General features: G+C 62.8%; 39 protein-coding genes (1 of these 39 running past the window's edge). 28 read left to right on the plus strand and 11 right to left on the minus strand.

Translation table 11 applies throughout. The annotated features are described in order from the left end of the window. Window positions 1-337 precede the first annotated feature (337 nt). From pgmB to BN3659_RS06395, 6 genes are all read left to right on the plus strand, one after another. Window positions 338-994 carry a beta-phosphoglucomutase gene (gene pgmB / locus BN3659_RS06370; protein WP_091535441.1) on the plus strand — a complete coding sequence of 219 codons (657 nt, stop codon included), beginning with the start codon at window positions 338-340 and terminating at the stop codon, window positions 992-994. Window positions 995-1,687: 693 nt separating this feature from the next. Next, on the plus strand, window positions 1,688-3,985 hold the full coding sequence (locus BN3659_RS06375) for a family 65 glycosyl hydrolase domain-containing protein (protein ID WP_224757861.1): 2,298 nt from the start codon (window positions 1,688-1,690) through the stop codon (window positions 3,983-3,985). 234 nt (window positions 3,986-4,219) lie between these two features. After that, on the plus strand, window positions 4,220-5,518 hold the full coding sequence (locus BN3659_RS06380; RefSeq protein ID WP_091535446.1) for an alpha-amylase family glycosyl hydrolase: 1,299 nt from the start codon (window positions 4,220-4,222) through the stop codon (window positions 5,516-5,518). 800 nt (window positions 5,519-6,318) lie between these two features. Then, the gene (locus BN3659_RS06385; RefSeq protein WP_141682518.1) at window positions 6,319-6,738 is read left to right on the plus strand and encodes a DUF6530 family protein; all 420 of its coding nucleotides are present in this window, start codon (window positions 6,319-6,321) and stop codon (window positions 6,736-6,738) included. Window positions 6,739-6,793: 55 nt separating this feature from the next. Further along, on the plus strand, window positions 6,794-7,699 hold the full coding sequence (locus tag BN3659_RS06390; RefSeq protein WP_091535448.1) for a TPM domain-containing protein: 906 nt from the start codon (window positions 6,794-6,796) through the stop codon (window positions 7,697-7,699). Between the two features lie 285 nt (window positions 7,700-7,984). Further along, window positions 7,985-8,578, plus strand: coding sequence for a LemA family protein (locus tag BN3659_RS06395; RefSeq protein ID WP_091535449.1), 594 nt, complete (start codon window positions 7,985-7,987; stop codon window positions 8,576-8,578). A gap of 1,054 nt (window positions 8,579-9,632) precedes the next feature. Here BN3659_RS06395 and BN3659_RS06405 read toward each other — a convergent pair. Next, complete coding sequence (locus tag BN3659_RS06405) at window positions 9,633-10,427, minus strand: hypothetical protein (RefSeq protein WP_091535451.1); 795 nt, start codon at window positions 10,425-10,427, stop codon at window positions 9,633-9,635. A gap of 103 nt (window positions 10,428-10,530) precedes the next feature. Between BN3659_RS06405 and BN3659_RS06410 the strand changes: the two genes are divergently transcribed. After that, window positions 10,531-11,448 (plus strand): DMT family transporter, encoded by a 918-nt coding sequence (locus tag BN3659_RS06410; protein ID WP_091535452.1) that lies wholly within the window; start codon window positions 10,531-10,533, stop codon window positions 11,446-11,448. On the opposite strand, the gene BN3659_RS13475 is transcribed toward BN3659_RS06410, so the two are convergent. Next, complete coding sequence (locus BN3659_RS13475) at window positions 11,449-12,555, minus strand: DUF4396 domain-containing protein (RefSeq protein WP_224757860.1); 1,107 nt, start codon at window positions 12,553-12,555, stop codon at window positions 11,449-11,451. Window positions 12,556-13,379: 824 nt separating this feature from the next. Continuing rightward, window positions 13,380-14,198, minus strand: coding sequence for a S24 family peptidase (locus tag BN3659_RS06420; RefSeq protein ID WP_141682519.1), 819 nt, complete (start codon window positions 14,196-14,198; stop codon window positions 13,380-13,382). A 14-nt stretch (window positions 14,199-14,212) separates the two neighbouring features. Here BN3659_RS06420 and BN3659_RS06425 point away from each other — a divergent pair, with 14 nt between their 5' ends. The 13 genes from BN3659_RS06425 to BN3659_RS06485 all read left to right on the plus strand — a co-directional run bounded on the left by BN3659_RS06425 (window position 14,213) and on the right by BN3659_RS06485 (window position 34,200). Continuing rightward, entirely contained in the window at window positions 14,213-14,476 is a 264-nt protein-coding gene (locus BN3659_RS06425) for a hypothetical protein (RefSeq protein WP_091535454.1), read from the plus strand. Between the two features lie 330 nt (window positions 14,477-14,806). After that, complete coding sequence (locus tag BN3659_RS06430; protein WP_171847724.1) at window positions 14,807-15,880, plus strand: C10 family peptidase; 1,074 nt, start codon at window positions 14,807-14,809, stop codon at window positions 15,878-15,880. Window positions 15,881-16,093: 213 nt separating this feature from the next. Continuing rightward, entirely contained in the window at window positions 16,094-16,831 is a 738-nt protein-coding gene (locus tag BN3659_RS06435; protein ID WP_091535456.1) for a lysophospholipid acyltransferase family protein, read from the plus strand. A 16-nt stretch (window positions 16,832-16,847) separates the two neighbouring features. Then, window positions 16,848-18,713 (plus strand): DNA topoisomerase IV subunit B, encoded by a 1,866-nt coding sequence (locus tag BN3659_RS06440; RefSeq protein ID WP_091535457.1) that lies wholly within the window; start codon window positions 16,848-16,850, stop codon window positions 18,711-18,713. A gap of 3 nt (window positions 18,714-18,716) precedes the next feature. After that, on the plus strand, window positions 18,717-21,752 hold the full coding sequence (locus tag BN3659_RS06445; RefSeq protein ID WP_141682521.1) for a DNA gyrase/topoisomerase IV subunit A: 3,036 nt from the start codon (window positions 18,717-18,719) through the stop codon (window positions 21,750-21,752). A gap of 836 nt (window positions 21,753-22,588) precedes the next feature. Continuing rightward, entirely contained in the window at window positions 22,589-23,119 is a 531-nt protein-coding gene (locus BN3659_RS06450) for a shikimate kinase (protein WP_091535458.1), read from the plus strand. Beyond that, entirely contained in the window at window positions 23,106-23,879 is a 774-nt protein-coding gene (gene murI / locus BN3659_RS06455; RefSeq protein ID WP_091535459.1) for a glutamate racemase, read from the plus strand. Before BN3659_RS06450 ends, murI begins: the two co-directional genes overlap by 14 nt. Before the next feature lie 64 nt (window positions 23,880-23,943). Further along, entirely contained in the window at window positions 23,944-27,099 is a 3,156-nt protein-coding gene (locus tag BN3659_RS06460) for a DNA translocase FtsK (protein ID WP_091535461.1), read from the plus strand. A 354-nt stretch (window positions 27,100-27,453) separates the two neighbouring features. Beyond that, window positions 27,454-28,305 carry a hypothetical protein gene (locus BN3659_RS13480; protein ID WP_253181068.1) on the plus strand — a complete coding sequence of 284 codons (852 nt, stop codon included), beginning with the start codon at window positions 27,454-27,456 and terminating at the stop codon, window positions 28,303-28,305. Between the two features lie 221 nt (window positions 28,306-28,526). Then, window positions 28,527-29,108: a hypothetical protein gene (locus BN3659_RS06470; RefSeq protein ID WP_091535462.1), complete on the plus strand. Its 582-nt coding sequence runs from the start codon at window positions 28,527-28,529 to the stop codon at window positions 29,106-29,108. Window positions 29,109-29,122: 14 nt separating this feature from the next. Beyond that, on the plus strand, window positions 29,123-29,524 hold the full coding sequence (locus BN3659_RS06475; RefSeq protein ID WP_141682522.1) for a hypothetical protein: 402 nt from the start codon (window positions 29,123-29,125) through the stop codon (window positions 29,522-29,524). A gap of 648 nt (window positions 29,525-30,172) precedes the next feature. Next, the gene (gyrA, locus tag BN3659_RS06480; RefSeq protein ID WP_091535464.1) at window positions 30,173-32,809 is read left to right on the plus strand and encodes a DNA gyrase subunit A; all 2,637 of its coding nucleotides are present in this window, start codon (window positions 30,173-30,175) and stop codon (window positions 32,807-32,809) included. Between the two features lie 35 nt (window positions 32,810-32,844). Then, the gene (locus BN3659_RS06485; protein ID WP_091535469.1) at window positions 32,845-34,200 is read left to right on the plus strand and encodes a tetratricopeptide repeat protein; all 1,356 of its coding nucleotides are present in this window, start codon (window positions 32,845-32,847) and stop codon (window positions 34,198-34,200) included. Between the two features lie 478 nt (window positions 34,201-34,678). Here BN3659_RS06485 and BN3659_RS06490 read toward each other — a convergent pair whose 3' ends face one another. Continuing rightward, the gene (locus BN3659_RS06490; RefSeq protein WP_091535470.1) at window positions 34,679-36,001 is read right to left on the minus strand and encodes an MATE family efflux transporter; all 1,323 of its coding nucleotides are present in this window, start codon (window positions 35,999-36,001) and stop codon (window positions 34,679-34,681) included. Between the two features lie 133 nt (window positions 36,002-36,134). Between BN3659_RS06490 and BN3659_RS06495 the strand changes: the two genes are divergently transcribed. Continuing rightward, the gene (locus BN3659_RS06495) at window positions 36,135-37,367 is read left to right on the plus strand and encodes a pseudouridine synthase (protein WP_091535606.1); all 1,233 of its coding nucleotides are present in this window, start codon (window positions 36,135-36,137) and stop codon (window positions 37,365-37,367) included. 848 nt (window positions 37,368-38,215) lie between these two features. Further along, window positions 38,216-39,145: a porin gene (locus BN3659_RS06500; RefSeq protein ID WP_224757858.1), complete on the plus strand. Its 930-nt coding sequence runs from the start codon at window positions 38,216-38,218 to the stop codon at window positions 39,143-39,145. A gap of 245 nt (window positions 39,146-39,390) precedes the next feature. On the opposite strand, the gene BN3659_RS06505 is transcribed toward BN3659_RS06500, so the two are convergent. From BN3659_RS06505 to ligA, 4 genes are all read right to left on the minus strand, one after another. Beyond that, window positions 39,391-40,689, minus strand: coding sequence for a clostripain-related cysteine peptidase (locus tag BN3659_RS06505; RefSeq protein WP_091535472.1), 1,299 nt, complete (start codon window positions 40,687-40,689; stop codon window positions 39,391-39,393). Then, the gene (locus BN3659_RS06510) at window positions 40,686-41,426 is read right to left on the minus strand and encodes a DUF4919 domain-containing protein (RefSeq protein WP_091535473.1); all 741 of its coding nucleotides are present in this window, start codon (window positions 41,424-41,426) and stop codon (window positions 40,686-40,688) included. The genes BN3659_RS06505 and BN3659_RS06510 overlap by 4 nt, the downstream gene beginning before the upstream one ends. Before the next feature lie 632 nt (window positions 41,427-42,058). After that, the gene (gene dapA / locus BN3659_RS06515; RefSeq protein WP_091535474.1) at window positions 42,059-42,949 is read right to left on the minus strand and encodes a 4-hydroxy-tetrahydrodipicolinate synthase; all 891 of its coding nucleotides are present in this window, start codon (window positions 42,947-42,949) and stop codon (window positions 42,059-42,061) included. 211 nt (window positions 42,950-43,160) lie between these two features. Beyond that, a complete protein-coding gene (ligA, locus tag BN3659_RS06520) occupies window positions 43,161-45,572 on the minus strand; it encodes an NAD-dependent DNA ligase LigA (RefSeq protein WP_216092796.1) in 2,412 nt (803 codons plus the stop codon). Window positions 45,573-45,718: 146 nt separating this feature from the next. On the opposite strand from ligA, the gene BN3659_RS06525 reads away from it, so the two are divergent. From BN3659_RS06525 to BN3659_RS06545, 5 genes are all read left to right on the plus strand, one after another. Beyond that, complete coding sequence (locus BN3659_RS06525; protein ID WP_091535475.1) at window positions 45,719-46,051, plus strand: hypothetical protein; 333 nt, start codon at window positions 45,719-45,721, stop codon at window positions 46,049-46,051. Window positions 46,052-47,102: 1,051 nt separating this feature from the next. After that, complete coding sequence (locus BN3659_RS06530; protein ID WP_091535476.1) at window positions 47,103-48,368, plus strand: adenylosuccinate synthase; 1,266 nt, start codon at window positions 47,103-47,105, stop codon at window positions 48,366-48,368. Window positions 48,369-49,166: 798 nt separating this feature from the next. Further along, window positions 49,167-50,045, plus strand: coding sequence for an electron transfer flavoprotein subunit beta/FixA family protein (locus BN3659_RS06535; protein WP_091535477.1), 879 nt, complete (start codon window positions 49,167-49,169; stop codon window positions 50,043-50,045). Between the two features lie 18 nt (window positions 50,046-50,063). Then, complete coding sequence (locus tag BN3659_RS06540; protein WP_091535478.1) at window positions 50,064-51,083, plus strand: electron transfer flavoprotein subunit alpha/FixB family protein; 1,020 nt, start codon at window positions 50,064-50,066, stop codon at window positions 51,081-51,083. Then, a complete protein-coding gene (locus BN3659_RS06545; RefSeq protein WP_091535479.1) occupies window positions 51,083-52,810 on the plus strand; it encodes an acyl-CoA dehydrogenase family protein in 1,728 nt (575 codons plus the stop codon). Before BN3659_RS06540 ends, BN3659_RS06545 begins: the two co-directional genes overlap by 1 nt. 529 nt (window positions 52,811-53,339) lie before the next feature. Here BN3659_RS06545 and BN3659_RS06550 read toward each other — a convergent pair. Beyond that, window positions 53,340-53,879 carry an STM3941 family protein gene (locus BN3659_RS06550; protein ID WP_091535481.1) on the minus strand — a complete coding sequence of 180 codons (540 nt, stop codon included), beginning with the start codon at window positions 53,877-53,879 and terminating at the stop codon, window positions 53,340-53,342. Between the two features lie 183 nt (window positions 53,880-54,062). Here BN3659_RS06550 and BN3659_RS06555 point away from each other — a divergent pair, with 183 nt between their 5' ends. Further along, on the plus strand, window positions 54,063-55,148 hold the full coding sequence (locus tag BN3659_RS06555) for a mechanosensitive ion channel family protein (RefSeq protein ID WP_091535483.1): 1,086 nt from the start codon (window positions 54,063-54,065) through the stop codon (window positions 55,146-55,148). A 603-nt stretch (window positions 55,149-55,751) separates the two neighbouring features. Here BN3659_RS06555 and glsA read toward each other — a convergent pair. Beyond that, a complete protein-coding gene (gene glsA, locus BN3659_RS06560) occupies window positions 55,752-56,735 on the minus strand; it encodes a glutaminase A (protein ID WP_091535485.1) in 984 nt (327 codons plus the stop codon). Window positions 56,736-56,745: 10 nt separating this feature from the next. Further along, on the minus strand, window positions 56,746-57,671 hold the 3' portion of the coding sequence (gene gadC, locus BN3659_RS06565; protein WP_091535487.1) for a putative glutamine/gamma-aminobutyrate antiporter GadC. Its footprint extends 628 nt past the window's final position; only the last 926 of its 1,554 coding nucleotides appear in the window; its start codon lies off the right edge, out of view — the gene reads right to left on this strand; the stop codon is at window positions 56,746-56,748.

Consider the following 57,671-nt stretch of genomic DNA (forward strand, 5'->3'; position numbering starts at 1 on the left):
GAGCTGGGGAGCGAGGGAAAACCCTAAATCGCTTTCGGATTGTTTTTCGGCACCGGAAGGTACGAAGAAAAAGACGTTCTCCGAATCCCTCTTTGGGCGACGGAAGAACGGGATCGCAGCTCGCGGCGCACGCCCCCGGAAGGGCGGGCCGCCGCCTGCGGAAGCTCCGGCTCGCACGGCTCCCAAGAACCCGGCTTCGATTCGAAGAGCGGAAGGCCGGTTTTGCCCGATGATAAAAAGATTCGTTCCGACGAACCGGGAGCGATCCGGATTCGCCCGAAGTTGCCGGGTCGGGAGAACGGGGAGGGGAAAGCAAAGAATTCAATGTTTCGAAGTTATGATTCGTTGTTGTATATTCGATCTGGACGGCGTGGTGGTCGACACGGCGCGGTACCATTTTCTCGCGTGGGCCGAGCTGGCCCGTAGTTTGGGATTCGAGCTGACGCCCGCCGCGGGCGAGGCGACCAAGGGGGTGAGCCGCATGGCGTCGCTCGACATCGTACTGGAGGCGGGCGGATTCGCCGGGCGTTTCGCGCCGGAGGAGCGGGAGTGCATGGCCGCCCGAAAGAATGACCGTTATCTGGAGTTCGTCGGCCGCATGACGCCGGACGACGTGCTTCCGGGCGTGCGGCCGTTTCTCGGCGAATTGCACGCGCGGGGCGTGAAAATCGTGCTCGGCTCCGCATCGAAGAATGCGGGCACGATTCTCGACCGCTGCGGACTGCGGCCGCTCTTCGATGCGGTGGTGGACGGCACGCTCGTCGCGCGTGCCAAGCCCGATCCCGAGGTGTTCGTCCGCGGGGCGGAACTGGCCGGGGAGGTGCCTGCCGCATGCGTCGTCTTCGAGGATGCCGCGGCCGGCATCGAAGCGGCTGCGCGGGCCGGTATGCGTTCGGTGGGCGTGGGCCCGAGCCCGGCGCTGGCGGCGGCCACGCTGCGGATCGCGGGATTCGAGGGCTTCACCTTCGACCGTCTGGCCGCCGCGGTCGACTGAGCGGAGGGCGGATTTTTCGTGCGCCGACGCCGTTCGGCCGCAGTTCGCGTGCGGCCTTCGGTCTGCATGCAGTGCGGAGCGCATTCTCGCACGGCCGCAGCGCGGGCTGCGGTTTCCCGGCAGCGTGTCGGGACGGGAGAGCGGGGAGGACGGAACCGCGAATCGCTGCATGCGGGCGGATTGCCCCGTCTCGAAGGGCTTCACCTCGAAGGCGGTTCGGGGTGGGAGTTCGTTTTGGGAAAGCCTCGTCCTGAGCGTTCGTCTTGGGAAAACCTCGTTTTTCGGGGGCGGCCGTCCTGTGGAGCTCGTTTCGGGAAGAATTCGTTTTTCGGGGACCTCGTTTCGAGCAATGTCCCGTTTCGGGGAGCTCGTCTCGGAGAGGTCCCGTGCGTGCGGCCCCGTCTTTTTCGGGGGGCTGTTCTCGGGGAGCCCGTATCGGGGGCTTCGTCGCGGTAAGGCGCGCGTGGCGAGCCGATTCGGTGTCGCGGGACGGTCCGGGACGATCGCTTTCGGACCGCATCGGACGGCGGATTTCCGCACTGCCCCCCCCCCGGCTCCGGCAATGCGCGGAGATCCGCGATCCGCCGCCGTTCCGTGCGGCGTGCGGCGGTTGCCGGTCCGACGGGGAGGGGGGGGGAACGGCGGAATTCGGATTAGGAGGCTGCACGGACCTTGAAATATGAATCATTTTTTATGGAAGAAACTATGTATACCGAGCGATTTATTCAAACCGATGACTGGAAGATCATCGAGGACCGTTTCGATCCGGCGCGGGTCAAATCCTCCGAGTCGCTTTTCGCACTGGGCAACGGCGTCATGGGAGGCCGTGCCAACTTCGAGGAGGGCTATTCGGGTCCCATGCTGCAGGGCAACTACATCGGGGGCGTCTACTATCCGGACAAGACGCGCGTGGGGTGGTGGAAAAACGGCTATCCCGACTATTTCGCCAAGGTGCCGAACAGTGCTTTCTGGACGGGCGTGGGCGTAGAGATCGGCGGCGAGCGGCTCGATCTGGCTACCGTAGGCAGCGTGTGCGACTACCGCCGCGAACTGGACATGCGCCGCGGCGTGCTCACGCGGCGCATGAGGGTCGTGATGGGCAATGGCATCGAAGCGGAGGTGGAGGTCGTGCGGTTCCTGCCGCTCGAACGCCGCGAAACGGGTGTCGTCCGCTTCGCCGTGAGGCCCCTCGACCGCGATGCGGAGGTGCGGTTCTCCCCTTTCATCGACGCCGACGTGCGCAATGCGGATGCCAATTACGACGAAAAGTTCTGGGAACATGTCGCAACGGAGTCCGATGCCGTGCGGATGCGCACGCGCAAAAGCGGCTTCGAGGCTGCGTGGGCGCAGGTCTGCACGCTCGCAGGGGCCTCCTTCAGGAATGAGACGGCGGGCGAGCGCGTCGCACAGACCGCTACGGTGAAGCTCCGCAAGGGCGAGGCGGCGACCTTGTATAAATATGCCGGCATCTGCTCCTCGCTCAACCATGCCCCGGACGGACTGATCGCCGCGGCCCGCCGTGCCGCCGAAGAGGCCCGCGCCGCAGGCTTCGAGGCGCTGCTCGCCGAGCAGACGGCGGCGTGGGAGCGCCGGTGGCACGGATGCGACATCGAGATCGGGGGCGACTCCGAGGCGCAGCAGGGCATCCGCTTCTGCATCTTCATGCTCCTGCAAACCTACACGGGCGTGGATGTGCGGCTCAACATCGGTCCGAAAGGGTTCACGGGCGAGAAATACGGCGGCGTAACCTACTGGGACACCGAAGCCTACTGTCTGCCGTTCTATCTTTCGACGGCGGGCCGCGAGGTGGCCCGCGCGTTGCTCGTCTACCGCTACGACCAGCTGGACAAGGCCATCGAAAATGCTGCGAAACTCGGTTTCGGCGGCGGTGCGGCCCTCTATCCGATGGTAACGGCCGACGGCGAAGAGTGCCACAACGAGTGGGAAATCACCTTCGAGGAGATTCACCGCAACGGAGCCGTCGCCTACGCCATCCGGAACTACATCCGCTATACGGGCGACGAGGCCTATATGGCCGAATACGGATTGGAGGTGCTGCTCTCGATCGCCCGCTTCTGGGTGCAGCGGATCACGTGGTCGGAGGCGCGCGGGAAATACGTGATGCTGGGCGTAACCGGTCCCAACGAGTACGAAAACAACGTCGACAACAACTGGTATACCTCTTATATCGCCGCGTGGTGCCTGCGCTATGCGGCCGAAGCGGCCGCGTGGGTGCGCACCCACCGCCCCGGCGACTACCGCCGCATCTGCGCCGCACGCGGGTTCGACGAGGCGGCCGAGACGGCCCGGTGGCTCGCCGTGGCCGACGGGTTGTATCTGGGCGAAGACCGGGAGCTGGGCATTTTCCTCCAGCAGGACGGCTACATGGACAAGGAGCAGCGCCTCGCCGCGGAGCTCGATCCGGCCGAGCGGCCGATCAACCGCCATTGGTCGTGGGACCGCATTCTGCGTTCGTGTTTCATCAAGCAGGCCGATGTCTTGCAGGGGCTCTACTTCTTTTTCGACGATTTCGATCCGGAGACCGTGCGCCGCAACTTCCGGTTCTACGAGCCGCGCACGGTGCACGAGTCGTCGCTCTCGGCCTGCGTGCACGCCATTCTCGCGGCACGGATCGGCGACATGGACAAAGCCTACGAGATGTATCTGCGCACGGCGCGGCTCGATCTGGACGACTACAACCGCGAAGTGGAGGAGGGCTGCCACGTTACGTCGATGGCCGGCTCGTGGCTCTCGGTGGTCGAGGGCTTCGGCGGCATGCGCATGCAGGACGGCGTGCTGACCTTCGCGCCGACACTGCCCGCGGGGTGGCGTTCGCTCGCTTTCAGGGTCCGTTACAGAGACCGCGTGCTCTCGGTGCGGGCCACGCCCGACGAGGTCGAGATCGCCTGCGAGGGCGAGCCGGTCGAAATCGGGCTCTACGGCGAGCGCCGGACGGTGGCGGGCAGCCTGCGCTGCGCGACACCCCGTTAGGGTGCGGTTGCGGAAGGCGGCGTCGCACCGCGGGAATCCGGCGCGTGTTTTGCGCGGTGCGATAGGGTTGGAATCCTTTCTGCCGTTTTCCGCCCCGGCAGATGCCGGACCCGTATTCGTCTCTGCGCTCGGGCCGACGGAATGCCGCCCGTTCCGTCAGACCGGATCCGGGGGCGGATGCGCATTCGGATTATGCCGGGGCGGAAAACGGACGGAGCAATACGAAGAACAGATATGCAAACGAATCATCCCGAATGGAGCTGCGGTGCGGTGCTCTACGAAATGAATGTCCGCCAACTGACCCCCGAAGGTACGCTGCGGGCAGCCGCGCAGCGGCTGCCGTTTCTTAGCCGCATGGGGTTCGACGCCGTGTGGCTCATGCCCGTCTATCCCATCGGCGAGGCGAACCGCAAGGGGACGCTCGGCTCCTACTACTCGATCCGCGACTACTGCGCCGTGAATCCCGAGTTCGGCACGATGGCCGATTTCGACGACTTCGTGGCCGAGGCGCACCGGTTGGGGATGCGGGTGCTCGTCGATTGGGTGGCCAATCACACTTCGCGCGATGCCCGCTGGCTCGCGGAGCGGCCCGCCGACTGGTACGAGCGCGACGAGGCGGGCGAACCGCTCGTGCCGTGCGGCTGGACCGATACGGCCAAACTCGACTACGGGAACCGCGCCGTGTGGCAGGGTCAGATCGACGCGATGCGCTTCTGGGTCGAACGCCACGCCGTCGACGGCTTCCGCTGCGACATGGCGATGCTCGTGCCGCCGGCCTTCTGGCGCGAGGCGGCGCGGCAGCTGCGCGGGGCGAAGTCCGACCTGTTTCTGCTGGCCGAGGCCGAGGAGAGGTGGCTCTTCGACGAGGGAGCGTTCGATGCCTGCTACGGCTGGGAACTGTTCCACCTCCTGAACGACGTCGCGCAGCAGAAGGTCCGCATCACGGCGGTCCGCGACTGGCTCCGTGCCGACCGCGGACGCTATCCGCGCGAGGCGATCCGGCTGCTCTTCACCTCCAATCACGACGAGAATTCGTGGAGCGGCACGGAGTTCGCCCGCATGGGTGCCGCGGCGGAGATCATGGCCGCATTCACCTTCGTCGCCGAGGGTTTCATGCCGCTGGTCTACACGGGGCAGGAGGTGGGCTACGACCACGTGTTCGGCTTCTTCGACCGCGATCCGATTCCCGGGGAGGCCTACCGCGAGAACGCTGCGACGGAACGCTACCGCCGCCTCATCCGGATGCGGCACGCCAATCCGGCCCTCGATGCCGGCGGCCGGGGCGGGACGACGATCGAGATCCGCAACAACGCCGAGGATTGTCTGATGACCTTCGTGCGCGAGCGGGACGGCAACCGCGTGGTGGCCGCGATGAACCTTTCGCCCTATGCGATTCATGCCGATTTCCGGACGGGAATCTATGCCGGAGCCTATGTCGACGCTCTGAGCGGCGAGGCTGCCGAACTGCCCGAACACGTCGAATGCGACATGGCTCCGTGGAGCTACCGGCTGCTGAGCCGCGGGGAACGCTGATTTTCCGTTGTTTGCAGACGGGCTCCGCTGCGCGGTGCCGGGGCCATCCGGTGCCGGCGGCGCCGTCGCGGGCCGCGGTGCGCGGACGGCCGTGCGGTTTCTCGGCGGCAACGGGTCGATGCCCCGTGTCGAAAGGCCGTGTGCGGGGGCCGCTGCTCCGTACATGTGAGGGGGACCGGCGCTTCGCCCGCGGATTCCCGGGCGAGCGGTCGGATGGTCCGCAAGTCGGATCCGGTTCCGCACGGCAGGCGGCGCCGGTTTTTGTGTCCGATCGTAAGAAGCGGAATTTCAGTCCGGTGCGGGGTATGGGTGCGCCGTCTGCGAGGTCCGGGTGTTCGGCTTCACCGGTTGCGATAGTGCCCGCGGTTGTTTCGGGGGCGGCGGCACGGACACAGCCTCGTCTCCGGCACAGCCTCGCCTCCGGCACAGCCTCGCCTCCGGCACCGGCTCGGAGGAGACGCCGGCTCCCTCCCTCCTGCTCTTCGCGGATTCGTTCCGGCCGGAGCGGGGCGGAGCGCTCGGCGACGTGTCGAGGGTGCGGCTGCCGGATGGGGCGGAGCGGCGGCCGGTGCCGCTGCCGGACCGGCGCGACGGGAGCTTCCGGTCCGATGCGAACGGAGCCCGGCCGGCGAAGAAGCGTCTGGCGCGGAATTCGGCCGCCGGTTCGGGAGAGGGCGGCCGTGTGCGCCGGTTATCCCCGTGTCGGCGACGGAGGTGCGCCGTTTGCATGAAAAACTTTCGGCCTTTTCTTTCGGGTTTACCGCGATTTTCGTATGTTTGCTGAAAATTAAGCTGCAAAGATGGCAACACCGATCCATTTGGCCCATCGGCCGATCATGTCCGTCGACGACTACGCGCCGCACGACGGCATTTATAAGAATCGTACGGATGCGGAGAGCCTTTCGGTGGGCAATGCGCAATACGACGGCGGCGAGATCGCCGCGAAGGTGTTCCGGCGCGTGAACGGCCGTTGGAGCCGCCAGAGCGAGGAGTTGCCGCTGCACCGCGTGTTCGATCTGGGAACCGTCGTGCTGAAGTCCATCTTGCAGAGTGCCGGCGTGCCCGCACCGTCCACGGCGCTGGACGTTACGCTCCGCGCTCCGGCGCGGCGGGCCGAGATCCGCGACTACTATGTGAAAAACCGGGCCGAGCTGCAACCCAAACTGAGGGAGCTGAAGTGCGTGCTCGACTATTTTATGAACGAGGAACCGAAATTGTAGGAGTTCCCTGCGGCGTGCGGCGGCTCCGGGCGCTGCCGCCCCTTATTTCGAAGCTATGAAACGACTGATACCGCTTCTGCTGACGCTTTGCGTCGCCGCGGGCGCCGCAGCCAAAACCTACGGCGTGCGCGACATACCCGATGTCCAGCGTGCCGACCGCACGCGCTATGTCTCCGATCCCGACGGCATCCTGTCGGCGGCGGCCGTGGCGCGCATCGACTCCGTGTGCGCTTCGCTGCGCGAGCGCAACATCGCTCAGGTGGCCGTGGTCGCTGTGGGCGACATCGAGGGCGGCGACGTGTTCGGCTTCGCCATCGAACTTTTCGGGTCGTGGGGCGTCGGGCGCGGCGACCGCGACAACGGCGTGGGCATCCTGCTGGTGCGCGACCGACGCGAGATCCGGATCGTTACGGGCGACGGCGCGGAGGGCGTGCTGCCCGACGCCGTCGTGAAACGCATCCAGATGAAATACATGCTTCCCTACTTCCGCGAAGGGGATTACAGCGCCGGCATGACGGCAGGCGTCGAGGCTCTGGCCCGGCGGCTCGAAGGCTCCGAACTCGATCTGGGCGGCACGGATGCGGCCTCGGGCGGAGCGATGCCCGCATGGGCGATCCTCGTGATCGTGCTGGGATGCGTCGCCGTGCCGCTGGGAGCCTCCGTGTGGGGCTATTATCGCCGGAAGCGTTGTCCGCGCTGCCATCGGTATACGCTCGGATTGCGGTCGCAGGAGGCGGTGCGGAGCACACCCGCCTGCAAGGTGATCGAATATACGTTCGTCTGCACGAATTGCGGCGAGGTGGTCAGGCGGCAGGTCCGCAGCGAGCGGGACAACCATCTGGGCGGTCCGGGCGGCGGCGTCTTCATGGGCGGCGGTTTCGGCGGCTTCGGCGGCGGCGGTACGGGCGGCGGCTTCGGGGGCGGTCATTTCGGCGGCGGAGGTGCGGGTTCGAGGTGGTAGCACCGGGGAGTTTCGCGCCGGAAGCGCCCGGTCCGGTGATGGCTCGGGAGCCGGACGACACCGAGGCTTGCGCCGGAGCGGGTGTCGGAGCGGGGCTGGAGCGGGGGCCGGAACGGGCTTCGGACGCCGCCGGATCGGGAGACGGGCGGTTCGGACCCCGGGCGGATGCCGGAAGCGGGCCGGCTTCGGACTTTCGGACGGCGGACATGCGAGCTTTGCCGAAACGGCGCTCCGCACCGGAACGGAGAAATTTGAATCGGAATAAACCAATCAATGACAATCGAAATGAAAAACAGCAAAAACCGGATCTGGATCGTGATCGCCGCCGTGGTGGCGGTCATCGGCATCTTCTTCTATTCGACCTACAACGGTTTCGTCTCGAAGGACGAGGCCGTGAAGACCGCATGGTCCAACGTCGAAACGCAGTATCAGCGTCGTGCGGACCTGATTCCCAATCTCGTCAGTACGGTGAAAGGATATGCCGAGCACGAAAAATCGACGCTCGACGAAGTGGTCGAAGCACGTGCGAAGGCGATGTCGTTCCAGCTCTCGGCGGACGATCTCACGCCGGAGAAGATGGCCGAATTTCAGCGTGCTCAGTCGCAGGTGGGCTCGGCGCTCGGGCGTCTCATAGCCGTGGCCGAAAGTTATCCCGACCTGAAAGCCAATCAGAATTTCCTCGAATTGCAGGCCCAGCTCGAAGGGACCGAAAACCGCATCGCCGTCTCGCGCAAGGAGTTCAACGAGGTGGTGAACAGCTACAATGTGGCGATCCGCCGCTTCCCCGCCAACCTCGTGGCCGGTATGTTCGGGTTCGAACGGAAAGCGCGTTTCACGGCTGCGGAGGGGGCGCAGACCGCGCCGACGGTGGCGTTCTGAATTTGCCGGCCGGAGCGGACGGGGCTCTTCGCGTATGCGGCGGGAGCCCCGTTTCGTTTTGCCGTGCGTCGGGGGGGCGGTCGGGAACGGACGATCGGATTCCTGCGACGGGCGATTCGGCGGGTCGCGGGGATTTTTCGTACGGGGCGGTCGGCGGAGCGGCGGCTGATTTCCCGCATCGGATTGCCGCAGTTTTGCGTCTTGCGATAAAGAGGACTTTTCGTGAAGCTTCGCAGGTGCGCGTGCGGATGTTCGGCGGCGCCGCTGCTGCGGTCGCGGTCGGCTCCGTTCCGTGCGGAGCTGCGGGCGGTGCGAACGTTCGCTGCGGGGGGCGCCTGCTTCGGACCGTTCGGCGCACTCCGTCCCGGCCGGCAGCCGGACCGGCTCGGTAGGTGGAGCGCTGAACCGAATAGCGTTCGGACTGCGGCGAAGCGGCAAAATACCCTTCGGAATGCTGCCATCCGACCGGGTGCAGGCTGGGAACCCGTTCGGAGATCGGCGATGCGGGAAAATTCCCCCCCCCTCTTTCCCGAAAAAGAACCGTTTCGATAAACCGGGCGCAGAGCCGAACGGGAGTTCGGGCTCTGCCGAGGCGGGAAAGGCGACCGTGGGAAAACGAGCGATCGCTACTCGTTGCTTCGCACCGAAGACCGCGTTTGCGGATGCGAGTCGCTCCGAAGGGGATTTGTCGGACGGTTCCGCCGCGCAGTCGGAAGGGTGCGGGGCGGCCGAGGCGGAGGGGGCTTGATTGGGACCTTCGCTCCTGTTCCGGAACGGAAAACGGGCCGGGCTGCGAATGCGGGGAGAAGGGAGGAAATCTTTAGCCGCAAAACGGACGTTCCGCTGTTTCGGGGGCCGTGCCCCGACCCGATCCGTTTCGAAGTCGCTGCAAGGAGTGCAGGGATGCCGGCAGCTGCGGCGGACGGAACGAGGTTTCATTCCTGCCGGAGAGCTGGGGCGGGCGGCCCGGAACCGGAAGTTCATAGGGGTGTTTCCGCTCTTCGACCGGGTGGAGCGAAGTTTATTTCCGCCGGAGAGCCGGGCGGCCCGGGGATCAAAGTTCGAACCGGACGCCGCCCACGAAGTTGAATTGTTCCCGATAGGGGTTGCAGATGATGCGGGCCAGCAGTCCGAGCCGCAGGTTGCGGCGCAGGGTCCACGTCTTGGCGGCATGAAGATAGACGTTCGTAACGGCGAATCCCCGCGTGTTGAAGCAGTTCTCGGTGGACCACGGCATGAATCCCACGCCCGTCTTGAAGTCGACGGCCTGCCGGAGGGCGAACGGATAGGAGATCTCCGCATAGGAGGAGTAGTTGCGCCTGCCGTCGTCGGCGACATCCGCACCGGCGAACATCGTGCCCCACCAGATGCCGATCGGCACCCGCTCGCTCACGCTCCACGACAGGCTGGCTTCGAACGTGTGGGCGCTGCGGTGTCCGAAGTCGAAGAAGCGCCCCTCGGCTTCGGGGTGGGGTGCGATGTAGTAGTCGATGAGCGCGGCTTCGAACCGTCCCTTCCGGTAGCCGAGCGAGAGGTTCACCTCGCGCATCTGCGTCCCCGAGAAATCGGTCGACGCCCATGCGCCGATGAACAGGCCGCCCCACGAAACCCGCAGGAAGGGCTGGAAGCTCGCACCGGCCTGATAGCTGCCGCGGCTGACGTAGCTGCTCAGCAGTTCGATGCCCATCTCGAATCCGAGCCGCGGGGAGGCCGCCTCCGCGAGCGTGTCGGCGCACTCTTCGGGAATATGCTTTTCGGGGATGCTCTCTTTGGGGGTGCGGGCCGAGGCGCTGCGGGCCGTGAAAAGCAGAAGTACGGCGACGATCGGGAGGATGCTGCTGCGGGTCATGGCGGTAGTCGGGGTTTTCGAAAGCGCAAAAGTAACTTTTTTCTGAAGAAAAAAGGAGAGTTCGGGATAAGATTTGTTACATTTGCGCCGTTATTCCGGAATTATGGACCACACGAAAGTCAAAGGTTACGTTTTGGGAGCGGTCGCAGCCGCCAGCTACGGACTCAATCCGCTCTTCGCGCTGCCGATGTACGAGGCGGGCATGGATGTCGATTCGGTGCTCTTCTACCGCTATGCGGCGGCCGTCGTGCTGCTCGGCGGACTGATGCTCGCGAGGCGGCAGTCGTTCGCGCTGCGCCGGGCCGAGCTTGCGCCGCTCGCGGCGATGGGCCTGCTCTTCTCCTTTTCGTCGCTCTTCCTGTTCCGGAGCTACAACCTCATGGATGCGGGCATCGCCTCGACGATCCTGTTCGTCTATCCCGTGCTGGTGGCCGTCATCATGGCCCTGTTCTTCCACGAGCGGGTTTCGCTCCTCACGACCCTCTCGATCGGACTGGCTTTCTGCGGCATCTCGCTGCTCTACAGGGGCGAGGGCGGCACGACGCTGAGCCTGCTGGGAGTGGCGCTCGTCTTTCTTTCGTCGCTATGCTATGCGGTCTACATCGTCGGCGTCAACCGTTCGGCGCTGCGCCGCATGCCCACCGAGAAACTGACCTTCTATGCGCTTCTGTTCGGGCTCTCGGTCTTCGCGGTGCGCCTGCGTTTCGGCGCCGGTCTGCAACCGGTCCCGACGGCGGGACTGTGGGTCAATGCCGTTTCGCTGGGCCTGTTCCCGACGCTCGTGTCGCTCGTAACGATGGCGCAGGCCATCCGCTGCATCGGATCGACGCCGACGGCGATTCTCGGCGCACTGGAGCCCGTAACGGCGCTTTTCTTCGGCGTGGTCGTCTTCGGCGAGCAGCTCACCTTCCGCATCGTAACGGGTGTGGTGCTGATTCTCGTCGCCGTTACGGTCATCATCGTGGGCAAACCGCTCGCGGAGCGTCTTTCGCCCTTGTTCCGGCTCCACCGCCTGCGGTAATCACATCCCTTTTTTGATCCCCTTGCGGATCAGCAGCACGTTCACGGGCAGCGACACGAGAAAGCCGCAGCACATGGCGATCTGCATCATGAACCAAAACCGAAAGGTCGTGCGGGAGAACGCCGCACCGTCGCCGAGGACGAAAATTGCGACGGCCATCCAGCCGTACATGCCCGCCTGCCATGCCGTGAGGGAGAGAAAATCGGCCTTGGCCGCACGGACGACCGCCTCGCCGCGCGGAATGCGCTCCATGCCCCGAATGGCGGCATACTGGAAGCCGATGCCGAAAACGAGCGCCAGCAGATAGTCCGTTATCCATGTCCCTGCGAGCAGGCTGCCCCCGACGGCTACCGGCACGAAATACAGGAACCACTCGCCGGTCAGGTCGGCCAGCGTGCAGCCCGCTCCGCAATGGAGCGTCGAGAGCACCGCCGACTGCCAGCGCGGACGCGGAGCGCCCATGTTCATCGTCTCCATATTCATCGTCTCCATATTCATCGTCCCCATGTTCATCGTTCCCGTGTTCATTGCCTCCGTCTCCGTCGTGTCCGTTTTCATCGTGCTCGTCTTCGTCGCGTGCGGGGGCATCCCGTGCATCTCCGTTTTTCCCGGTCCGCCCGCTCCCGGTCCGTCCGGTTCCATGCCCGACGTTGCGTGCGTCATGGACATGCGGTGCATCTCTTTTTCCGGTTCGCTTCTTTTGTCGCAGGGCATATCCGCGATCATGCGGCCGCTTTGGTCCTTCGCTTCGGTCATACGCATGTGCGGAGAATCCGCACAGCTCTTGTCCCGGAGAGGGACAGGCGTTCCGTTCGTTCTCCGCGTGCCGGAGTGAAGATTTTCCGGGGCCGTCCCGTCCGGTTCCGCCGCGGGACGGCCGTTGCGGCATGCCTCTCCGGTCGTCGGTGCGGGATGCGGTTTCGCAGCCCTTCCGAAAGAGAAATAGGCCGCCAGCCCGACCGCGCCCGACCAAAGCGGGGTCAGAATCCATACGGCGTTCATGATGCGCATGGGCTGCGGACGGCGCCGCAGGTCGAACGCGACGACGGCAGCCGAGAGGAGGCCGCTCAGCACGGCGAGGCAGGCGGCGATGGAGAAGTGCTGCATGGCGGAATTTCGTTTTTCGATCCACCGAACAATTCGGATGCCAGCGGCGGACGGCGCCGGGATGTGCGTTGCGTGTATGTCGGACGGGCGGGCGGGTGTCATGGCCGTGCGTCCTTATGCGGCGTTGGGAGAGAGGGGTATGTGCGGAACATGTCTGCGACGGTCCGGCCGGCCGTTGTGCGCTCTGAGGGTTTCGCCGGAGGTTCCTTTTCGTCGGGGGGCAGTTGCGACGCGCCTCGGTCGGAGGATTCGATCCGGCTTTGGACGGTTACGGGGCGCTGCGGAGAGGGCGTGTATCGTGGCGGCACGATGCGGTGCCTGCGCAGGGCGGGAGCGGGAGGTGCGAAATGTTCCGTGCCGAGACGCCCGGAGCGTTCGGCGGCAGGCGAAAACATCCGTCCCAAGCGGAACTGCGATGCGATTGCGCTCCGCGCGATCCCTTTCTGTGCCGCCGTGTGGGGAATGGACGGGTGTCCCGTCGGCGGGTACGGTCCGCTGATGGCGGGAACGTCCGTCCGGAGTACGACGGTACCGTTGCCCGAAGCGCTGCCATCCGGAGGCCGCTGCGTCGTGCCGCATCGGCGGTCATTCGGACGAAGCCTTGGCGCATTCGACGGCGAAGGTTTTTTCGTGCGGGCCGGATTCGTTACCGTCCGCTGTACCGCGGCGTCTTCCCGGCCGAAAACGTTGCCCGCCGGAGGACGGTGCACCTCGGCGGACTGTCCGTATTCGTACTCTCCGGCCGGAACATATATAAAATAGCATCCCCGCAGGATTCCGAACGGGAAACTGCGGGGATGGATGGCCGTTGCAGCGGCAGCGGTTTATTCCTCCGGCGGAATCAGCCGGTTCACGCGGTGTTTCAGCGAACTCACCTCTTCTTCCAGAGCGAGCATTTTCTTGTTGCACAGGTCTGCGGTCGGCACGAGCGACGGCGTCATGTACCATTCCGCTTTCCAGATGCGGCGCAAATCCTCTTTCCCGAAGCGGAGAACCGGATAGCTGCGCGTGTCGTAGTTGTCGGCGAGTGCGGCGAAACCGCCTTCGTTTTCCGGCAGGGGCCTCAGCCGGCGGATGAGGCATTCGTTCCGCTGCGTAACCAGCACGCAGACGCTCCGTTCGTCGAGCTGCGCCCACTCGTCCTCGCCGAGCAGCCGGCAGACGATGTATCCGCCCTCTTGCAGCGTGGGACGCATCGCTTCGTCTTCGGTCCGGAAACAGAGGTAAAAACCTCTTTCGGGCATGAAGCCCGGGACGCGGATCGTCTCGGCGCCGGAGTACACCGTCTGAGCCTCCGCGGCGGCGCTCAGGTCGGCGACGGGAATCCCCGCGGCCGGACAGGTGCCTGCTCCGTTGTAGGAGGCCCGCACATCGCGCAGCTGATCCGGATCCGTTTCGTCGGCCGTTTTGTAGGTCGGATGGAGCCATGTGCGCAGCATGGGACCCTCGCCGCGCAGCAGCCAGTCGCCGTTCACGTCCTCGTAGTTGCGGAGAAATCTCTGCAGGGTATCTTCCGAAATGCCGTTCGGCTGGCTCAGAATGCCGTTTGCGACCCCTGTAACCTTATAAAAGGTGTATTTTGTAATACCTTTGGATTCAAGGTATTGCAAAATTCTTCCCTTTATAACTGAAATTTCTCTCATATTTTCTTGTTTGTATGAAAAATCTCTACTATATTTGCAGTGATTATAAACTTTATGTAGCAAAAGTATACAAAATTTTCAAAATGGACTCGGTCAGCAAGGAAAAACGTTTAAAAAACATCCGGCGGAATCTTGTCCGCGGGGATAAAAAACTTATAGCGGAACGTGCCGGCGTCCACTGGGTCTGGGTTTCGGAGGTGATTCGCGGGCGGGGTACGAGCGAGCGGGTGCTCGCCATCGCCGAGCAGATCATCGCCGAACGGACCAAGCGCAAGTAACCGGCAGACGGCGGTTCGCAGAGTCCGGACAGGCCGCATGTTCCGTGCGTGCCGGTGCGCTGTCGTCGGCTGCATGTCTGATAAACGCCTCGAACGATCGGCTTTGCAAATTCTTGGCCGAAAGATAATCAATATTATGCGATAATATAGAATATACAAAATAATAAATATAAAATATGTTTTTGAGGAGGTGGAGATTGTTCGTATATCCGAATTATAATTCGAGGGGGCGTAACTATTGGCCGTCCTAAATATTAAGTCCGGGAAAAATTATTATTGATTGCTTCGCCGGCAGATATGGGCCTGTCGGTTTCGTGCAGCCATGACGAAATGGCTGATGCACCGAAAGGGGACGAGCTGCCTGCGGTGTCTTACGCCGTATCCGCGGAGGAAGCGCTCGCCGATTTGCAGAACATGCTGGACGACATGCGGACGCGCGGCAAGGTCCGCACGGTGGCGGATGTGCAGACGTTGTACGGCAGTGAAATGACCGCAACCCGGACGGCCGGGGAGGATGCTCCGCTGGGCTATGTCGTCAATTTCGAAGAGGGCGGTTACGCCGTTCTGGGGGCAGACCTCCGGCAAGACCCCGTGGTAGCCGTCGTGAACGAAAATTCGATGACGCCCCGGACGCTCGCCGCGGCGAAACGGGCCGTGGACGCAGGCGAAGAGGTCGATGCGCCGACCTTTGTGAATGCCATGGTGGCCGACTATCTCGTGCGGTCGCTCGACAATAACGAACCGCGTCCGAGGATCGGCTCATGGGAGATCAAGGAGAACAAGGGGTCGATGATGCTGACCAAGTGGGGGCCGGACGGGGTGTACGGCGACGACCTGAATCCGGCGACCGTCGCTATCTGTCAGATTATGGTATACAACAAAAAGTTCAACCGCATCGATTTCAACCAACTCGGAGGATATATTCCCAATTGGACTTTGTTGAATACTGCGGCGACGATGAAAACGCCGACGGGCAACTGTGCGGAAGAGGTGGCCAAACTGTGCTCGGCCATGGACGGGACGATTCGGGTCGCTCAGGGAAGCCGCACGACGATCGAAACAATCGTTCGAATTATGAGGAGTTCCATGCGCGAATATCAATTGGTGCAGTCGTTCTCTGTCGATGAACTGGGGGATATGTATTTGGTTTCCGGTAGAATCAGGAGTATGCTCTTCGAGAACAATATGCCTGTGTACGTCGAAGCGACTACGTCCGCGGGAAGCCGTCATGCATGGGTATTCGACGGGTGGCGGATGAGAGAATGTCCGGGCGGTTCCGGCCGTCAATACTATGTGCGCTGCAATTTCGGCTGGCAGGGCGTGAACGACGGAGTGTATTCGTTCGGCAATTTCCTCGGATACGACGAAAATCCGGAATTTATTTCCTATAACTTCGGCGACTGATCGGAGCCGCATCGGTCGCATGACTTTCGACGATCCGACGGATTGCACAGAAATCCGTCGGATCGTTTCGTTCGCGCACTCTGCGGAACCGCTCCCGCAGAGGCGTCGTTCGTGCAAATTTTGTTGAAAATTCGCCGTTGCGGAGGGCGGAAATCCGTGGGAAAAGCGTAAATTTGCAGATTGAATTATTATGGGGGAATGGCCCCTTGCGTTATGTTGAGTATCCTTTACTATCTGTTTCTCGGCGTCGTCTGCACGCTTTTTCTCGTGCTTTCGGCCGTGGCGCTCGTGTTGACGTGGCCCTTCCAGCGGTCGCGCCGCACGGTGCATGAGCTCTCGCGCGTGCTGGTGCGGATTTTCTTTTTCGTTCCGCCCCTGTGGCGCCACAAGGTGATCGGCATGGAGCACGTCGACCGCAGGAAAGCCTATGTGATCGTCATCAACCATCGGGCGATGACCGACATTCCGGCGCTCTACTTCCTGCCGCTCAACTTCCGTTGGGTATCGAAGCGCGAGGTCTTCAGGCTGCCCTTTTTCGGACAGTTCTTGCGTCTGCACGGCGACATCTGCATCGACCGCGGCCATGCGGCCGAGGCCATGGAACAACTGCTGCGCGAGGGACGGCGCTGGCTCGGACGGGGCGTGTCGGTGGCGGTCTTCCCCGAGGGCACCCGTTCGAAGGACGGCGAGATCCACCGCTTCAAGGCTGGCGCTTTCATGCTGGCCCGCGAGGCGGGTGCCGAAATCCTGCCCGTGGTGATGGACGGTACGACGACGCTCATCCGTCCGAACCGGCTGTTCCGCTGGCGCAACACCATCACGCTCCGCGTATTGCCGCCCGTTTCCGCCGAACGCATCGCAGCGGCCGACGTGAAGGAGACGATGGGGGAGGTGCGCGAGGCCATGTGCGCAGCCCTCGCAGCGATGCGCGGCGCGGAGCAGCGCGGCTAAACCGAATGACACGATTATGTCCGACTTACTGAAAAATACCAACAACGACTACGGCGACGACGCGATCGTAACCCTCTCGCCGCGCGAGCACATCCGCCTGCGCCCGGGCATGTACATCGGCAAGCTGGGCGACGGCTCGCAGGCCGACGACGGCATCTACGTCCTCATCAAGGAGGTGGTGGACAACTCGGTCGACGAGTTCATCATGGGGGCGGGGCGGCAGATCGACATCACGATCGAGAACAGCGTGGTCTCGGTGCGCGACTACGGCCGCGGCATCCCCCTCAAATCGCTCTCCGCTGCTGTGAGCGAGATGAACACCGGCGGCAAGTACGGCGGCACGGCCTTCAAGAAGACCGTGGGTCTGAACGGCGTGGGCGTGAAGGCCGTGAACATGCTTTCGAGCGAATTCACGGCCCGCTCGGTCCGCGACGGCGAGGCCCGCACCGTAACGTTCGCCAAGGGGCTGGAGCAGAGCGACCGCTGGGAGAGCGGTGTGGAGGAGAAGAACGGCACGTTCATCTCGTTCCGCGTGGACGAGGAGGTCTTCGGCGCCTATACCTATAATATGGAGTATGTCGAGCAGATGGTGAAGAACTACACCTATCTGAATCTCGGTCTCACGTTCCGGCTCAACGGCCGGAACTACGTCTCGAAGAACGGTCTGCTGGACCTGCTCAACGAGAACCTCGCCGAAGAGCCGCTCTATCCGCCGATCCACCTCTCGGGCGACGACATCGAGGTGGCCATCGCCCACGGCACGGGTTACGGCGAGAGTTACTTCTCGTTCGTCAACGGACAGTACACCTCGCAGGGCGGGACCCATCAGGCGGCGTTCCGCGAGGCCATCGCCAAGACCATCAAGGAGTTCTATCATAAGGACTACGATCCGTCGGACATCCGCACGTCGATCATCGCCGCCATCTCGGTGAAGGTTACGGATCCGGTGTTCGAGTCGCAGACCAAGATCAAGCTCGGCTCGAAGGAGATCGAGCCGGGGGTGTCGATGCGCAACTTCGTGGTCGAATTTCTGGGCAAACACCTCGACGACTATCTGCACAAGCACGCCGAGACGGCGCAGATTCTCCAGCGGAAGATCGTGGAGAACGAGAAGGAGCGCAAGGCCATCTCGGGCATCCAGAAGAAGGCGCGCGAGACGGCCAAGAAAGTGTCGCTCAACAACAAGAAACTGCGCGACTGCAAGATACACCGCGTGGACAAACACGAGCTGGCCGAGTGTTCGATGATCTTCATCACGGAGGGCAATTCGGCCTCGGGTTCGATCACCAAGAGCCGCGACCCGCGCACGCAGGCCGTCTTCTCGCTGCGCGGCAAGCCGCTCAACTGCTTCGGGCTGACGAAGAAGGTCGTCTACGAGAACGAAGAGTTCAACCTGCTGCAGGCGGCGCTCAACATCGAGGAGGATATGGACAACCTCCGCTACGAGAAGGTCATCATCGCCACCGACGCCGATGTCGACGGCATGCACATCCGTCTGCTGCTCACGACCTTTTTCCTTCAGTTTTTCCCCGACATCATCCGCAGCGGCCACCTCTACATCCTCCAGACGCCGCTGTTCCGCGTGCGCAACAAGCGGGAGACGCACTACTGCTATTCGGAGGAGGAGCGGCAGCGGGCCGTCGCCCGGTGCGGCGCCAATGCCGAGATCACCCGTTTCAAGGGCCTCGGCGAGATCTCGCCCGACGAGTTCCGCGAGTTCATCGGCGAGCACATGCGGCTCGACAAGGTGCGCATCACCAAGGACGACCCCATCCACGACCTGCTGGAGTTCTACATGGGCAAGAATACCTACGAAAGGCAGGGGTTCATCATCGACAACCTCCGTATCGAGGAGGACATCGTACAGGAAGATTTCAATTAAAGTATGGCTGAAGAACGAGATACGAATCGGGAGCGCGAGGCGCGGGACGAAGCCTCCGGCGACGGAGCGGCGGCACCGGAGGCGGGAGCCGCAGAGGGCGGCGGGCAGACCGTCCGGCCGCAGACGGAAGGCGCGCCGGCGGGCCGCTACGATCGTCTGACGCAGGACGAGGGAAGCGTGCGCAAGCTCACGGGCATGTACAAGAACTGGTTTCTGGATTACGCTTCGTACGTGATCCTCGAACGCGCCGTGCCCCACATCGCGGACGGCCTGAAACCCGTGCAGCGCCGCATCCTCCACGCCATGAAGAGCGTGGACGACGGACGCTACAACAAGGTGGCCAACATCGTGGGGCAGACCATGCAGTACCATCCCCACGGCGACGCTTCGATCAAGGACGCGCTCGTGCAGCTGGGGCAGAAGGAGCTGCTGATCGACTGTCAGGGCAACTGGGGCAACGTACTGACGGGCGACGAAGCCGCCGCGGGCCGTTACATCGAGGCGCGTCTGTCGAAGTTCGCGCTCGACGTGGTGTTCAACAAGAAGACGACCGAGTGGATGCGCTCCTACGACGGCCGCAACGAGGAGCCCGTAACGCTCCCCATCAAATTCCCGCTGCTGCTGGCGCAGGGCTCGGACGGCATCGCCGTGGGGCTGGCGTCGAAGATTCTGCCCCACAACTTCAACGAGCTGATCCATGCTGCGATCGCCCATTTGCAGGGGCGAGAGTTCCGGCTCTTCCCCGACTTCCCGACGGGCGGTCTGGCGGACGTGAGCCGCTACAACGACGGTCTGCGGGGCGGGGCGGTGAAGGTCCGCGCCCGCATCTCGAAGATCGACAAGCGCACGCTGGCCATCACGGAGATCCCCTATACGACCACCACCGAGTCGATCAAGGAGTCGATCATCAAGGCCAACGACAAGGGCAAGATCAGGATCCGGCGCGTGGACGACAATACGGCCGAGAAGGTCGAGATCATCATCCACGTCGCAAACGACGAGTCGAGCGACAAGACCATCGACGCGCTGTACGCCTTCACTGACTGCGAGGTTTCGATCTCGCCGAATGCGTGCGTGATCTACGACGAAAAACCGCACTTCCTCGGCGTGAGCGAAATGTTGCGCCGCTCGGCCGAGCACACGCGCTGTCTGCTGGGCCGCGAGCTCGAAATCCGTCTCGACGAGCTGAACGAAGCGTGGCATGCGGCGTCGCTCGAACGCATCTTCATCGAGAACAAGCTCTACGCCCTGATCGAGGGATGCACGACGCGCGAGGAGGCTTACAAAGCGGTCGATGCAGGGTTGGAGCCCTTCAAAGGGCGGCTCCGCCGTGCGGTTACGCTCGAAGACGTGCAGCGGCTGACGGAGCTGAAGTTCATCCGTATCTCGCGCTACGACAGCGACAAGGCCGACAACGAGATCCGTCAGATCGAGGCCGACATCGAGCAGACGCAATACCATTTGGCGCACCTGACCGAGTATGCCGTGGCCTACTTCGAACGCATCCGCGACAAATACGGCAAGGGCAAGGAGCGCCGCACGGAGCTGCGCGAGTTCGACTGCATCGAGGCTACGAAGGTGGCCGTAACGAATGCCAAGCTCTACGTGGACCGTGCCGAAGGATTTTTCGGCATCGGCAAGTCGATGAAGGATGCGGAGTTCGTCTGCGACTGCTCGGACATCGACGATGTGATCGTCTTCACGCGCGACGGCCGCTACGTCATCACGAAGGTGAGCGACAAGGCGTTCTTCGATAAGAACATCTACTACATCGGCGTTTTCAAGCGCAACGACGAACGCACGATCTACAACCTGCTCTACCGCGACGGCAAGAACGGACCGATCATGATGAAGCGCTGCGCCATCAAGGGCATCACGCGCGACAAGGAGTACGACATCACGAAGGGGACGCCTAAGAGTGAAATACTCTATATGTCTGTCAATCCGAACGGAGAGGCCGAAGTGCTCAAGGTTTACTTCAAGCCGCGGCCGCGATTGAAGAAGGTGATCGTCGATCTCGATTTCTCGACACTCGCCATCAAGGGACGCCAGAGTCAGGGCAACCTTTTCTCGCGTTACGGCATCCACAAGATCGTGCTCAAGGAGCGCGGCGCCTCTACGCTCGGCGGACAGGACATCTGGTACGACGAGGAGGTGCGGCGGCTGAATGCCGACGGACGCGGCGTGCTGCTCGGGGAGTTCGAGGGCGACGACAGGTTGATCGTGTGGACCTCTAAGAATCAGTATTATATCACGGGTTACGAACTCTCGCAGCACTTCCCCGACGAGACGGTGCGTGTCGAGAAATACGAACCCGATCGGATCTATGCGCTCTGCTATTACGATGCGGAGCAGAAGTATTACTACTTGAAACGCTTCACGGCCGAGGCGAGCGAACGGATGCAGTTCTTCCTCGACGAGGAGGGCGCGGCCGAGTTCGTAGCCATGACGGGTGCGGCGGGGACGAAACTCCGCATCGCCTACAAGGGTGCGCATGCATCGCGTCCGGCGGACGAGATCGACGTGGACGAGTTCATCGGCGTGAAGAGCCACCGGGCCAAAGGCAAAAGACTGACGACGTACGAAGTAGATTCGCTCGCCTTCATCGAACCCGAGCCGCCGACCGAGGCCGAACCGGACGAAGCTCCGGGGGGCGGCGAATCCGGCCCGGAGGGGCCGATCGGTTTCGAGGCGTTCTCCGCCAATGCGGAGCGGGCGGAAGATCGGGATGTTGCGAATGGTTCGGGCGCTTCGGATGTTGCGCGGACGGAGGACACCCGCACACCGGACCGGGACGCCGGTTCCGGCGGGGCCGCACACCTGCGTCCGCAAACGGGTGGAGGCGGCGAGGGGGCGCAGCCGGTGGCGGGCAGCAAGACTGCCGGACATTCGAAATCGGCAGGCGGCGGCCGGGGAACTGCCTTAGGACCTGTGTTTCCGAACCGTCCGAAGGAGGAGGGGGGCGTCGAGTTCGAGATCGAACGCGCCGTGGGCGATGCCGATCAGATGATCGATTCCGAACAGTTGAATCTGTTCTGATCCGGCATCCGCTCGCAGCCGGGCCGGACCGGGACGTTCCTGTGCAGAGCCCGCGGCAGCCGGAATGCGGGACTGCGAGAAAATGGCCTGTATGGAGCGGAATCGACGGTGTGCTTCCCGGCGGAGGAGCTCCCGGCAGTGGGTTCTCGTGCCGTTTACGCCGGATTGGACGCATGCCGGATCGGGTATCGGACGGATTTCCGGGTTTTGGGACGACGGGGCGCGGCGGAAGTTCGGAGCCTCGGCTGGCGGTATCGGAGAGCGGATCGGTTTCCGGGGAATATGCGCGACACGGAGCCGGAATCGGGACCGGCGTGCGGGCTGCCTGCTCGGAGGCGGATGCGGCGCCGCGAAGTCGGTGGCTGTCCGAACGGCATCGGCGGTGGAGGCCGTGGGGGCGTGAACAGCCCGGGGGGCGAAGAAGCGGATTGTCTGTCGGTCGTCGATTCCCGGCCGGCAGAAGGTGTGGCGAGGTAAGATAGGATAAGATAAGATAAGGTAAGATAAGGCGAGGCGAGACTTTCTGCTATGGTGCGGAAAGCACTCCGTGTGCGGAACCGGCAGTTTGGTCGGGAGTGTGCGTGCCGGTCCGGCGATGTTCGGGATGCGAATTCGAAGTTCGGCCGGGCGGTGCGATTCGGAAATCGGAGTTTGCGGTTCGCTGTTCGAAGCCCGGCGGCAGGAGCTTGGAGCGCTGGATTCGCAGTGCGGGGCGCACTGCGGAGCAGGACGAAGCCGCGAGTAAGAGAACAGGCTTGTCATGTAGGTCTATGCGGATTTGAGGTAATGATGTGCAGTTGTTGGCGGATCAAATAGATAATCGACTTTTGCGAAATATGGGGCCGATCTTTCTGGTGGGGTATATGGGGTGCGGCAAGAGCACTTTGGGGCGGAAACTCGCCCGCCGGCTCGGTGTGCCGTTCTTCGACACGGACAGCGTGGTCGAAGAGCGCGAAGGGGCGTCGGTCTGCGACATTTTCCGTTACGAGGGCGAAACCCGTTTCCGCGAATTGGAGCGTGCGGCGATCGAGACGATCATCGCCGAGGGGGGTGTGTGCGTGGTCTCCACGGGCGGCGGCCTGCCTCTGTGGGGCGACAACATGGAACGCATGAACGGTGCGGGGCATACGGTCTACCTGCGGCGTACGGCCGAGCAAATCGCCGGGAGACTGACGCCGTATGGCCGTCGCAAACGTCCTAAATTGAGTGGTCTTAATGATGTCGAACTCGTGGAATACATGAGATCGGACATGCCCCGTCGCGAGCTGTTCTACGCCAAGGCCCACTCGACCGTGGAGTGCGGCGCGATGAGCGACGAGGAGTTGGTCGCACGGTTATCGAACGAATTCGGAGATGGACGACGATAGACCCATAGGAGTTTACGATTCGGGCATGGGCGGCCTGACGGTGTGGCGTGCGCTGCGCGCTGCGCTGCCCGGGGAGTCGCTCCTCTACCTCGGCGACGGCAAAAACTGCCCCTACGGATCGAAACCGCGCGAGGAGGTCCGGCGGCTGGCCGACGAGGCGGTCGCCGCACTCGTGGCCGAAGGGTGCAAGATGGTGGTCGTGGCGTGCAACACGGCCACGGCCGCGGCGATCGATTTCCTGCGCAGCAAGTACGCTCCGATGCCTATCGTCGGCATGGAGCCTGCGGTGAAACCCGCCTGTCTCCGCACCCGGAGCGGAGTGGTCGGGGTGCTCGCTACGGAGCGCAGCCTCGACGGCGAATTGTTCCGCCGTACGGCCGCCCGCTATGCGGCGGATGCCGAGGTGGTCGCCGCGGCCGGCGAGGGGTTCGTCGAACTGGTCGAAGGCGATCTGGAGACGACCCCCGAGGCCGAAGCATGCGTGCGGCGCGTGCTCGAACCCATCCTCCGGCAGGGGGCCGACCAGATCGTGCTGGGGTGTACGCACTATCCCTTTCTGCTGCCCGCGATCGAACGGGTCGCCGCCGGATGGGGAGCCGCGATCGTCGATCCGTCGCCCGCCGTCGCCCGCCGCGTCGCGCAGTTGCTCGACCGGTACGCACTGCATGCCCCTGCGGACCGCGCACCCCGCTTCGGGTTCCGCACCTTCGCCGACGAGGCTTACCGCCGGCGTCTCGAACGGAAAGCGCTGGGGCGATAATTTCGTATTCTGAAAAAAAATCCGTACCTTCGCTTGATTTATCAAGCGTATTTTCTCCGACACGATGGCATCCGAACATACGACACCCCCGAGCAGGAAGCGGAACGTGCAGCGCACCAACGGCGACAGCGCCCGTTGGATCGCAGGGCTCGTGCTCTTTTTCGCAGGGCTTTACATCACGTCTTCCGTCCTCTTCTACTTCCTCTGCTGGCGCAGCGACCTGAGCGTGCTGCAGGGCGTCGGTGCCGAGGACCCGCGCTTCGACGGTTCGGTCGAGAACCTGTGCGGCCGCTCCGGAGCGTGGCTCGGCGAGTTGATCGCCGGACGCGGATTCGGTTTGTTCGGCATCCTGCTGCCGGTGATGCTGATGCTCGTCGGGGTGCGGATCATCCGTCGCAAGCCGCTGATGCTTAACCATTCGATTCTCAGTCTTTTCCTCATCATGATCCTCGGGTCGCTGACGCTGGGATTCGTATTCGGCGACAAGTTCAACCTCATCGCCAGCAGCGGTTGGGGCGGCGCCCTCGGCATCGAGGCGGCGCGGATGCTGGACGAAGGGATCGGCGCCGTGGGTACGGCGCTCGTGCTGCTCGGCGGGTGGATTCTGACGGGCGTGTTCATCAACCGCAATTTCATCAATACGGTCAATTCGGCCGGCAACGCCGTGGTCGACAAGGGCGGCCGGATCGTGGAGATCGTCAAACACCGGGTCGTGCCGACCCACTCTCGCGGCGACGGAGCGGAGGGGGCGGATGCTACGGACGGGCAGACCTGTGCAAGCGCCGTCCGGCAAAGGTCCGGGGCGGTCGGGGAGACGGTCCGTCCGGCGGCGGCATCGCCCGGCGACGACGACGCCGACCGCCGGCGCTTCGGGCAGGCCGGGACCGAAGGTGCGGCGCTCGGTCGTCCGGCTGCGGCTCGGTCTGCGGAGGAGGCTGCGACGGCGGATGCCGTTTCGCCTGCTTCGTCTGCGACGGCGGCTCGTTTCGGGGCGGCGGGGCGGACGGGAGTGCCCGTCGAGATCGAGAAACCTGCGATGGAGACGGCGGAGCCGAGGGGGGGGCGCCCCCTGAGGCCGGCGGCGACCGGAGAGGACGATCCCTTCGTGGTGTTGACGACGGATGGAGGAGCAACCTCCCGAAATGCGGAGATGCCGGCCGCGCCGGCTCGGGGCCGGGTCGTGATGGGCAGCGACGGACTGATCGAACTCGATCTTTCGGACGAAGGGGCGGCGGCGCCTGCGGCCTCGCAATCCGGTGTGGACCCTGTGGTCGCCGAACGGCTGCTTTCGGGGCTGAAGGATGCCGGGCCGGAGGAGGGGCTGACGGAAATACTCCTCGACGAAGGCGGGGGCGAGACGGCCCTCGCGTCCGCCGGAGCGGCGCGCGAACGGGCTGCTGTGCATGCGGCGGCCGAAGGGCTGACGGAGTTGACGCTCGGCGGGGCGGATGCCGGCGGACAATGCGGTTCCGGCGGGGATGCCGGGCGCGGAGGGACTGCTGTGCATGCGGCGGCCGAAGGACTGACGGAGTTGACGCTCGGCGAGGCGGGGGCGGCCGGAACGGCGCAGGCACTCCCCGTAGCCGGAGCTGCGGCGGCCGGGCGACCTTCGGACGCTGCGGCTGCTGCGGACGGCTCGGGCATTGTGATTACGGTCGAGGAGCGCCGGGCCGCACTGGTCGACGAGCGCAAGATCACGACCGAAGCCTACGATCCGCTCAAAGACCTCGTGAACTACCGCCGTCCGCCCGTGAGCCTGCTGGAGGACTATCAATCCGATTCGGAGGTGAGCGACGAGGAGATCTACGAGAACAAGTCCCGCATCGAAGAGACGCTCAAATATTTCAATATACCCATACAGCGGATCAAGGCTACGGTCGGGCCTACCGTTACGCTCTACGAGATCGTGCAGGCGCAGGGGGTCAAGATTTCGAAGATACAGGGGCTCGAAAACGACATCGCCCAAAGCCTGAAGGCGCTCGGCATCCGCATCATCGCGCCGATCCCGGGCAAGGGAACCATCGGCATCGAGGTCCCCAACCGCGACAAGCAGGTGGTGTCGATGTATTCCGCCGTGCGGTCGATGCGCTTTCAGGAGTCGAGGGCCGAACTGCCCGTGGTGATCGGCCGCACGATCCAGAACGAGAACTACGTCTTCGATCTGGCGAAGATGCCCCACCTGCTCGTGGCGGGTGCCACGGGGCAGGGCAAGTCCGTGGGGCTGAATGCGATCATCACGTCGCTGCTCTACAAGAAACACCCGGCGCAGCTCAAATTCGTGATGATCGACCCCAAGATGGTCGAGTTCTCGCTCTATGCCAAGATCGAGCGTCATTTCCTCGCCAAGATGGAGTCCGAAGAGGAGGCGATCATCACCGATCCGAAGAAAGCGGTCTATACGCTCAATTCGCTTTGCACCGAGATGGACAACCGTCTGGAACTCTGCAAGAAGGCCGGAGCACGCAACATCGCCGAATACAACGAGAAGTTCGTCTCGCGCCGGCTGAATCCCCAGAACGGGCACCGCTATCTGCCCTATATCGTGGTGGTGGTCGACGAGTTCGCCGACCTCATCATGACGGCCCGCGAGGTCGAGGGGCCCGTGATGCGTCTGGCGCAGAAGGCGCGCGCCATCGGCATCCACCTCATCATCGCCACGCAGCGCCCCGACGTGAAGGTCATCACGGGCGGCATCAAAGCCAACTTCCCGGCGCGTATCGCTTTCCGCGTGATGCAGATGATCGACTCGCGCACGATCATCGACCAGCCCGGGGCCAATCAGCTCATCGGCCGCGGCGACATGCTCTTTTCGAAGGACGGGGAGCTGACCCGCATCCAGTGTGCGCTGGTCGAAACGCGCGAAGTGGAACGGATCGTGGACTACATTTCCAAGCAGCAGGGCTACACCGAGCCTTATCCGTTGCCGGACTACACGCCCGAGACGGGCAGCGAAGCGCCCGCGGGCGGCGAGAGCGGAGCGCCCGTGAAATACGATTCGCTCTTCGCCGAGATCGCCCGCTCGGCCGTGTCGGGCGGTTCGATCTCCACGTCGATGATCCAGCGCAACTACGAGGTGGGCTTCAACCGTGCGGGCCGCATCATGATGCAGCTCGAACGTGCCGGCATCGTGGGGCGGCAGGAGGGGGCCAAGCCGCGCGACATTCTCTACCACGACTTGCCGTCGCTCGAAGCCCGCTTGCAGGAGCTCGACGTGTTCTGACCGGGGGGGCCGGACGTTGGCTGTTCGGGTCGGCGGTCGGGGCCTGTACGAAGCCCCCGGGCGGATGCGCGCCTCCGCAAAAGACGGGGCTGCCTGCCGCCCGCACCTCGCGCAGGACCGGAGCTCCGACGCTGCGGACTGCGGACCGTGCGGCGCGGGAGAAGCCGGAATTCGTCCGGCCTGTGCCGCGCCGAAAAAACATCTTCGATTCTCGGAGGCGGTTTCGTTGCGCCGGGTGCGATCCGGGCTTCGCCCGAAGATTGCCGAGGCGGGGGAACGGCTTACGAAAGAGAACGTTCCGCGGCGAAAATAGGGTTCGAAATATCTATCGTATCGTTAATTATATAGTTGTCTATGTCGATCGTCCGAAATTCACACTCCTTTCGCCGCCTCCTGAGTGGGGCGGTGCTCTCGATGACGGCGCTCTCGGCCGTGGCTTCGACTTCCGCCTCCGCTTTGCCTGCTGCGGAGAGGGACCGCCTTCCCGTTTCGGCCGGAATCCTGTCCGTTGCGGCCGACCGTATTCCCGCGCCGGATGAAATCCTGTCCGATGCGGAGCCCGGTCGTTTGCGGTATTCCGAACGAGTGCGGCCCGCTGCGGCACCGGCAGGCCGGCGGCAGAACGGGGTTTCCGCGGCTGATCCGGTTGCCGGAGCCGATGCGGCGCACTCCCGTGCCGCGGAGTTGCTGCGCATGCTGTCCGACCGCATCCGGTCGCTGGGCCGCTATGCGGCGGCCTTCGCGGTCGAAGCCGACGGACAGTCGGCGGCGGGACGGTATACGGTCGGCGGCGACAGTTACTACCTCCGGCTGGGCGATGCCGAGGTCTACGGCGACGGCCGGGTGCGGTATGAGGTGGACAACCGCCGCCGGGAGGTGGCGGTCGATCGGGTGGATGCGGCGAGCCGGAATCTGCTGGACAACCCGACGCGGGCGTTCGATTTCGTGGACGACGAATTCGAGGCCGAACTGCTGTGGGAGCGCGACGGCCGTGCCGCCGTGAAGCTCACGCCGAAAGCGGGGGCGGTGCCGTGCGTCGTTACCGTTGCGCTCGATACGCGGACGATGCGTCCCCTGTCGCTCGAATACGACTTCGACGGCGAGCGCATCCGGATCGTCGTCCGCAGCCTCGAAGCGGTGGACAAGGCGCCGAAGGAATACGATCCGGCCGAGTACCGCACCTATGAAACGATCGACTTCCGGTAGGTATTCGGATGATCGGTGCTCTCTAAAGATTTATCGATCTGATAAAACGTCTTTTGGGTATTTTTTTCTTGATAAAATTTTTATTATATAAAATTTTATATTATTTTTAACAAAAAGAAAGGAGGGGTGTATTTTCATTTGATGATTTTATGTACTGTAAATATTGAAATTTAGTGGTAAAATTGAATTCGTTTATTGTTTTTTTTATTAATCGGACTGCCATGAAAAAGATTATGACATTGTTTGCTTTGGCATTGTGTGCATGTCAGGGTGAAGAGCAACAAGTGGAGCAAAATGTAAACAATTCAGATTTGCAAACGATAACAGAAGACATTGTATTATTGGAGAATTTTAATGGATACGGTGTCGATCTGCAAATTGAAAATATGTATGGTACACGGGTAGATAATAATGCGTTGTATTTATTGAGCGTTACTAAACCGAATCGTACTTTGGAAATCAATTTTATAATGAAAGTTGATGTTTTATCGGATGGGGGATATAAAGTTGCATTGTATACGGATGATGCGGATGATGATTCCGAATTCTTAGGTGCTTTTATATATGATGCAACAGATCGGCTTTCTGATGTAATTGTTTCGTATGAGACTCGTGCGAGAAAAGAGGGGGAGTGTTATGTGGATTGTGTGAAACGGGAATATAAGGAGCGGAAGGACGCTATGGCGGAACGGCCTTTGGACGATGTGGCGTGCAGTTGGATGGGCGGAATTTGCAATACGCTGATTCTTGCTGGAGCCGCATACGACTGCTGCGATACGGAGGATAATATGACGACCGAATGATAATACAATGGATTATGAATACTTCTATGCTATTTTTCTTCGTGCTTTTTCAAGGCCTGATCTACCTGACGGGAATCGTGTATGCCATCTGCGCCTATGCGCATAAACGGATCGGAGTCGGTTCCCTGCTCATCTCGTTCGTGTTGTTTCCCTTTCCTCCGGCCATCCCGCTTGTCTGCTTCTACGGCGAACGACGGCGTGCGAAACATACGGAACAACCCTTTGACGGCCGTCGGATCGAGGCGGGTTGGCTCCTCGTGCTGTTCGCAGTTCTTACGAGCGGTGGCATGAACGCTCTGTGCCGGACGACCGGTGCGGACACCGATTTGGGTCTCTCGTGCAGTCTGCTGGCTACGTTGCTTGCCTCATGGCTCGTCTTGTGGCTGGTGCGTCCGGCGCATCGGTGCAAGGGCTGAGGGAGGCAGAGCGTTGTCGGCCCGATCGGGGTATTTCCAAGGGAAGCGCGGCTCGGCGGCGCTTCCATTTTTTCTCGTCCTCCCGCTCCGTCTTCGTTCGCCCTGTCGGTTCGTCCGACGTTGTCATGCCTCGTCCGGCGTCGGTTGTCGTATGTGCCGGCGCCGGACGTGTGCCTTGCGGCCGTCTCCCCGCCCCCGTGATTCCCGAGCGACTGCGCTTGTCTCGTCGGAAATCTCGTCGTGTTCGGCGGCTGTGCTGCCCGTCGTCCGGTTTCGTGGCTGTCCCGGTGCGGGCCGGAGCTGCGGGACGTATCCGTCCGGCGGACTGTGCCCGCCGCAGCCTGCCGAATCAGGGCCGCCGGCAGTGCGCCGCAGATGCTTCGGAGCGCCTCCCCGCCCGGGGCCGGCGGGCGTTTTGCGGCTTCGGTCGTTGTCCGGAATGTTTTTCCGCCATCGTCTCCGGGCCTCGGCCCCGACCACCGGTCGGGCGACCGGAAAAAAGCCTTCAGATCGGCGGAAAAGGGGCAATAACGGGGGCCCGACCGGGAAATCCGCCCGGCGGATGCGATTTTTCCAGCGCGGGAGTTGCTCAAAACGGAAAAAAATCGTATTTTTGTTCGTTAAAACAGATGTAATCCCAAGACGGAAATGCTAACTGAAGAAGAAAAAAATGCCGGTCTGGTGGGGCGTATCATTCCCATCAATATCGAAGAACAGATGAAAACGGCGTACATCGACTATTCGATGTCGGTCATCGTCTCCCGCGCGCTGCCCGACGTGCGCGACGGTCTGAAGCCCGTGCACCGCCGTATTCTCTACGATATGAGCGCCGAGCTCAATCTCTACTCGGACAAGCCGACCCGTAAGTCGGCCCGTATCGTCGGCGACGTGCTCGGTAAGTTCCACCCCCACGGCGACGCCTCGGTCTACGACGCCATGGTGCGTCTGGCGCAGGAGTGGTCGATGCGTTATCCGCTGGTCGACGGACAGGGCAACTTCGGTTCGATGGACGGCGACTCGCCTGCGGCGATGCGTTACACCGAGGCCCGCATGAAGAAGATCACCGACGAGGTGATGGCCGACATCGACAAGGAGACGGTCGACTGGACGCTCAACTTCGACGATACGATCCCCGAACCCACGGTGCTGCCGACGAAAATTCCGCTTCTGCTGGTCAACGGCGCGAGCGGCATCGCCGTCGGTATGGCGACCAACATGGCGCCGCACAACCTCGGCGAGGTGGTCGACGCCTGCTGCGCCTATGTGGACAACCCCGAGATCGAGTGCGAGGAGCTGCTGCGCTATGTGAAGGGGCCCGACTTCCCCACGGGCGGCATCATCTACGGCTACGAAGGCGTCCGCGAAGCGCTGCTCACGGGCCGCGGCCGCGTGGTGATGCGCGCGAAGACCGAAATCGAGCACACGGCCAGCGGCCGCGAGTGCATCGTCGTAACGGAGATTCCCTACATGATCAACAAGGCGGAGATGATCAAGAAGATCGCCGACATGATCAACGAGAAGAAGATCGAGGGTATCTCCTACATCAACGACGAGTCCGACCGCAACGGCCTGCGGATCATCATCATCCTCAAGCAGGACGCCGTGGCGAGCGTGGTGCTCAACACGCTGTTCAAGAATACGCCGCTCCAGACCTCGTTCGCGGTGAACAACATCGCGCTCGTCAACGGCCGGCCCATGCTGCTCAACCTGCGCGATCTGGTGCGGCATTTCGTGGATCACCGCCACGACGTCGTGGTGCGCCGCACGCGCTTCGATCTGCGCAAGGCCGAGGAGCGGCTGCACATCGTGCTGGGTCTGTTGATCGCGCAGGACAACATCGAGGAGATCATCCGCATCATCCGCTCGTCGCAGACGCCCGATCTGGCCAAGCAGACGATGACCGAGCGCTTCGGCCTGAGCGACTTGCAGGCTTCGGCCATCATCGAGATGCGCCTGCGCGCCCTCACGGGGCTCGAACACGGCAAGCTCACGGCCGAACGCGACGAACTGGAGAAGCAGATCGCCTATTTCAGGGAGGTGCTCGAAACGCCCGCCGAGCAGATGCGGATCATCAAGGAGGAGCTGCTCGATATGAAGGAGAAATACGGCGACGAACGCCGTTCGGAGATCGTCTATGCCTCCGAGGAGTTCAACCCCGAGGATTTCTACGCCGACGACGACATGGTCATCACCATCTCGCACATGGGATACATCAAACGTACTCCGTTGGCCGAATACCGCACGCAGAACCGCGGCGGCGTGGGCGTGAAGGGAAGCGCCACGCGCGACGAAGACTTCATCGAACACATCTACGTGGCCACGATGCACAACACGATGCTCTTCTTCACGGAGAAGGGCCGCTGCTATTGGCTCAAGGTCTACGAGATTCCCGAGGGGGCGCGTTCGTCGAAGGGCCGCGCCATCCAGAACGTCATCCAGATCGAGTCCGACGACAAGGTGCGCGCCTACATCAACGTGAAGCGCCTCGACGATGCCGACTACGTGAACGACAACTACATCATCATGTGCACGAAGGACGGTACGATCAAGAAAACCCGGCTCGAAGCCTACTCGCGTCCGCGCCAGAGCGGCGTGAACGCCATCGTGATCCGCGAGGGCGACCAGCTGATCGAGGCCAAGCTCACCAGCGGCCGCGCCGAGGTGATGCTCGCGGCCCGCGAAGGCAAGGCGATCCGTTTCAACGAGAGTACGGTGCGTCCGATCGGGCGTGTCGGCGCCGGCGTGCGCGGCATTTCGATCGACGAAGGCGACGAGGTGGTCGGCATGATCTGTGTGGAACCCGATTCGAAGCAGGAGGTGCTGGTGCTGAGCGAGAACGGCTACGGCAAGCGGACCGATCTGGAGGAATACCGCATCACCAACCGCGGCGGCAAGGGCGTGAAGACGATCAACGTTACGGAGAAGACGGGCAAACTCATCTCCATTCAGGCCGTAACGGACGACAACGATCTGATGATTATCAACCGCTCGGGTCTGACGATCCGCACGGCCGTGTCGCAGATCCGCGTCGCGGGCCGTGCGACGCAGGGCGTGCGCATCATCAACCTGCGCGAGGGCGATGCCATCGCCTCGGTGATGGCCGTGCCCCGCTCGGAAGAGGAGGAGACGGCTGCGGCGGCGGACGAAACCGGTGCCGCGCAGTCGGACGGGGCGACGACGACTCCGGCCGACGACACCGCCGCCGCACCGGCGGACGGAGCGCCTGCTGCGACGGAGGAGCCCGAAGCCGGAAAGCCGGAGCGGCCGGCCGGAAGCGACGAATGAACGAAACAGCTAAATAAAACCTTTAATTTTTTACTATGAAACGATTGATTTTGATGGTTGCTGCGGCTCTGGTGCTGGCCGCACCCGCCGCCGAAGCGCAGAAGGTCAATAAGGAGGCGCTGCTGGCGAAAATCGCCAAGAGCGATGCCGATGTCGCCAATGCGAAGAAGGGGGCCAAAGCCTCTACGTGGATCAACCGCGGCAAGGCCTACTACGAGGCTGCGGCCGAACCGACGAAAAGTCTCTTCGCTAATATGGAGGCGCAGATGATGCGGCTCACCGTCGGCGAACCCGTGTCGAAGGAGCAGGAGACGCTCGGCGAAGAGGGAAATACGAAGACCTACGAAGTATGGGTCTATCCCTATTTCCGCGCCTATGTGCTGGACGGCAAGATCGCTGCATGGAAGCTGACGCAGCGCGTGGCCGACGGTTTGGTGGAGACCGCGATCGAGTCCTATGCGAAGGCTTACGAGCTCGATCCCAAATCGGCCGACAGGGTGAAAGCGGGTCTGAAGCAGATCAGCGATTTCTGCTCGCAGGAGGGCAACGTGAACCTCGAACTGGGCGACTTCAAGGCTGCGGCCGATGCGTTCGGTCTGGCTTATGCGGCGCAGGCGGTACCCGCCTACGGAGGTGCCGATCCCGAGCTGCTCTACTATGCGGGCTATCTCGAAACGGTCAACGGATCGAAGGATCCCGCCTCGTTCGCCAAGGGCGCCGAGTACCTCGAAAAGGCCATCGAGGAGGGCTACGAAGGCGAAGAGGGGCTCAGCTACTACTATCTTTTCTATTGCTACTACGGCCAGAAAGACGCCGATCCGGCCAATCTGCAAAAGGCCAAGCAGACGTTGCTGACCGGTCTGGACAAATATCCCAAGAGCCAGCGCATCCTTGACGGTCTGATGTCGCTCTATACCTCGGAAGAGGGGCTGGGCGATCCCGCCGACCTGATTTCGCGCTTCGACGCCGCCATCGCGGAAGACCCCGACAATGTGGATATGTGGTTCGGCCTCGGACGGATCTATGCGGCTCTGAAGAATAACGACGAGTGCATCGTGGCGTTCAAAAAGGTCGCCGAGCTGGCCCCCGACGTGTTCGACGGCTATTTCTGGACGGGTTATTTCTATGTCGAGAAGGGCAACGCCATGAACGAGGAGCTGAACAATAAGCCGTGGACGGGCAAGGCTGCCTACGACGAGGAGCAGAAAGTCATCAACGCGGTCTACGCCGAGGCGATTCCGTGGTTCGAGAAGGCGCTGGAGATCAAGCCGAACGATCTCAATACGGTCGATTATCTGAAATCCATCAGCTTCCGCCTGCGCGACGAGGAGGGGATGATGGAGAAGTACAACAAATACAACGAACTGCTCCAGCAGATTCAGGCTCAGTAGACCGGTCGTACCCGGTGCGGGAAGAGGGTGTCCGGCAAGTTGCGGACACCCTCTTTTTGTGCGTGCTCCTGTCCGGGAGCGATTCCGAATATGCGGTTCTCGGATGGCGGAAATACATGCCGGAGCTTCCGTTTTTATTTCGCTTTCGGGGGATTGCGCTCTGCGCCCTGCCGTGAGGTCCTCCGTGAGTTAGCCGGGAGCCGGTCGGGAAGCTCCTTCGGAGAACGGGACGGAGAGCTCTAATCCGATGTGCGGAATATCGGCTGTCTGTGTGCCGGGAAACGATCCTGCGGTCGGTTGCGAATGTTTGCGGTGGCTGTGCGCCGGTTCCGGTACCGACGATGCGCGGCATGCGCGGGGCCGGGCCAGAGGTGCTTCGCACCGGCTCGGAGGGGCGGCGGCTCGCGGACAGGGCGGCATGGCGAAATGGCATTTCGCGGGGCGCCCGTGATAAAACGGGGAGCGTCCGGCTCCCGCGTCAGCGGGCCTTGGCGTAGATCGCGCGCAGGCGGTCGGTCATGAAGAATTGCAGGATGCCGCGCAGGAACATGTAGAGCGTGAAAGCGAGCCAGAGGGCATTGTTGCCGATCCAGCCGTAAAGCCCGTAGTAAATGGCGAAATAGGCCGCCGTGGAGCAGAACATCGAATTGCGCATGATGCGCGAGTGGGTGGCGCCGACCATGATGCCGTCCATGATGAAGGGCATGGCGCTGGCGAGCGGGATGGCGATGATCCAGCCGATGTAGCGACCTGCGAGGGTGACGATGGCCGCGGCGTTGGGGGCATCGGGCTCTACGAAGATGCCGACCAGCTCGCGCCACCAGCCGACGTACAGCCCGACGAATACGACCGACACGACCATGCCCCACAGGATGCACTTGCGCAGACAGTCGCGCAGCGACCTTTCGTCGCGCGCTCCGATGAAGCGGCCCGTGAGCGCTTCGGCCGCGTAGGCGAAACCGTCGTTCATGTAGGAGAAGAGCGTGAAAAGCTCCAGCAGCAGCGTGTTGACGGCCAGCATCGCCGGATCGTCCATGCGGGCCGAGGCGCCCGTGAAGAACGTGTAGACGGCCACGATGCAGAGCGTCCGCAGGATGATGTCGCGGTTGACGGCGAAGAACGCGCGCAGAGGCTTGAGGTCCACCACCTCGCGCCAGTCGATGCGGGTGATTTTTTTGCGGTAGAAGATCCTCAGCAGTACGACCGACAACGCCACGCCCGTCCATTGGGCGATGACCGAACCGTAGGCGATCCCGACGATTCCCATGTCCATGCGGAACGCGAACCAAAGGCTGCACGACATGTGGACGATGTTGACCGTAACGGCCGTACACATCGGGATCACGGCGTTCTGCATGCCGTTGTACCAGCCGTTGAGCCCGAAGAGCAGGATGCCTGCCGGTACGGCCCAGATGCGGGTATAGTAGTAGTCGCGCGTCATCTGGCTGCCGTTCATGGCCCACAGGGCCGCCTCGCCCAACGGGTATTGCAGCATGAGGATCAGCAGGCCCAGCAGGAGCGCCACGGCGATCGCGCGGGCCAGCATGTTGGTGCATTCGCGGAAGTTGCCCGCGCCGAAGGCCTGAGCCGTGAGGCCGCTGGTGCCCATGCGCACGAACGAGCAGTTCCAGTAGATGAAGTTGAAGATCGAGACGCCGATGGCGAGCGATCCGATCGTCGCGGCCGAGTCCGTGCCCCAGTGTCCCGCAATGGCCGTACTCACGATGCCCATCAGCGGCACCGTGATGTTCGATACGATGTTCGGGACTGCGATTCGCAGGATTTCGCGGTTCATGGTCATGTACGGCGGCAAAGATACGGCTAATTCGGCAAAAATGTGCCGTCCGCGGACTTTTCTCCCGAAATCGGGTGCGGGAATGGACCCGCATCCGAAAAAATGCATTACCTTTGCCGCAACTTACGATTATTTTATTATGAAAGATTTCAAGAACGACTCGACGGATGCCCTTTCGCGTTTCGGACGCGACAGACGGGTGCGCACGGCTGCGGCTGCGACGGAGCGCGTCGAGCGTGGCCCGCGTCCGCAGCGTGATGCCGCCGACTCGGGGCGATCGTCCTACCGCGGCCGTGCGTCGTACAATCCCAATTTCACGGCGGACAATCGTCCGGTGCAGTCCGGGCGTCCGGCACGCGGCTCCGAGGGTCGTCCCGCTTACGGGGAGCGCGGACGCAGCTATGCAGACAAACCCGCTTACGGTGCGAAGAGCGGTTCCGGCGACCGGAAATCGGGCCCGAAGCGCTACGGCGATCGTCCGGCTCCGGGCGACCGCGGCCGCGGTTATGGCGACCGACCCGCCTACGGGGAGAAGCGCGGATGCGGCGCACCCGAGAAATTCGGCGGCAAGCCTTCGTGCGGCAAACCTCGGAAGGGATTCAGACGCAGCGACAAGCCTGCGGGCGACTATCCGCGCTACAACCCCGGCAAACAGATCGGCGAGATGCGCCTGAACCGCTACATCGCCCAGTCGGGCATCTGCTCGCGCCGCGAAGCCGACGACTTCATTCAGGCCGGACTCGTCTCGGTCAACGGTAGGATCGTTACCGAGCTGGGAACGAAAGTGATGCCGAACGACGAGGTGAGGTTCAACGACAGCCGCGTGCAGGGCGAGAAGAAGGTGTACCTCGTGCTCAACAAGCCGAAAGGGTATGTAACGACGCTCGACGATCCGCATGCGGACAAGACCGTGATGGAACTGGTGAAGGGGGCCTGTACGGAGCGCATCTATCCCGTGGGCCGTCTCGACAAGAACAGCGTCGGGCTGCTGCTCTTCACCAACGACGGCGATCTCACGCGCCAGCTGACGCACCCTTCCTACCGGAAGAAGAAAATCTATCAGGTAACGCTCGACAAGGCGCTCGAACGGGCCGATATGGAGGCCATCGCCGAGGGCATCACGCTCGAAGACGGCGAAATACATGCCGACGAGATCGCCTATGTCAAGGACGACCGCAAGGAGATCGGCATCGAGATCCACTCGGGCCGCAACCGCATCGTGCGCCGTATCTTCGAACATCTGGGCTATACGGTCCAGAAGCTCGACCGCGTCTATTACGCCGGTCTCACGAAGAAGAACCTCAAACGCGGCGCATGGCGCTTCCTCACGCGCGAGGAGGTCGAACGGCTCAAGTCGGGGCAGTACGAATAGGGAGCGCCGCTACTGTCCGGATTGCCGTCCGGATTGCCGTCCGGTCCGTTTTTTCCGGTCCGTTTCGTCCGGACTGCTGTCCGGCCCGTTTCGGCCCGGGCGGCTGGAACGATAAAAGGACTTTTCGCAAAGGCCGGTTTTCAGGATTGCGTCCGGTCGGGAAGATTCCCGACCGGACGATGATTTTTTGCGGTACGGGGAGACCGGAGCGCCGTCTGTATTTGCATTCGGGGCTGCCGCGCCTTTGTTGTGCCCCCGTTGTACCTCTGCTGTGTCTCTGCTGCGCTTCTGCTGTGTCCTTGCCGTGCCTTTGTTGCGTCTCTGCTGTGCCTCCGCCGTGCCGGATTTCATCGAAATGTAATGTATGTGTCATCGGGCTGTAAAACGAAAGCCGTTCTTTTGCAGCGTTCACCGCATGATGTTATCGAATGACGACACGCTGCATGCTCCTCGTTTCGCTCCTCGGGAGCTCTTTTATTGCCGCTGCGCGACCTGCGCCTGAGGCCGGTCCGTATTTTTCCGCCGTATCCGCCGCGGCGTTCCGTCCCGACGATCCTGCCGTCGCAGAGCTCGTGTCGCACGGAACCGCCGGTGAGGGCCGTGCCGTTTCCGCTGCGTGCGGAGCGGGTGCGGAATCGAGTTGCGCGCCGTGTCCGTCTTCCGATGCGAGCGGAGCGGAGGACGTTGCGGAGGCTGTGGAATACTCGGTTTCTGCCGGGGGCAGGGCGGGGGGCGATTCGCTTCCGGCGGGAGGACGTCTGCCTTCTGAGGTCTTCGGAAAGAGTGCGGGGCAGGGCGGGGTGAAGCGGCCGGACGCTCTTTCCGCCGGACCGGAATCGGCATTTTCCGTGCGGATCAACGGTACGGTCCGCGCGAAGTTCGAATACCAGCCCGACATCGACAAGGGGCGTTTCGAGGTGCGCAACGCCCGTTTCGGCCTTTCGGGCAGCGTTACGCCCGTCGTGGATTACAAGGCCGAGATCGACCTTTCGGACGAAGGGTCGATCCGGATGCTCGACGCCTATGTGCGGCTCGACATGCTGCGGAGCAGGTTGCGCTTCACCATCGGCCAGATGCGTGTGCCGTTCACGATCGACGCCCACCGTTCGCCCCACGAGCAGTACTTCGCCAACCGTTCGTTCATCGCCAAGCAGGCCGGCAACGTCCGCGATGTGGGGGCCACGCTCGGCTGGTCGTTCGGCGGGGAGATTCCCGTCGTGATCGAAGGGGGCCTGTTCAACGGTTCGGGACTTACGGAGCAGAAGGATTTCTGGACCGGGCGGTTCAACTATTCGATCAAGGGGCAGGCGTGGTTCGCCGAACGGGTCAACCTCACGCTCGGTTTTCAGAAGGTGCGGCCCGAGGCGGTGGATGTCTGCATGTACGACGCGGGCGTTTTTTACGACGACGGCCGCTGGCACGTCGAGGCGGAATATCTGCGGAAGAACTATGCCGGCGGAGCCTTCCCCGGGGTCAATGCGGTCGATGCGTTCGTCTGCCGCGATTTCCCCGTGAAACGGATCCTGAACCGCATTTCGGTGCTCCTGCGGTACGATTACCTTTCGGACCACAGCGACGGCACGTTCGGCAGCGACGGAGTGCTCCATGCGGACGATCCGGCCCGCCACCGCATCACGGGCGGCCTGACCTTCGGATTGGGGCTGCCGTTTCGGGCCGATATCCGGCTCAACTACGAAGCCTATTTCTACCGGGCGTCCGCAGTTCCGGCCGTTTCCGAACAGGATAAATTGGTCGTGGAGTTCATGGTGCGGTTCTGACGCCTCGGCACGCAGGTGCGAAGCGTTTCCGGTAAGGCGGGCGCAATCCGAGTTTCGGTCGGGAATGTCCGGGAACGGGCGGACATTCCCGACCGAAGCGGCCGTTTCCGAAAAGCCGGGTGCGGAACCGGGTGCCGTTCGGCCTGTGCCGAGATGCGAAAACGGGGTTGCAAACAGGAAACGCCCGGCAGCTATGGCAGCGCCGGGCGTTTCCTGTTCCGGATTGCGGGTTCCCGCTGTGCCGGTCAGTGCGTCGCCCGGTACCAGCTCGTCCGCTTGTTCTCTTCGGTATATACTTCGGACGGTTCGCTGATGGAGACGCCCGTGTAATAGACGATGGGATTCAACCGTTGGTTGTAGGCCGAGTAGAACGATTCGGTATGCAGCCGGCACTCCGCGGGAAAGGCGAGCGCCATCTGCGCTTCGAAATCCGCGAGCAGGGCCGGATCGTCGCACACGGAGTTTACGTAGTGTCCGAAATCGAACAGCAGGGGCGACGACAGCGCTTCGTAGATCTGAAGCTGCCGAGGGTCGTAGTCGCGTCGGGGCGCGGCGTTGATGCGGCGCATGACCCCGGCCAGCGCGTCGAGCTGCGCGGTAACGGTCATCGAGATGCAGCCCGAGCGGTAGTAGCCCGACTGCGCGTCGTAGTAGTCGTAGAAGTTTTCGCACGTCTGCCGCATCTTCGAGGCGGCGTCCGCATCCGAAAGCAGGGCGGGAACGAACTGGTCGTAGGGGAAGCCGATGCCCATCACTTCGCAGGGCGAAGCGACGATGTAGTCGGCGCTGCGGCGCAGGTCGTAGAGGGTCTCGATGTTGGCCATGAAGCAGGCGTCGAAGATCAGGTATTCGGGCCGCGTCGCGAGTCCTTCGAGGACCGCGGCCAGTTCGGCGATGTCGAGTTCGTGCTGCGCGTCGCCGAACGATCGCGTGGGCAGCGCCCCGTCGGCCGGCGTCCAGTAGTCGCCGCAGAGGTTTTTGCCGTGGATGCGGAGCGTGCCGCTGGAGGCCGGCACCCACGCTTTGCCGTGGCAGCCGATGATGATGCCGTAGGTGTCGGCCGGCGCCGCGGCCTGCATGCAGGCGAACATCTGCGCCACGTCTTCCGGATCGGAGGCTTCGAAGGGACTGATCGTCTTCAGCGTTTCGAGCACGCCCTTTCCCCGGTCGGCATCGTAGCGGACCTCCTGCATGAGAGCCGAACTCCGGTCCGTCGGCTGGTAGCAGACGACGATCCGGTTTTCGGCGAGCATCGCCGCGTCCACCGCATTGCACATGCCCTCGATGTTTTGCGTGTAGAACCGCAGGAGCGAGGTGCCCGTGAGATAGACCATGATCGTATGGTTGCGGCCGACGGGTGCGGGCGGTTCGACGGAGGGTCTGTCGTCCGAGGTGCAGGAGGCGCCTGCGAGCAGCAGGAGCGCGAGCAGCACGAATCCCGCGGCTCTGCCGGGAAGGCGGCGCCGGCCGCGGATTCGGGCGGATCGCGGTGCGCACACCGCCCGGAGGGTTTGCGTTTTCGTCTTCGGGATGCGTTTCATCATTTGTATTCGCGCGGTTTGAGGTTGTTGAACTGCCACGTCCGCTCGCGCTTGAAGGTGTAGCCTTCGGGCTTGTTGCGGTAAATGCGGCTGTAATCGAAATAGAGCCCCTTGACCTTGCGGCCGTCGATCTGCTTCGCTTCGAGCAGCGGCACGTACTCCGTCGTGCGGCTCACGATGCGGCTTTTGCCCGGGATCAGACCGTCGGCCGTCATCACGTCGAGCGCATGGTCGAACATCAGGATGTGCTGCGGCGTGCGCTGCGTCAGTGCGTCGCCCGTCGATTTGATCGCGGCGACGACCTTCTGCATGCGGTCGTAGTAGGCCGTCTCCTGCTCCTTGTTGCCCAGAGCGCCGTAGGCGTAGGCCATCAGGTTGAGCAGCTTCGGGCTGAAGGGATCCCGTTCGAGGGCCGCCGTGCCCGACATGATGAGGGCTTCGAGGTCCTCGACGCGGGGTTTGTCCGGATCGAGACGCGCGGCCACCAGCAGCGTGCGGTCGAGGTCGTCGTTGGTCGACAGGGGCTTGTACTCGTCGCGGAAGGCGTAGCCGTAGTAGAGGTAGCGGTAGTCGTCGACGGTGAGCGTCGTGTCGCCCGCATTGTAGCGGATCAACAGGTTGGGGTAGTAGTAGGGCGAAGAGGCCTGCGTGGTCCGGTCGAAGATCGCCTCTTCGTCCGGCGCCTGTGCCGCGGCCAGTGCGGGCAGCAGCAGCGCTGCGATGCGGAATAGTCGTTTCATCGGTCGTTTTTTCTGCAATGATACATTGACGGTCGTATATTTTGTCGCACCGGCGGTCGGAGCGCTTCGGCCTTGCGAGGCGGAGGAAGGTGCCTCCCGCGCCGGATAGCGTGGACGGATCCGGTTCGTTCGCTTGCTTTCCTCCCCCCCCCGGCAAAACCCGTACTTGCGTTCGGTTTTGCGCACGGCACGACGAGACGGACCCGTTCCCCCGGAGTGTCGGACGTGCGGTCCGGCAATCCGCTCGCGTGCGGGCGCGTTCGTCCGCCGTAGGCGGTCGGGGGGCGGAGCGGACTTGCGGATGCGGCCCGCGGGCCCGACGACCGGCGTCCGATGCGAGCTCCGGCATCCGGAATTTCCGGCATGTACAGTACGAATATCCGTACATGCCGCGTATTTCCGGCGTCGTTCTCCGTCGTCTTCCGCACGTTCTCCGCCGCCTGTTTTGCGGCTCTTCGCCGCCTGTGTCCCGGATGCCACTTCCGCGTCTGCTCCGGGACCGTATGCACCGGTCGCGGGGCGGCTCTGCGAATTGATGCTCCCCGTGCCGCACGGGGGAGCATGCCGGGCGGCAGCTCCCGGGGAGTTGGCGCGCCGAACGGCGCGCCGCTTTCGGTAGCAATAACGCGAAATCAGCGCAAATCGTATTCCGCGATCAGTTTTCGGAGCCGTTCTTCCAGCGCTTTCGAACCCGGTACGAGCGGCAGCCGCAGCGTGTTGCCGATCCGGCCCATCGCTGCCAGCGCGCATTTCACGCCCGTGGGATTGCCCTCGGCGAAGAGCGCCTGCACGGCTTCGGCCAGCGCTTCGTACTCTTTGTCCGCGGCGGCGAAATCGCCGGCCTTCGCCCGGTTCATGCACTGCATGAACCGCTCGGGAAAGGCGTTCACCGCCACTGAGATCACACCGTCGCCGCCGCGCCGCATCAGTTCGATGGCCATCGCATCGTCGCCCGAGAGGACGAGAAATCCCTCGGGCCGGCGGTCGATGATCTGCTGGATCTGCTCGATGTCGCCCGACGCCTCCTTGATGCCGACGATGTTCGGGAAGTCCGCCGCCAGCCGGAGCGTGGTCCGGGCCGTCATGTTGACCCCCGTGCGGCCCGGGATGTTGTAGAGGATCACGGGCACGGGCGAGTGCTCCGAGACGGTGCGGAAATGCTGGTACAACCCCTCCTGCGAGGGTTTGTTGTAGTAGGGCGTAACGCTCAGGATGGCGTCGGCGCCGCGCAGGTCGAATTCGCGGAGCTGATCGAGCACCTCGGAGGTCGAATTGCCGCCGCAACCCATCACCAACGGTACGCGGCCCGCGATCTGGTTCGAGATGAACATGGCGATCACGGCCCGTTCGGGCATGTAGAGCGTCGGGGTCTCGGCCGTGGTGCCCAGCGCGACGATATAGTCCGCGCCGCCCTCGATCACGTAGTCGATCATGCGGGCGAGCGCTTCGTAGTCCACCCGTCCGTCGGATGTGAAGGGGGTGATCATGGCGGCTCCTACGCCGGAAAGTTTGTGTTTCAACATATCAAGCGAGTTGTGTTGTTTGATTCGTACTATAATCGTCCGGCTCGGCGGCCGTGTGTGTCGGCCGCATGTTTTGGCGTGCCGGAGCAGTCGTCCGGCGGGTGCCGTTCCGCGGCGGGGCGCCTGCCTGCTGCGGCCGTGCTCCCGCCTCGGCGCTTCCCTCTCCGGTTCGGGATCGGCCCGGCGGGAGCTGGAAAACGCACGGCGGCGCTCAGAACAGCGAACCTTGCGTCGGAGTCTCGCCGGTCGGTGCGGACGCCTCACGTGTCGCCGGGGACGGCGCGGGCGTTTTCTCCGCCGCGGCTTCCGGCCCGGCCTGCGCGACCGGCTGCCGCGGCTTCCGCTCCTGCGCGGGCTCCGATCCGGCTGCTGCGGGCGTCTCCCGATCCGCCGCTTCCGGCTCGGCGGCCTTCGGCTCCGGCGAGTTCGCCGCTCCGGCAGCTACGGCCGGGCCCGTCTGTTGCGCCGGCGCCAGCAGGTCGAAAAACTCCGATTCCGAGATGATCCGGACGCCGTATTTTTCCGCTTTTTTCAACTTCTCGGGACCCGTCTTTTCGCCGGCTACCAGATAGTCCGTGCCGGATGAAACGGCCGAGAGGTTCTTGCCGCCGTGGCGTTCGACGAGCGCTTTCATTTCGTCGCGGCTGCGCGAAAACCGGCCCGAAATCACGAGGCGTTTCCCCGCGAGCGCCGCCGAAGCCGGTTCCCGTTTTTCCGACCGGAATTGCAGCCCGGCCTTTTTCAGCCGCTCGATGATCGCCAGATTCCGCCCGTCGGCGAAAAAGTCGAGAATGCCGTCCGCGATCTTCTCTCCGACCTCGTCCGCTTCGACCAGCTCCTCGCGCGATGCGGCCATCAGTGCGTCGAGCGATCCGAAGTGGGCCGCCAGATATTTGGCGGTCGTCTCGCCCACGAAGCGAATGCCGAGGGCGAAGAGCACGTGGTCGAACGGAACCTCGCGGGAGCGCTCCAGATTCCGGATGATCCGGTCGGCCGTTTTCGCGCCGATCTCCTTTTCCAGATCTACCTCCATGATCGTTTCGAGGGGCAGCTGCGGAATCTCCGCGGCGTCCGCGACGACGCCCCGCTCCACGAGCGCATCGACGATCCGGTTTTTCGAACGGCCGCCCTTTTCGATGACCTCGATGAGTTTGCGCGCCTGTTTTTCGGTGCCTTTCGTAACGATGCGGGTCCGGGCGATCTGATCGGAGCTGAGGTCGTAGAGGTCGGCGGCGTTGCGGATGAGCCCCTCGTCGAAGAGCCGGGTAACGATCTCCTCGCCCAATCCGTCGATGTCCATCGCCTTGCGGCGGATGAAGTGGACGATGCGGCCCAGAATCTGAGGCCGGCAGCCGCTCGCGTTGGGACAATAGTGCTTGGCCTCGCCTTCGTAGCGCACCAGCGGAGTGCCGCAGACGGGACAGCGGTCGATGTACTCGAAGGGCCGGCTGCCGGCCGGGCGCAGCGAGAGTTCCACGCCCGTGATTTTCGGGATGATCTCGCCGCCTTTCTCGACGTAAACCATGTCGTTCGGCCGCACGTCCAGCAGCGCGATCTGCTCGGCATTGTGGAGCGTGGCCCGCCGGACGGTCGTGCCGGCCAGCTGCACGGGTTCGAGGTTCGCTACGGGCGTAACGGCTCCCGTGCGGCCCACTTGGAAGTCGATGCCGACGAGCCGCGTGAGAGCCTGCTCGGCCTTGAATTTATAGGCGACGGCCCACTTCGGGGCTTTGGCCGTGGAGCCCAGCGCCCGGCGGTCGGCATAGCGGTTGACTTTGACCACCACGCCGTCCGTCGGGAAGGGCAGCGTGCGGCGCGCCGCGTCCCAATGTCCGATGTAGGCGTCGATCTCGGCCGCATCGCGGCAGATGCGCATGGCGTCCGAGACCTTGAAGCCCCACCGGCGGGCCTTTTGCAGATTCTCCCAGTGCGAGTCGTAGGGCAGCTCGTCGCCCGCGAGCTGGTAGAGCGTGCAGTCCAGTCCGCGCCGCGCCACCACGGCGGACGACTGCTGCTTGAGGGTGCCGGCCGCCGCATTGCGCGGATTGGCGAAGAGCGTCTCGCCGGCGGCTTCGCGCTCGGCGTTGAGGCGGTCGAACGAGGCGTAGGGCATGAGTATCTCGCCGCGGATTTCGAAGTAGTCGGGCCAGTCGTCGCCCGCCAGCCGCAGCGGCACGGTGCGGATCGTGCGGACGTTGGCCGTAACGTCGTCGCCCGCGGTGCCGTCGCCCCGCGTAACGGCGCGCAGCAGGCGTCCGTGTTCGTAGGTGAGCGAAATGGCCGTGCCGTCGAACTTCAGCTCGCAGACGAACTCCGTCCGCCCGACCTCCTTCTCGATGCGGCCGATGAACTCGTGCAGTTCGTCGAGCGAGTAGGTGTTGCCCAGCGAGAGCATCGGGAAGCGGTGTGCGACGCTTGCGAACTCGGCCGTCAGATCGCTGCCTATGCGTGCCGTGGGGGAGTTGGGGTCGGCGTACTCGGGGTGTGCGCGCTCCAACTCCTGCAGTTCGCGCATCAGGGCGTCGAATTCGAAATCGGAGATTTCGGGTGCGTTGTCGACGTAATATTTACGGTTATGATATTCGAGCTGCCGTCGCAGCTCCTCGATTCTGTCGCGGATCATATCGCATATATATTCATGGGTAAAGATACATATTTTGTCCCGAACGAGGCCGAAAAATGAAAAAATTGCAAAATTTTTTTGCGGATTTGGCGCAGTAGGCAAATTTTACGTATACTTGCAGAAAATTTCAGCACATTTCCACGAACATGGCTACACCAAACAAGGCGAAGAAGCATATAGTTACCAGTTTCCACAATCTGTCCGCCGAACTTCAGGAGGCGGTCAAACAACAATATCCGCTGGGATTCACCGAGGCGATGATGCGGGTGGACAAGCCCAACGGCGGCTTTTTCTATGCCGTTCCGTTCGATACGGAAGAGGTCGCCTACCTTGTCAAGATTGATGTCAAGATCGACGAGCACAGACCCGACGACGAGGAGAAGGACTACTACGACGACGAAATCAAAGGTGCCGACGAGATTCAGGACGACGGCAATTCCGAGATGTCCGAGCGGACGGACGACGACGTGGACATCTGACCGGCCGGACCTTCCCGATACGGAACGATCGAATTGCGTACCGGTCCGGCTTCCGCATGCCTTGCCCGGTGCGCCGGGCAAGGCGTTTCCGTGCGGTGCGCGGCCGGAGGATGGGTTTTCGCTGCCCGGATGATGGGAGAATGCAGGCAAGCCTCCGGGATTCGGGAACCGCCCCTGTCGGATTTCGTACCGGCGGGGGCGCGGCCGTTGAAGAGGAAGTGTGGACGAGGTCCGTCCGCTGCGGGTGGTGCGGCCTCCGTTTCGGCGCGGAGGAGCTCTCCGACTGGCGTTCTCCGTGGTCGCGGCCGTTCGCACCGCCGCCGGTGTGCCGCGCGGGGCGTACTGCGGGGCGTAGAGCCCCGGGGCGGTCTCGCTGCGCGTGGCGGCGGATGCGGGCGTGGGCGGCGACAGTGTGCCGAGACGTCCGTCCGGCAGGCGGGAGCCCGGAACCGTCGGAGAAATAATATTAAGGTAAAGGCGTTACGCGAGAGTTAAGATTTCGAGGTTCGCGACGGGGACTGTAAAAGAACTTTTTCTCTTCCGGCCGTAACACGAGATCGGAAAAACGAGCTTCCGGATGTTGCGGACGCAAAAGCGAACAGGTCTTCGCGCGGCACATACCGGCCCTTTGGCGGGATGAAGGGCCGCCTGCGTTTCGGAGCCGCTCTTCCCGCATGCGCCGCGGAGTGTCTCGACGGCCGGGCTATCCGGCTGCCGGCGCGGGCTTTACGCAGGACGGCGGATTCGTCGGTGGGGGCGGAGCCGGCATGTACGGGGCGTATCTTGCGATCCGATGGCCGGTCCGGATATTCCGGATGGCTGCGAATCGGCAGAGGTCCCGCCGTCTGCCGCGAAGCGTTGTCGCGGACCGGCGTCGGATGTGTCGGGAAACCGTTTTTTTGCGTTGGAGGAAGGGTGTGCCGACCCGCAGGAAACGCCGCGTTTTCGCCGAGGCCCTAAACAATGCGCGCGTTTCGTTGGTTTTTTAGGATAAAAATGCCTATCTTTGGATGCAAAAAATGTCTTTTGCATTAAATTACGTTTTGTACACATGAAAAAAGTGGACGTCATCCTCGGACTGCAATGGGGAGACGAAGGCAAAGGCAAGGTCGTCGACGTGCTGACCCCTTCCTACGAGGTCGTGGCACGTTTTCAGGGCGGTCCCAATGCCGGTCATACGCTGGAATTCAACGGTGAGAAATACATCCTGCGCTCGATTCCGTCGGGTATTTTTCAGGGCGGCAAGCAGAACATCATAGGCAGCGGCGTGGTGCTCGACGCCGTTCTTTTCCGCGAGGAGGCCGAGGCGCTCGCCGCGAGCGGCCACGACCTCGCGCGGCAGCTCAGCATCTCGAAAAAAGCGCATCTGATCCTGCCGACGCACCGCATGCTCGATGCGGCTTACGAGGCCGCCAAGGGCAGTTCGAAGATCGGCACCACGGGCAAGGGCATCGGTCCGGCATATACGGACAAGGTGAGCCGCACCGGCATGCGTGTGGGCGATCTGCTGCGGCCCGATTTCCGAGACGTCTATGCACGGGCCAAGGCCCGCCACGAGGCGATTCTCCGCAGTCTGGGGTTCGAATACGACATCGCGGAGCTCGAAAGCCGCTGGTTCGATGCGGTGGAATACCTCAGGCGTTTCCCGATCATCGACAGCGAGTATGCGATCAACCGTGCGCTGGCGGAGGGGCGGAGCATTCTGGCCGAAGGCGCTCAGGGGACGCTGCTCGACGTGGATTTCGGTTCGTATCCCTTCGTTACGTCGTCCAATACGGTCTGTGCGGGTGCCTGTACGGGGCTGGGCGTGGCGCCCAACCGCATCGGCGAAGTCTACGGCATCTTCAAGGCTTACTGCACCCGAGTAGGCAGCGGACCGTTTCCCACGGAGCTGTTCGACGAGACGGGAGCCCGGCTGCGCGATCTGGGCCACGAATACGGAGCGGTTACGGGCCGCGAACGCCGTTGCGGTTGGCTCGATCTGGTGGCGCTCAAATATGCGATCATGATCGACGGCGTTACGCAGCTCATCATGATGAAGTCCGACGTGCTGAACGATTTCGATACCATCAAAGTGGCGACCGCCTACGAGATCGGCGGCGAACGGACCGACGAGTTCCCCTATGCGATCGACGGCGGTCTGAAACCCGTGTACAGGGAGTTCGAAGGCTGGAAATGCGACCTGCGCCGCATTGCGCGCTACGAGGATTTTCCCGCCGAGTTCAAGACCTACGTGGAGTTCATCGAACACGAGACGGGCGTGCCCGTGAAGATCATTTCGGTCGGCCCCGACCGTTCGGAGACGGTCGTGCGATAGACCGGCCGAGGGCGCGTTTCGCACCCTGCGGGACGGGCGGCCGGCGATTCGACATCGGCGCCGGTCCGTTCCGGCCGAAGCGGAGTTCCGTTCCGCTGTGCACGAGGCGTCGTCGGTTTGCGTACCCTGCCCCGAAGCGACCGCTGCGTCTGCCGGCGGCTCGGTCGGCACCGCGCTCCGGCCTTCTGGCGGCTGCGCCGGGGCCGCAGAAGTGCCGGGGATGCCGGGATTACGGATGCGGCAGTCCGGTCCGCAGAAATCCCGGTTGAGCCGGTAGTTCCGAAGGGGCGGCGGTTCGGGTGCGGAGACGCAGAGGATACCGGTTCGGAGAGAGGCCGGTGCCGGGGCCGCAGAAGCTCGCAGGGCCGGTCCGGAAAAGATCGGTGCGGGGGCGCAGAAACACGGATAAAGATACCGCGAGCGCCGGCCCCGGCGCTCGCGGAGAGCGGAGAACCGCGGGAAGGATGCCGGAGGCGCGTGGAATGCCGGAGGCGTTCGGTGGGGACGGTCGTGCGCCCCTCGTCCCGACATCGGGGCGGCGGACGCGCAGCGGAGCGGTCCGGAGCAGTCCGGTCCGGGAGCCCTGTCCGAAGGGCGGTTTGTGCGGCTGAATCCGTTCGGCGGCGCCTTGCCGGTTCGCATCGGTGCGGTCGTGAGCCTGTCGGGCGGATGTGCCGGAGGATGCGGCGAAGACCGCCGGTGCGCGCGGGCCCGCGGCTTTTCACGGCGATGCGCATGCGCCGGACGGTTGCCGGTAATGATTTGGAATATGCTATTTTTAGGAATTTGATTTAAGATATGAAAAAACAACTCAACATTGTCGTTCTGGCAAAGCAGGTGCCCGATACCCGCAACGTGGGCAAGGACGCCATGACCCCCGAGGGCACGGTGAACCGCTCGGCGCTGCCTGCGATCTTCAATCCCGAAGATCTGAATGCGCTCGAAATGGCGCTCCGCATCAAGGAGCTGGCCGGAGACGCTGCGGTGCACGTGCTGACCATGGGCCCCGCGCGTGCCGCCGACATCATCCGCGACGCGATGTTCCGCGGCGCCGACGGCGGCTATCTGCTTTCGGGCCGCGAGTTCGCCGGTTCGGATACGCTCGCCACCTCCTATGCGCTCTCGTGCGCGCTGCGCCGGATCGCCCCCGATCTGATCGTCGCAGGCCGTCAGGCCATCGACGGCGACACGGCGCAGGTGGGACCTCAGGTGGCCGAGAAACTCGGACTTCCGCAAGTAACCTATGCCGAGGAGGTCGTGAAGCTCGACGAGAACTCGATCGTCGTCAAGCGCCGCCTCGACCACGGTACCGAAACGGTCGAGTGTCCCGTTCCGATGGTGCTGACCGTCAACGCTTCGGCACCCGAATGCCGGCCGCGCAACGCCCGCCGCGTGATGAAGTATAAATTCGCCCTCACGCCTTCCGAGATGGCCGCGGCGCCCGACTCCGAAGCCGCCCGCCGCGCAGCCGCGAAGGAGTATCTGCACATCGTCGAGTGGTCTGCGGCGGACGTCGATCCCGATCCGCAGCAGCTCGGACTGGCCGGTTCGCCGACGAAGGTGAAGAAGATCGAGAACGTCGTCTTTCAGGCTAAGGAGTCGAAAAGACTCACGGCCGCGGACTGCGACATCAGCTCACTCATGGTCGAACTCATTGCGAGCCACACGCTCGGATAATAACTTACTTTGGCAGACATGAACAACATATTCGTATATATCGAACTCGAAAACGGGGCCGTCGCCGACGTGAGCCTCGAATTGCTGACCAAGGGCCGCGAGCTGGCCGATACGCTGAAGGTGAAACTCGAAGCGGTGGCGATCGGCGAACGCCTCGCAGGGCTCGAAAAGGAGCTGGCCCGCTATGGTGCCGACACGGTGTGGGTGGCCGACGATAAGATCTTCGCCCCGTTCCGCACGCTGCCCCACACGGCCGTAATGTGCGGCCTCGTGGAGCAGGAGAAACCGCAGATCGTGCTCTTCGGCGCCACGCCCGTGGGGCGCGACTTCGCGCCGCGCGTGTCGTCGGCGCTGCACAGCGGCCTCACGGCCGACTGCACGCAGCTCGTGATCGGCGACCATGCCGATCCCAAAACGGGCAAGGGCTACACCAATCTGCTGTACCAGATCCGCCCGGCTTTCGGCGGTAACATCATCGCCACGATCGTCAACCCCGATCACCGTCCGCAGATGGCCACCGTGCGCGAGGGCGTGATGCGCAAGGAGGAGGCCGCAAGGCCCCATGCCGGTGAGGTGAAGGCGATCGACTGGCGCAGGTTCGTGAAGGATACGGATCTTGCGGTGCGGATCGTCGACCGCCAGATCGAGGAGCGCCGGATCAACATCAAGGGCGCGAGCGTGATCGTGGCGGGCGGTTACGGCATGGGTTCGAAGGAGAACTTCCGCCTCGTGCACGAGCTGGCCGAGGTGTTGGGCGCCGAGGTGGGTGCGAGCCGCGCCGCGGTGGATGCCGGATTCGCCGACCATGCGCGCCAGATCGGCCAGACGGGCGTAACGGTGCGCCCGAAACTCTACATCGCCTGCGGCATCTCGGGGCAGATTCAGCACACGGCCGGCATGGACCAGTCGTCGATGGTGATCTCGATCAACTCCGATCCCGAGGCTCCGATCTGCAAGATCGCCGACTATGCGATCACGGGCGACGTGAACGACGTGATCCCCAAGATGATTAAGTACTACAAACAAAATTCGAAGTAATGGCTAATTTCTTTACCGATAACAAGGATTTGCAGTTCCACCTCCGGCATCCGATGATGCGCAAGATCGTGGAGCTCAAGGAGCGCGGATTCGCCGAGAAGGACCTTTACGATTTCGCGCCGCAGAATTTCGAGGACGCTATGGACTCCTACCGCCGCGTGTTGGACATCGCGGGCGAGGTTTGCGGCGAGGTGATCGCACCGAATGCCGAAGGCGTGGACCACGAAGGTCCGCGCGTGGTCGGCGACCGGGTGGAGTACGCTTCGGGTACGGTGCGGAACCTTCAGGCGATCGTCGATGCGGGTCTGAGCGGCATGACGCTGCCGCGCAAGTACGACGGTCTGAATTTCCCGCTCGTCTGCTTCGTGATGGCCAACGAGATGGTGGCGCGCGCCGATGCCGGCTTCGAGAACATCTGGGGTTTGCAGGATTGCGCCGAGACGCTCAACGAGTTCGCCTCGGAGGAGCTCAAAGCCAAATACCTGCCGTGGGTGTCGGCCGGTGCGACCTGCGCCATGGACCTCACGGAACCCGATGCCGGTTCGGACCTCGGCGCCGTGATGCTCCGGGCGACGTGGGACGAGGGGCGGCAGACGTGGCTCCTGAACGGCGTGAAGCGTTTCATCACCAACGGCGACGGCGACGTGTCGCTCGTGCTGGCACGCACGGAGGAGGGGACGACCGACGCGCGCGGTCTGTCGATGCTCGTCTACGACAAGCGCGACGGCGGCGTGAAGGTGCGCCGCATCGAGAACAAGCTCGGCATCAAGGGATCGCCCACCTGCGAACTGGTCTTCACCAATGCCCCCGCACAGTTGGTCGGCGACCGGAAGATGGGTCTGATCAAATACGTGATGTCGCTCATGAACGCCGCCCGTCTGGGGATCGGCGCGCAGTCGGTGGGCCTGTGCGAGGCCGCCTACCGCGAGGCGCTCAAATATGCGCACGAACGCGCCCAGTTCGGCAAGCCGATCATCCGCTTCGCGGCCGTCGCGGAGATGCTTTCGAACATGAAGGCCAAGTTGCAGGGCGCCCGTGCGCTGCTCTACGAGACCACACGTTTCGTGGAGATCTACAAGCAATACGGCCACATTGCCCGCGAACGTGCGCTCGAAGCCGACGAGCGGCAGGAGATGAAGTTCTACAACCGGCTGGCCGACGGTTTCACACCGCTCGTGAAGCTGTTCTCGTCGGAGTATGCCAACCAGCTGGCGTTCGATGCCATCCAGATTCACGGTGGCTCGGGATTCATGAAGGACTATGCGTGCGAACGCCTCTACCGCGACGCCCGCATCATGAATATCTATGAGGGTACGTCGCAGTTGCAGGTCGTGGCGGCGATCAACGCCGTAACGAAGGGTACGTTCCTCGAACAGATCCGCCGTTACGAAGAGGCGCAGTACAGCGACGCGATGCAGCCCGTGGCGGCGAAGATGCGCGAGCTGACGGCGAAGTTCGAAGAGATGAACGCCCGTGTCGAGACGCTCGAAAAGGAGTGCGCGGGATACAAGGACTTCCATGCCCGCCGGCTGGTGGAGACCGCCGGACACATCATCATCACCTACCTGCTGGCCCGTCAGGCCGGCGAATCGGACGAGTACGTGCAGTCGGCGCGGGTCTTCTGCAAGCTGGCCGAGGCGAAGGTCGCGGAGGCGCATACCTATGTGATGCAGTCGCCCGCGGAGGATGTGGAGTTGTTCCGCAGCGTGCAGAACGAGGTGTTGTAGGTCGGTTCCGGCGAAAGAGTGCGGAGACCCGTGTGCCGCGCGGGTGAACGGTTTCGTCGTTTCCGGTATCGCAGCGAAGGGGCTGTCTGACGCGTTTCGGACACCCCTTTTTCATTCGTATCGCTATTCGGGAACTTTTCCGAATGCGCAATTTTCGGAGGGTTGAAAAAACTTGTCGGACAGCCCCCCCCCTCGTCCTGCACTCGATGTCTCGTGTGTTTTACCGTTCCTGCCCGTCTAAGACGTTGCAGCGGCGAATCGCGATTCGCCGCTGCAACGTCTTATTCTTTCCGGCTCGTTTTCCGGGTGCCTGCGGGCTTGTCGCTTTTCGCCGGCATTCGTCTTCCCGCATGCTGTCGTGCGATGTCGCTTTTCCGCTGAGTGCCGTTTTCTGTTCGGCGTCGTTTTTCCGAGCAGTGCCGTCGCCTCGACTCTGAGCCGGCGAACGGCGGATGCCGGTCCTGTGCGGGGCCGGGGAGGTCGTCTGCCGCCGCATGCGGAGGGCGTCCGGCAGTGCACGACGCTGCGCTCAACCCTTTCGGCTGCGTCCGCCGCGCTGCTTCGCCGCTTGCAGCAGTCCGGTCCGCTGCTGCGGGGCTGCGGCGATCATCTCCCGGATCAGCGCGGTCAGCCGGGCGGAGTCGAACTCCAGCCCCAGCGTGCCGATATAAACGGCTTTCAGCCCTTTCGAATCGTACAGCCGGTCGAACCGACGGAACATCGACGGGCGCATGAACTGCGGCTTGTCGTTGCGGTCGAGCAGAAGCCGCACCCAATCCTGTCCCCGAAAGTAGAAGTCGTCCGCTCGGAGAACGGCTTCCCATTCGATCTCCTCGCCGAGGGTGTGGGTCTCCAGAATGCCGCGCTCGGTGAGGATGAGATAGGGGCTGCGGTCGCAGAGGGTGCTGATGCCGTACAACAGCGTGAAAACGGCCGTCAGAATCAGACACCAGCCCGCCGCCGTGTCGCGGGCGCAGCGCATGACCGGCCCTGCGGCGCCCCCTGCGGCGATTCCCGCGACGATGAAAACGAACGCTTTTTTGCGGGATTTATGGATCGTCAGTTCCATCGCTTTGCTAATTTATCGTGTCGTGAAGTGCAAAATCTTTTCCAAAGGCACAGAAGTTGAGTTTTCGCCCGGGGAAAAGTGTTCCGCACCCATGCGGCGGAGACCGGTGCCGTTCCGGGCACCGGCCGCACGGACCGCAGGCGCGGCACTCCGGATGACGGATACGATTAAATGGTCGGAACTATGATGGAATATGAAATCTTGGGAAATTCCGTGCAGACATGGATCATCTCCCTGCTCTTCGTGCTGGGCGCGTTCGTGGTCGTGAAACTGATCTCTTTTCTGAGCCGGAAATTCCTCGAACCGCTCGTGCGGCGCACCCGTACGGGGGTGGACGACATCGTCTATTATTCGCTGGAGCCGCCTCTGAAATTCGCCGTGATGCTGTTGGGTATCTGGATCGCCATTCACCGTCTGGTCTACCCGGACGATCTGGTGAAGTACGTGGACAATGCCTACCGCATCCTGATCGTGCTGGATGTTACGTGGGTCCTCGCGCGTCTTTCGGGAGCGTTGCTCCAGAGATATTGGGGGCAGAAGTCGGACGGACACTTCCAGAAAATGACGCCCGTGGTCAAACGGACGGTGCTGGTACTCGTTTGGATCATCGGCACCGTAACGGCTCTGAGCAATGTCGGCGTCGATATAAATGCCCTGTGGGGAACGCTGGGCATCGGCGGCATCGCCTTCGCGCTGGCCGCACAGGATACGGTGAAAAACATTTTCGGGGCGATCACGATCTTCACCGACAAACCGTTCGGCATCGGCGACACGATCAACGTGAACGGCATGGAGGGTACGGTGGTGGATGTCGGGATGCGCAGTACGCGGATATTGGGCTACGACCGGCGCATCACCAGCTACCCGAATTACAAGATCACGGACGCCTCGATCGTCAACATCTCCTCCGAACCGATGCGGCGGGTTACGGTGAAGTTGGGGCTGACCTACGATACGACGGCCCGGAAGATGGCCGAGGCGCTGGATATTCTGCGCTCTCTGCCGGCGAAGGTCGAAAACGTCTCCCGCAATCCGTCGGATATTACGGCCTATTTTTCCGAGTACGCCGATTCGTCGCTCAACATCACTTTTTACTATTACATCGAAAAACAGGGCGATATTCTGAAAGCGATGTCCGATATGAACATGGCGATCCTCGAATCCTTCGGCGAGGCGGGTCTCGAATTCGCCTTTCCGACGCGGACGCTGTTCGTGCAGCAGGACGGCAGCGAATGCCGGACCGACGGCGGACCCACTGCCGGACGATGAATCGTGCCGACGACGCGGAACATTCCCGCCTCCACCGCAGGGGCGGGACGACGGGCGATGAGACGGGTGAGCCCGACAGCACCCGCACGTCCGAATCGGACGCGCGGGCCGGGTCGGTCGTATCTGAACCGCGGACCGGACGGCTGTGCGCACCGGATGATCGTGCAGCCGTCCGGATCGGCTTCCCGCCGCCCGGCGGCGGAGTGGCTGCGGAAACGGTTCCGCTTTCCCGACACAAAGACCTCCGGAGTTGACCGCCTGTGCCTTGGAAGTGCATGCGGGCGGCGGATTTCCGGCTGAGGAGCCCGTAACCGCCGCACGGATGGAGGCGCGGTCCGAAAGATCGGGGAAAGCTGTCCGCGAAGCTTCGAAAAACGGAAATGAGGCTGTCTGACAAATTTTTTCAACCCTCCGAAAATTGCGTATTGGGAAAATTCCCGAATAGCGGTACGAATGAAAAAGGGTGTCTAAAACGTGTTAGACAGCCCCTTTTCATTGAACAGAGATTTGTCGGCCCCTATTTCATGCCGTGCATGCTCTTCGGGTGCGTCGCAAAGGGCCGCAATGTCCGAAGTGCCGGCAGAGGTCGTCGGACAGCCGCCTCTACGCTTCGGCCGGTTCTTTTCCTTCCACCGTGCACCGGCATGGCTCGAAGATGTTGAGACGCAGTCGGTTGACGATGTAGCTCAGCGCCATCTGAGCCTTCACCGAGTTGCCGGCCTCGTCGAGCGGCGGGGCGAAGGCAGCGATGCCCATGACACCCGGAACGACGCCCATGATGCCGCCTCCGACGCCCGTCTTGGCCGGAAGCCCCGTGCGGAAGAGCCAGTCGCCCGTGTGTTCGTAGAAACCTACGGTGGCCATCATCGACGTGATCTTCGGCGCCAGTTCGGGGTGGAAAACCTCGCGCTTGGTTACGGGATTCACGCCGCCGAACGCGATCGTCGCCGCAGCGACCGAGAGCTGCCGGGCCGTAACGCCGATCGAACACTGGCGCGTGTAGAGGTCGAGCGCCATGTCCGGATCGTCGTAGATGCGGCCGTAGTTCTTCAGCAGCCACGCGATCGACTTGTTGTTGAAGTTGGTGGCCGTTTCCGATTCGTAGAGTTCGTCGATCACCTCCACGCCGGAGCCCGCGAGCTCTTCGATGAAGTTGCGGATCGCTTTCCACTTGCCGTCGGAGTCTCCGACGGGCCGGATCATCGAGCAGGCCGAGATCGCACCGGCGTTCACCAGCGGCGTCGAGGGGTGATCCTTTTCGAGCAGAATGGCCATGATCGAGTTGAAGGGCAGCCCCGTGGCGTCGGCGCCGATCTTGTCGAGCACCTCCTTGCCGCTGTACTGGTTCATGGCGAGGAGCGCCGTCGGCACTTTCGACACCGATTCGATGCCGAACTTGAAGTCGGTGTCGCCTGCGGCGATCGCCTCGCCGTCGGGCAGACAGGCCGAGATGCCGAAGAGCTGCGACGGCACGCCGGCCAGATAGGGTATGTAATCGGCGTTCTTGCCGCCCGTCTCGTCCTTGAATTTGGCGTATGCCTCGTCGATGGCGGCTTTGATCGTCTGTTTCGTGATTTTCTGTATCATGACGGGAAGGTTATTTGTTGCGGAGTTCGGATGACGAAGGTTTAGCCGACGGCGAAGGCTTCGCTTTCGCCGTCGTGTCGGCCGGCACGGCGGCCGGCTGCTCTTCCCAATGGAAGGGGGCGAACTGAGCGGCGGCCTCGGGGTCCTTCCACGAGGGTTTGCGCATGGCGTAGATCACGAACGGAGCGCCCACGACCACGATGCAGCCGATGACGAGCACCGAGAACCAGACGGTGTTGCTGCCCGTGGCGATCTGGCTGGGGGGCACGAAGCTGAGGATGAAGGCCAGCAGGGCGCCGCAGAATCCGACGCAGCCGAGCAGCCACATGAGCCCGTTGCCCTTGCCCAGACGGAACGGACGCGGCGTGTCCTTCATCTTGTAGCGCAGTACGATGGCCGCGGAGAACATCAGCATGTACATGATGAGGTACAGCAGCACGGTGAGCTGCGAGAGGATCTGATAGAACGACTGCACCGAAGGCATCACGACGAACAGGAGCGCCAGCAGCGTAACGACGCATCCCTGAATGAGCAGGATGTTGCGCTGCACGCCGTTCTTGTTCGCTTTCTGGAAGAACGGCGGCAGATAGCCGGCCTTGCCCACGGCGAAGATACCCTTCGAAGGTCCGGCCACCCACGTCAGCACGCCGGCCAGCACGCCGAACATCAGGGCGATGGCGATGATCGGCCCGGCCCACGATATATGCAGATACCTGAAATAGTTGTCGAAGCCGATCAGTAGCGACTGCGTGAGGTTGATGTCTTTGGCCGGAACGATCAGACCCAGCGCGAAAGTGCCCAGCACGAAGATGCAGACCGTTACGAGCGATCCGATGACGATGGCTTTCGGATAGTTGCGCGACGGGTTTTTGACATCCATCACATGGATGCCCATCATCTCCATACCCGCGTAGAAGAGGAAGATGGAGCTGGCGA

The organism is Alistipes sp. CHKCI003 (assembly GCF_900021155.1).
Classification (GTDB): Bacteria; Bacteroidota; Bacteroidia; order Bacteroidales; family Rikenellaceae; genus Alistipes; species Alistipes excrementavium.

Coding starts and splice junctions, on each gene's coding strand:
- pgmB (WP_091535441.1), top strand. CDS start 338: ATGATTCGTTGTTGTATATTCGATCTGGACGGCGTGGTGGTCGACACG.
- BN3659_RS06375 (WP_224757861.1), top strand. CDS start 1,688: ATGGAAGAAACTATGTATACCGAGCGATTTATTCAAACCGATGACTGG.
- BN3659_RS06380 (WP_091535446.1), top strand. CDS start 4,220: ATGCAAACGAATCATCCCGAATGGAGCTGCGGTGCGGTGCTCTACGAA.
- BN3659_RS06385 (WP_141682518.1), top strand. CDS start 6,319: ATGGCAACACCGATCCATTTGGCCCATCGGCCGATCATGTCCGTCGAC.
- BN3659_RS06390 (WP_091535448.1), top strand. CDS start 6,794: ATGAAACGACTGATACCGCTTCTGCTGACGCTTTGCGTCGCCGCGGGC.
- BN3659_RS06395 (WP_091535449.1), top strand. CDS start 7,985: ATGAAAAACAGCAAAAACCGGATCTGGATCGTGATCGCCGCCGTGGTG.
- BN3659_RS06405 (WP_091535451.1), bottom strand. CDS start 10,427: ATGACCCGCAGCAGCATCCTCCCGATCGTCGCCGTACTTCTGCTTTTC.
- BN3659_RS06410 (WP_091535452.1), top strand. CDS start 10,531: ATGGACCACACGAAAGTCAAAGGTTACGTTTTGGGAGCGGTCGCAGCC.
- BN3659_RS13475 (WP_224757860.1), bottom strand. CDS start 12,555: ATGCAGCACTTCTCCATCGCCGCCTGCCTCGCCGTGCTGAGCGGCCTC.
- BN3659_RS06420 (WP_141682519.1), bottom strand. CDS start 14,198: ATGAGAGAAATTTCAGTTATAAAGGGAAGAATTTTGCAATACCTTGAA.
- BN3659_RS06425 (WP_091535454.1), top strand. CDS start 14,213: ATGAAAAATCTCTACTATATTTGCAGTGATTATAAACTTTATGTAGCA.
- BN3659_RS06430 (WP_171847724.1), top strand. CDS start 14,807: ATGGCTGATGCACCGAAAGGGGACGAGCTGCCTGCGGTGTCTTACGCC.
- BN3659_RS06435 (WP_091535456.1), top strand. CDS start 16,094: ATGTTGAGTATCCTTTACTATCTGTTTCTCGGCGTCGTCTGCACGCTT.
- BN3659_RS06440 (WP_091535457.1), top strand. CDS start 16,848: ATGTCCGACTTACTGAAAAATACCAACAACGACTACGGCGACGACGCG.
- BN3659_RS06445 (WP_141682521.1), top strand. CDS start 18,717: ATGGCTGAAGAACGAGATACGAATCGGGAGCGCGAGGCGCGGGACGAA.
- BN3659_RS06450 (WP_091535458.1), top strand. CDS start 22,589: ATGGGGCCGATCTTTCTGGTGGGGTATATGGGGTGCGGCAAGAGCACT.
- murI (WP_091535459.1), top strand. CDS start 23,106: ATGGACGACGATAGACCCATAGGAGTTTACGATTCGGGCATGGGCGGC.
- BN3659_RS06460 (WP_091535461.1), top strand. CDS start 23,944: ATGGCATCCGAACATACGACACCCCCGAGCAGGAAGCGGAACGTGCAG.
- BN3659_RS13480 (WP_253181068.1), top strand. CDS start 27,454: ATGTCGATCGTCCGAAATTCACACTCCTTTCGCCGCCTCCTGAGTGGG.
- BN3659_RS06470 (WP_091535462.1), top strand. CDS start 28,527: ATGAAAAAGATTATGACATTGTTTGCTTTGGCATTGTGTGCATGTCAG.
- BN3659_RS06475 (WP_141682522.1), top strand. CDS start 29,123: ATGAATACTTCTATGCTATTTTTCTTCGTGCTTTTTCAAGGCCTGATC.
- gyrA (WP_091535464.1), top strand. CDS start 30,173: ATGCTAACTGAAGAAGAAAAAAATGCCGGTCTGGTGGGGCGTATCATT.
- BN3659_RS06485 (WP_091535469.1), top strand. CDS start 32,845: ATGAAACGATTGATTTTGATGGTTGCTGCGGCTCTGGTGCTGGCCGCA.
- BN3659_RS06490 (WP_091535470.1), bottom strand. CDS start 36,001: ATGACCATGAACCGCGAAATCCTGCGAATCGCAGTCCCGAACATCGTA.
- BN3659_RS06495 (WP_091535606.1), top strand. CDS start 36,135: ATGAAAGATTTCAAGAACGACTCGACGGATGCCCTTTCGCGTTTCGGA.
- BN3659_RS06505 (WP_091535472.1), bottom strand. CDS start 40,689: ATGATGAAACGCATCCCGAAGACGAAAACGCAAACCCTCCGGGCGGTG.
- BN3659_RS06510 (WP_091535473.1), bottom strand. CDS start 41,426: ATGAAACGACTATTCCGCATCGCAGCGCTGCTGCTGCCCGCACTGGCC.
- dapA (WP_091535474.1), bottom strand. CDS start 42,949: ATGTTGAAACACAAACTTTCCGGCGTAGGAGCCGCCATGATCACCCCC.
- ligA (WP_216092796.1), bottom strand. CDS start 45,572: ATGATCCGCGACAGAATCGAGGAGCTGCGACGGCAGCTCGAATATCAT.
- BN3659_RS06525 (WP_091535475.1), top strand. CDS start 45,719: ATGGCTACACCAAACAAGGCGAAGAAGCATATAGTTACCAGTTTCCAC.
- BN3659_RS06530 (WP_091535476.1), top strand. CDS start 47,103: ATGAAAAAAGTGGACGTCATCCTCGGACTGCAATGGGGAGACGAAGGC.
- BN3659_RS06535 (WP_091535477.1), top strand. CDS start 49,167: ATGAAAAAACAACTCAACATTGTCGTTCTGGCAAAGCAGGTGCCCGAT.
- BN3659_RS06540 (WP_091535478.1), top strand. CDS start 50,064: ATGAACAACATATTCGTATATATCGAACTCGAAAACGGGGCCGTCGCC.
- BN3659_RS06545 (WP_091535479.1), top strand. CDS start 51,083: ATGGCTAATTTCTTTACCGATAACAAGGATTTGCAGTTCCACCTCCGG.
- BN3659_RS06550 (WP_091535481.1), bottom strand. CDS start 53,879: ATGGAACTGACGATCCATAAATCCCGCAAAAAAGCGTTCGTTTTCATC.
- BN3659_RS06555 (WP_091535483.1), top strand. CDS start 54,063: ATGATGGAATATGAAATCTTGGGAAATTCCGTGCAGACATGGATCATC.
- glsA (WP_091535485.1), bottom strand. CDS start 56,735: ATGATACAGAAAATCACGAAACAGACGATCAAAGCCGCCATCGACGAG.